We start from the raw sequence: 56693 nt of genomic DNA, 5'->3' as shown, positions 1-56693 counted from the left end.
TCACGCGATGCTCGACCGACTGCCACGACGCCAGGATGCAGATCGGCATCAGGAAGGTGGTCAGGATGACGAACAGCATGGAAATGCCGTCGACACCCATGTGGTAGCTGATGCCCCCGCCCATCCATTCCGTCTTCTCGACCATCTGGAAGCCGGGCTCCGCTTGGTTGAAGCCGATCCAGATGAACAACGACAGCACGAAGGTGAAGACCGTGGTCAGCAGCGCCACGTTCCGGATGTTGCGGCGCGCGCCGTCGCTCTCGTCCCGGATCAGCAGGATGAGGAACGCCCCGACGAGAGGTAGGAACGTGACCGTAGAAAGGATCGGCCAGTCGGTCATTACAGGCTGCTCCCGAGCATCATCCAGGTGACGAGGGCGGCAACGCCGATCAGCATCACGAAGGCGTAGTGATAAAGATAGCCGGTCTGCAGCTTGACCACGCGGTTCGTCAGATCCAGCACGCGCGCCGAGACGCCGTCAGGACCGAAGCCATCGATGAGCCAGCCGTCGCCGCGCTTCCAGAGGAAGTACCCCAGCCGCTTGGCCGGCCTGACGAACAGGTAGTCGTAGAGTTCGTCGAAGTACCACTTGTTCAAGAGGAACCGGTACAGCCCGCGGTGGTGCTCGGCGAGCCGTACCGGTGCCGCCGGATCGCGGATGTAGAACTGCCAGGCGACGAAGAAGCCGAGCAACATGGCCACGAACGGCGCCAACTTCACCCAGAACGGCACGTCATGAAAATCGTGCAGTACGTGGTTGTCTGGCAGAATGAACAGGGCGCCCTTCCAGAACTCGGAATAGGCCTCGCCGATGAAGTAGTCGTGGAAGACAAAGCCCGCGAACAGCGCGCCAACGGCCAGCAGGTAGAGCGGGACCAGCATCACTGGCGGCGATTCGTGCACGTGGTGCATGACATCGGCGGTCGCCCGCGGCGTGCCGTGGAAGGTCATGAAGATCAGCCGCCAGGAATAGAAGCTCGTGAAGGCCGCAGCGATTACCAGCAGGGTGAAGGCGATCGGAGCGACTGCACTGTGGGCGGCGAACGCACCCTCGATGATGGCGTCCTTCGAGAAGAAGCCTGCGGTGCCGATCACGGTGGCAGGAATGCCCACGCCGGTCAGCGCCAGCGTGCCAATGATCATCATCCAGTAGGTCTTCGGGATCAACCTGCGCAGCCCGCCCATGCGGCGCATGTCCTGCTCGTCCGAGACGGCGTGGATGACCGAGCCGGAGCCGAGGAAGAGCAGCGCCTTGAAGAAGGCGTGCGTGAAGAGGTGGAAAATGGCGGCCGAGTAGAAGCCGAGCCCGATCGCCACGAACATGTAACCCAGTTGCGAGCAGGTCGAATAGGCGATGACGCGCTTGATGTCGTTCTGCACCAGGCCGACCGTCGCCGCGAAGAAGGCGGTGATCGCGCCGATGATCGTCACCACGAGCAGCGCCGTGTCCGACAGTTCGAAGAGCGGCGAAAGCCGCGCCACCATGAACACGCCGGCGGTCACCATGGTCGCGGCATGGATCAGGGCCGAAACCGGAGTCGGGCCTTCCATGGCGTCCGGCAGCCACGTGTGCAGTGGCACCTGGGCGGACTTGCCCATGGCGCCCATGAACAGCAGCAGGCAGGTGACCGTGAGTGCCGATGCCCGGTCGAGTTGGTAGCCCAGGAAGCTGAAGACAACCTCGCTGCCCGCGGCAACACCAGCCGCCGCCTCGCCTTCAGCGCCGTGTCCGGCAGCCGGAGCGAGCGAGGCCGCATTGGCGAAGATCGTGTCGAACGAAACCGAGCCGAACAGAACGAATACGCCGAAAAGACCGAGCAGGAAGCCGAAGTCGCCGACGCGGTTGACCACGAAGGCCTTGATCGCGGCCGCGTTGGCGGATGGCTTCTTGTACCAAAATCCGATCAGCAGGTAGGAGGCGAGCCCGACGCCCTCCCAGCCGAAGAACATCTGGACCAGGTTGTCAGACGTCACCAGCATCAGCATCGCGAAGGTGAACAGCGACAGGTAGGCGAAGAAGCGCGGCCGATGCGGGTCGTGGTGCATGTAGCCGATCGAGTAGATGTGGACGAGCGCCGACACCGTGTTGACGACGACCAGCATCACCGCCGTCAGCGTGTCGATCCTGAGTCCCCAGTCGGCCTGCAGGCCGTTGGAATCGATGAAGCGCAGCAGGTGCACGGTAAAGGATTGCGTGTCGCCGAGAGCAACGTCGAAGAAGACAACCCAGGAGAGCGCGGCGGCGATCACCAGGAAGCCGGACGTGATCAGTTCGGACGCCCTGGCACCTAGCCGGGTGCCGAACAGCCCGGCGATCAGGAAGCCGAGAAGGGGAAGAAAAACGATGGCCTGGTACATTCTGGAACCTTCGCTCAGCCCTTCATCAGGTTGATGTCTTCGACGTCGATCGAGCCGCGGTTGCGGAAGAAGACGACCAGAATGGCGAGACCGATCGCGGCTTCAGCCGCCGCGACGGTGAGGACGAACAGCGCGAACACCTGTCCGACCAGATCGCCGAGAACCGCCGAGAACGCGACGAAGTTGATATTGACGGCGAGCAGGATCAGTTCGATCGACATCAGGATGACGATGACGTTCTTCCTGTTCAGGAAGATGCCGAACACGCCCAGCGTGAACAGGACTGCCGAGACAGTGAGAAAATGCGCGATGCCGACTTGCATGGTCAGATCCCCTTGCCCGTCTCGACCTTCTTGATTTCGATCGCGGTCGCCGGCGTGCGAGCGACCTGGCGAGCGATGTTCTGGCGCTTGATGCCCTGCTTGTGGCGCAGCGTCAGCACGATCGCGCCGATCATGGCGACCAGCAGGATCAGGCCGGCAATCTGGAAGTAGAAGACGTAGTCCGTGTAGAGGATGTCGCCGAGCGCGGCCGTGTTGGTGCGCGTGGCGAGATCCGGCGTTGGCTTGGCCACCGTCGAGGCGAGCTCCGGAGCGAAAGCATAGCCGCCGGCGACGACGATGAGTTCGGCCGCCAGGATGATGCCGACCAGAGCGCCAATCGGCGCATAGGCGAGAGCCCCCGTCTTCAGTTCGGCGAAGTCCACGTCGAGCATCATCACCACGAACAGGAACAGCACCGCCACGGCTCCGACATAAACGACGAGCAGAATCATCGCCAGGAACTCGGCGCCGGTGAGCAAGAACAGCGCGGCGGCGTTGAAGAAGGTGAGGATTAGATAGAGCACGGAGTGCACAGGATTACGCGCCGAGATGACCATGAAGGCCGCCGCGACCGCAATAAAGGCGAAGAGATAGAAGAAGATCGCCTCTAATCCGTTTAGCATGGTTTCCTAGGGCCTCATCCTTGAGCGGCGGCATCGCGCCGCCGTCTGCGTCCTGTTCCGCTTGCGGGCCGGGACGCGGTGTTCCTTAGACGCGCCGTTGCGGCTCGTCTACCGCCGAACCTCACCGGTACGGCGCATCCAGAGCTAAGTTGCGGGCAATCTCCCGCTCCCAGCGGTCGCCGTTGGCCAGGAGCTTCTCCTTGTCATAGTAGAGTTCCTCGCGCGTTTCGGTGGCGAACTCGAAGTTCGGCCCCTCGACGATCGCGTCCACCGGGCAGGCTTCCTGGCAGAAGCCGCAGTAGATGCACTTTACCATGTCGATGTCGTAGCGCACCGTGCGGCGGGTGCCGTCATTTCGCCGCGGGCCAGCCTCGATGGTGATCGCCTGGGCCGGGCAGATGGCCTCGCACAGCTTGCAGGCGATACAGCGTTCCTCGCCGTTGGGATAGCGGCGCAGAGCGTGTTCGCCACGGAAGCGCGGGCTGACCGGCCCTTTCTCGAAGGGATAGTTGATCGTCGGCTTCGGCGCGAAGAACTGGCGCATCGAGAGCACGATTGCGGCCACGAACTCCTTCAACAGCAGCGATTTGGCAGCTTGGGCTAGCGCTGACATTTCATTCTCCAAAGATCAGCGAACCGGCGAACCAGCCCGCGACCGGCATCAGCACGAACTGGCTGATTGCGGTTATGTTCAGGACCTGCCTGGTCTCCGGCAGATCGACGCGGCTGGCGAGCAGGCGCAGCAGGAAGAAATCCACCACCGCCACGCCAAGCCCGATGAGCGCGCCGATCACGCTGGCCGTCATCAGGCAAGCCCCGTGAGTTTCAGGAAGGCGGCCGTGATGACCACCATGGCGATCGACAGCGGCAGGAACACCTTCCAGCCGAGCCGCATGAGCTGGTCGTAGCGGTAGCGCGGCACGAACGACTTCACCAGCGCGAACATGAAGAACACAAAGGTGACCTTCAGCACGAACCAGACCACGCCCGGGATCCAGGTGAACGGCGCAAAGTCGAAGGGCGGCAGCCATCCGCCGAGGAACAGGATCGTCGTCAGCGCGCACATCAGCACGATCGCTACATACTCGCCGAGGAAGAACAGCAAGAAGGGCGTCGAGGAGTACTCGATCATGTGGCCGGCGACGAGTTCCGACTCGGCCTCCACCAGGTCGAAGGGCGGCCGGTTCGTCTCGGCAAGCGCCGAGATGAAGAAGACGATGAACATCGGGAAGAGCGGCAGCCAGTACCAGTCGAGGAAGCTGTTCGGCAGGCCGAGCATCGTGCCCAGTCCGTCCGACTGCGACATCACGATGTCGGTGAGGTTGAGCGAGCCGACGCACAGCAGCACGGTGACGATGACGAAGCCGATCGAGACCTCGTAGGAGACCATCTGCGCGGCCGAGCGAAGCGCGCCAAGGAAGGGGTACTTCGAGTTCGAAGCCCAGCCGCCCATGATCACGCCGTACACCTCGAGCGAGGAGATGGCGAAGATGTAGAGGATGCCGACATTGATATTGGCGACCGCCCAGCCATGATCGACCGGAACCACGGCCCAGGCGGCGAGCGCCAAAGTTGCCGAAACCACGGGCGCCAGCAGGAAGACCACCTTGTTGGCGCCGGACGGGATCACCGGCTCCTTGAAGACGAACTTCAACAGGTCGGCGAACGACTGCAGCAGCCCCCAGGGGCCGACGACATTTGGCCCGCGCCGGAGTTGCACCGCCGCCCACACCTTTCGGTCGGCGTAAAGCAGATAGGCGACGAAGACCAGCAGAATGACGAGCAGGGCGACCGACTTGATCAGAATGATCAGTGCCGGAAGCACATAGAATGTGAAGAAGGATTCCATTGCCGTCCCTACTCGGCTGCCTGTTTGAAGCCGCTGCGGGCCAGCGCCGAACATTCGGCCATGACTGCGGAAGCCCTCGCGATCGGGTTCGTCAGATAGAAGTCTTCGATCGGAGATGCAAATGCGGCTCTACCGATTTCCCCGCCGAGCTGAGCCGCCCGCGCGACATCCTCGCCGGTTCCCGGCTTGATGTCGTCGATGTCCTGCAGATGCGGGTACTCTTCATGTAGCGCCGCCCTGAGCTGCGCCAGTGAGTCGAACGGCAGCCGCTTGCCCAGAACATCGGAGAGCGCCCTGAGGATCGCCCAGTCTTCCCGCGCCTCGCCTGGCGCAAAGCCGGCGCGAGCCGTCCGCTGCACCCGGCCCTCGGTGTTGACGTAGGTACCCGATTTTTCGGTGTAGGCGGCGGCCGGCAGGATGACGTCGGCGCGGTGTGCGCCCCGGTCGCCATGCGTGCCGATGTAGACCACGAAGGCATTGCCCGTACGGCTCATGTCGAACTCGTCGGCGCCGAGCAGGAAGAGCAGATCTGCGCCGCCGTCCAGCATGCCGGCGACATCGCGTCCGCCCTCACCCGGGACGAAGCCGATGTCGAGCCCGCCCACGCGAGCAGCGGCCGTGTGGAGCACTGCAAAACCGTTCCAGCCCTCTGTGAGCGCGCCGACATCCATGGCGAGCTTGGCGGCTTTGGCGAGCACGGCAAACCCGTCAGGACGTGTCAGAGCGCCCTGCCCCACGACGATCAGGGGATTCGAGGCATTCTTCAGCTTCTCGTAGAAGCTGCCCTCGCCAGCGGCCAGCCGGCTCAACGTCTCGGGGCCGGCGCCCAGCAACTCGTAGTCGTAGCGCAGGTCGCCGCCCTCGCCGATCACGCCGATCGGCAGGTCGCCCATGCGCCAGCGCTTGCGGATGCGTGCGTTGAGCACCGAGGCCTCGAAACGAGGATTGGAGCCGATGATGAGCACGGCATCGGCGTGTTCGATGCCTTCGATCGTGGGGTTGAAGATGTAGCTTCCGCGGCCGAGCGACGGATCGAGCTTCGCCCCATCCTGGCGGCAGTCCAGATTGCGGGAGCCGAGCGACTGCATGAGCAGCTTCAGCGCATACATCTCCTCGACCGCGGCCAGATCGCCGGCCATGGCGCCGATCCGGTCCGGAGCGGTGCGCGACACGGCATCCCGAACGGCGGCAAACGCTTCCGACCAACTCGCTGGGGTCAGCTTGTCGTTGCGACGGACGTAAGGCCGGTCGAGGCGTTGGGTGCGCAGTCCGTCCCAGATGAAGCGGGTTTTGTCGGAGATCCACTCCTCGTTCACCTGGTCGTTGACACGCGGCATGATGCGCATGACCTCGCGGCCGCGGGCGTCGACGCGGATGGCAGAACCGACCGCGTCCATCACGTCGATGGATTCGGTCTTGGTCAGTTCCCAGGGCCGCGCCTGGAAGGCGTAGGGTCGCGAGGTCAGCGCGCCCACCGGACAGAGATCAATGACGTTGCCCTGCAACTCCGAGGTCATCGCCTGTTCGAGATAGGTCGTGATCTCGGCGTCCTCGCCGCGGCCGATCAGCCCGAGTTCGGAGATGCCGGCTACCTCTGTCGTGAAGCGGACGCAGCGCGTGCAATGGATGCAGCGCGTCATGATCGTCTTCACGAGTGGGCCGATGTACTTGTCCTCCACGGCGCGCTTGTTCTCATGATAGCGCGAAGAGTCGACGCCGAAGGCCATCGCCTGGTCCTGCAGGTCGCACTCGCCGCCCTGATCGCAGATCGGGCAATCCAGCGGGTGGTTGATCAGCAGGAATTCCATCACGCCTTCGCGGGCCTTCTTGACCATCGGCGTGTTGGTGAACATCTCGGGCAGTTCGCCATTCGGGCCGGGGCGCAGGTCGCGCACGCCCACGGCGCACGAAGCCTGCGGCTTCGGCGGCCCTCCCTTCACCTCGACGAGGCACATCCGGCAGTTGCCGGCGATCGACAGCCGCTCATGGAAGCAGAAGCGCGGGATTTCGGCGCCTGCCTCCTCCGCCGCCTGCAGCAGCGTGTAGTGGTCGGGTACCTCGATCTCTTTCCCGTCGACCTTGAGTCTTGCCATTCTCTTCTTTCCCGGTCAGGCGCAGCGCGCCTGTTGCCATATCTTCACGTGCATGCAGGGCCGCTACTTGGCCTTCGCCAGCTTCGCGGCCTGCGGGATCCAGTTGTCGCGGATGATGCGCCCCTTCATCCCGATCATGTCCTCGATCCGGTCGACTTCCTTCCCGCTCCAGCCCGCTATCTGCTCAAAGGTCCAGACGCCCTGAGTGTTGAGGACCTGCTCCAGCTTCGGGCCAATTCCGGAAATCGCCTTCAGGTCGTCCGGCGTTCTGGGCTTGCGGACCGAACCCTGTTTCCGGGATTCCTTGGGAGCGAGTTCCTCGTGCATTTTTTCGGCCGGGATCGCTTTGGCCGCGGGACGGGACGTCCGCTTCTTCGCCTCGGCAGCGAGCCGAGTCGATGCCCTCCTGGCTTCGCCCGCTCGCCTGGATCCTGCTTGCGCCCGATGGGAGCTTGCGCGAACCGGCTTTGCAACCGGCTTCTGCCGCTTGCTGGCCGCCTTCGTCTCCGGCGCCTTCGGCGCTGCCTCACGCTTCGCCTTCGGCTCCTTCGGCGCTGCCTCGCGCTTCTCCTTCAGCCCCTTAGGCGCAGCCTCGCGCTTCGCCTCGGCTTCCGCCCGCGGCTCGGCAGGCTTTGCGCGAACAGCCGGCATCTGTTCGACTTCTGCCTTGGCGTCAGCAATCAGAGCAGATGCCGTTTCGCCGGCGCGCATCTCGGCGGTCCGTGCGGCGTCCCTGAACTCCTCGGGCGCCTTTTTGGCATGCTCCAGCATCGGCATGAACAGGCGTTGCGAAGCTGCTGCTGCACCAGACATGGCGCCAAGCCACATCCCCATGGCCTGACTGGCGAAGCCTACGCCGAGCGCGGTCATGGCGCTGGCTCCGGCGAGCGGATGCGCCATCAGATTGACGGCACTCGCCAGGTTCGCGGGCATCATGGCCGTGGTCTGTTTAACAGCGTCGTCGATCATCGCCTTGGGGATCAGTTCGCCGGGTACCGAAAACTTCGACATAGGCTCACTCCTTTGCCGCTCGTCCTTCTGCCCGCCTCTCTTGTACTTCCACCCTCGTATGCTTGTTCTGCACCACTTAGCCGGAACTATCCGTCCCGGCCGATCTCTCGTCACTCGGCCGCGACCAGCACCGGCTCTGCCCTGTGGGCATTGCGCGTGAACTCGTCGATACGCCGCTCGATCTCCGGCCTGAAGTGGCGGATCAGGCCCTGGATCGGCCACGCTGCCGCGTCGCCCAGCGCACAGATCGTATGACCTTCGACCTGCTTGGTCACGTCCAGCAGCATGTCGATCTCGCGCTTCTGCGCCTCGCCGCGCACCAGCCGCTCCATCACGCGCCACATCCAGCCCGTGCCCTCACGGCAGGGCGTGCACTGACCGCAGCTCTCGTGCTTGTAGAAATAGGCCAGCCGCGCGATCGCCTTCACAATATCGGTCGACTTGTCCATCACGATCACGGCAGCGGTGCCGAGACCCGACTTCAGGTCGCGCAACGCGTCGAAATCCATCGGCGTATCGATGATCTGCTCGGCCGGCACCAGCGGCACTGACGAGCCACCCGGAATGACTGCAAGAAGATTGTCCCAGCCACCGCGAATGCCGCCGCAGTGCTTCTCGATCAGTTCACGGAACGGAATCGACATTGCCTCTTCCACCGTGCATGGCGTGTTCACGTGGCCGGAGACGCAGAACAGCTTGGTGCCCGTATTGTTGGGACGCCCGAAGGACGAGAACCACGCCGCTCCGCGCCGCAGAATGGTCGGCGCAACGGCGATCGATTCGACGTTGTTGACCGTCGTCGGGCAGCCATAGAGACCCATGTTCGCGGGGAATGGCGGCTTTAGCCGCGGCTGACCCTTCTTGCCCTCGAGGCTCTCGAGCAACGCCGTCTCCTCGCCGCAGATATAGGCGCCGGCGCCATGATGGACGTAGACGTCGAAGTCGTAGCCGTTCTTGTTGTTCTTGCCGATCAGCCCGGCATCGTAAGCCTCATCGATCGCTCGCTGCAGAGCCTCGCGCTCACGGATGAACTCGCCGCGGACGTAGATGTACGCTGCGACGGCGCCCATCGCGAAACCCGCGACCAGGCAGCCCTCGACCAGGGTGTGAGGATCGTGCCGCAGGATATCGCGGTCCTTGCAGGTTCCCGGCTCGGACTCGTCAGCATTGACGACCAGATAGCTCGGGCGCCCATCGCTCTGCTTGGGCATGAACGACCACTTGAGGCCGGTCGGGAATCCCGCACCGCCGCGGCCGCGCAGCCCCGAAGCCTTCATCTCGTTGATGATCCAGTCGCGACCCTTCGCCAGGATGCCGGCAGTGTCGTCCCAATGGCCGCGCGCCATCGCGCCCTTCAGCGAACGGTCGAACTGGCCGTAGATGTTGGTGAAGATGCGGTCCTTGTCGGCGAGCATTCTCTCTTACCTCAGCGCTTCCGGCCAGTCGGCTTACGAGCATCGGGCGATGGCTCGCCCTTCGGCGCCCGCTTTTCGCCGGCAAGACGCTTGCTATCCGGGCCAATCGGCTCGCCACGCAGCAGTTCCGGCGACTTGGCCTCCACAACGCCGGTATCGGCGCTCTTGCGGCGGCGCTGCTTGACTTCCGCCTCGACCGACGGCTCGGCCAGGTTGGCAGCCTTCTCATTGAAACCGGGCTCGCCTACGCTCGCCGCGGTCTCACCCGCCGGGCTGGCTTTAACCGGCGAAGGAGTCTTCAGTTGCGGGCTTGTTTCGGAAGCATCGGTCTTTGGCCGTCCCGCCTTGGAAGGAGGCAGTGCGGGTTCGCCCGCCTGCGCCCGAGTGTCGCGTTCCGAGACCGGCCCGAGGATGACAGCTTCGTTGGTCAGGGTCGTGAAGCCGGTAGCGGGGGCGGAGTTGAAACGGCCGTTCTGCGGCCCGGGCGTGACATCGGCTCCCTTGCCCGCCTCGAAGGCATCGATGATGGTCTCCAAGATCTCGGGGGTCAGGTCCTCATAGGTGTCCTTGAAGATCATGACCATGGGCGCGTTCACGCAGGTGCCCTGGCATTCCACCTCTTCCCAGGACAGCGTGCCGGCCTCGTTGGTGTGGAAGGGCTCGGGATGGATCCTGCTGCGGCACACATCCATCAGTTCCCCGGCGCCCCTGAGCATGCAGGGGGTGGTCCCGCAAACCTGCACATGGGCGCGCGTACCAACCGGATTCAGCTGGTACTGAGTGTAGAAGGTCGCGACCTCAAGCACACGGATGTAGGGCATGTCGAGCATGTCGGCGACATGCTCGATGGCAGCCCTGCTCACCCAGCCTTCCTGCTCCTGGGCGCGCATGAGCAACGGGATGACGGCCGATTGCTGGCGTCCCGGCGGATACTTACCGATGGTTTGCTCGGCCCAGGCGGCATTCGCCTCGGTAAAGGCGAAGTCGGCTGGCTGAAGGGCTGGCTCGGCGAGGCGGCGAACGGACATGAGGCTCCGTGCACTTCTGTTTGTTTTTTCGCGCGCGTTCTAACACACGCGACGCAAAAGGCCAGTGGCCGAATTGGTCTTGCAGCGGCGATTTTCTCGCAGATGCGAAGGGGTGCGCCCGAATATGAGAACAAGCAGGTTACCCTGCAAGTTCAGCGCCGGGTGGAGGCCGAGTTGCAGGACTTTAGGTCGCGGGCTCCAGCATGTTCTCGACCCAAATCGACAGACCGGGCGGATCGAGTTCGATCGCTTACGTAGAGGCGACCCTGACTTGTAGCCGACGTGAAATGAGCCGGCTGAAGGCCGGCCCATCCATTTACCGGTCGACCTCGCCGAACACGATGTCGAGTGAGCCAAGGATTGCCGAGACGTCGGCCAGCATGTGGCCGCGGGTCATGAAGTCCATCGCCTGCAGATGCGCGAAGCCCGGCGCGCGCAGTTTGCAGCGGTACGGCTTGTTGGTGCCGTCCGAGACCAGATAGACGCCGAACTCGCCCTTGGGCGCCTCGACCGCGGCATACACCTCGCCGGCCGGCACGTGATAACCCTCGGTATAGAGCTTGAAGTGGTGGATCAGCGCTTCCATCGAGCGCTTCATCGCAGCGCGCTTCGGCGGGACAATCTTGCCGTCCTGATCCGAAACGGGTCCGATTCGCTCCTTGCCGAGCAGCCGCTCGATGCACTGGCGCATGATCTTCGCGGACTGCCGCATCTCTTCCATGCGGATGAGATAGCGGTCGTAGCAGTCGCCGTTCTTTCCGATCGGGATGTCGAAATCCATATCGGAGTAGCAATCGTAGGGCTGGCTTTTGCGCAGGTCCCAGGGCGCGCCGGAGCCACGCACCATCACGCCTGAAAAACCCCACGACCAGGCGTCTTCGAGCGAAACGACTCCGATGTCGGCGTTGCGCTGCTTGAAGATGCGGTTGTCCGTGAGCAGTTCGTCAAGGTTGGCGACGGTCTGCAGGAACGGGTCGATCCAATTGGCGATGTCTTCGACAAGCTGATCAGGCACGTCTTGGTGCACCCCGCCGGGCCGGAAATAGGCCGCATGCATGCGAGCGCCTGAGGCGCGCTCGTAGAACACCATCAGCTTCTCGCGCTCCTCGAAGCCCCACAGCGGCGGCGTAAGCGCACCGACGTCCATGGCCTGCGTGGTGACGTTCATCAGATGGTTGAGGATGCGCCCCATCTCGGCGAACAGCACCCGGATGAGTTGACCGCGGATCGGCACCTCTACGCCGAGCAGCCGCTCGATCGCCAGGCACCAGGCATGCTCCTGGTTCATCGGCGCGACATAGTCGAGCCGGTCGAAATAGGGCAGCGCCTGCAGGTACGTCTTGTACTCGATCAGTTTTTCGGTGCCGCGATGCAGCAGTCCGATATGGGGATCGACGCGATCTACCACCTCGCCGTCGAGCTCGAGCACCAGGCGCAGAACGCCGTGCGCCGCCGGATGCTGCGGCCCGAAATTGATGTTGAAGGAGCGGACGTTGTGCTCGGTCATTGATCTGCCGCCTTACTGCTTCGCCTTCTCATCCCCCGGCAGCACGTAGTCCGTGCCTTCCCAGGGCGAGAGGAAATCGAAGTTGCGGAACTCCTGCTTCAGTTCGACGCGCTCGTAGACCACGCGCTTGGCCTGGTCGTCGTAGCGGACCTCGACATAGCCGGTGAGCGGGAAATCCTTGCGCATTGGATACCCTTCGAAGCCGTAATCCGTGAGGATGCGGCGCAGTTCCGGATGGCCGGAAAACAGGATGCCGTAAAGATCGTAGGCCTCGCGCTCGAACCAGTCGGCGCCGGGATAGATGCTGGTGGCAGAAGGGACCAGCGTGTCCTCGTCGGCCTGAACTTTCACACGGATGCGCAGGTTCTGGCGTGGCGAGAGCAGGTGATAGACCACGTCGAACCGCTTCTCGCGCGAGGGATAGTCAACCCCGCAGATGTCGATGATCGACACGAATTGGCACTGGACGTCGGACTTGAGGAAGTTGAGCACCTCGAGGATGTCGCCCGCGGCCACGTCGAGCGTCAGGTCGCCATAGGCGATCGAAGCCTTGCCGATCAGGCTCCCAAGCTTCTCCTGGAGGTAGGAGGAGAGGTCGTTCAGCGCCTCGTTCACTTCTGCGACTCCAACTGTTCGACCTTCACTTCCCGCCTCTTGACCCGATACTTCGCCACAGCCTTAGCGCTCAATGGTACCCGTGCGGCGGATCTTCTTCTGGAGCAACAGAATGCCGTAGAGCAGCGCCTCGGCGGTGGGCGGGCAACCGGGGACGTAGATGTCGACGGGCACGATGCGGTCGCAGCCGCGCACCACCGAATAGGAGTAGTGATAGTAGCCGCCGCCATTGGCGCAGGAACCCATCGAAATCACGTAGCGCGGCTCCGGCATCTGGTCGTAGACCTTGCGCAGCGCCGGCGCCATCTTGTTGGTGAGCGTTCCCGCCACGATCATCACGTCCGACTGTCGCGGACTGGCGCGCGGCGCGATGCCGAAGCGCTCCGCGTCGTAGCGCGGCATCGACATGTGCATCATCTCGACCGCGCAGCAGGCGAGGCCGAACGTCATCCACATCAGCGAGCCGGTACGCGCCCAGGTGACCAGCGCCTCGGAGGAGGTGACCAAAAAACCCTTGTCAGCGAGTTCGCTGTTGATCTCGCCATAGAACGCGTCGTCGGCGCCGATCGGCTTGCCGGTGTTCGGATCAATGATGCCCTTGGGCCTAGGGGCGACCAGGGTTGCGGAGGGTGCGTTCAATCCCATTCCAGCGCTCCTTTCTTCCACTCATATATGAAGCCGATGGTCAGAACGCCCAGGAAGACCATCATGGACCAGAAGCCGAACATGCCGACTTCGCCGAAGGAGACCGCCCAGGGGAACAGGAACGCGACTTCGAGATCGAAAATGATGAACAGGATCGAGACCAGATAGAAGCGGACGTCGAACTTCATGCGGGCGTCATCGAAGGAGTTGAAGCCGCACTCATAGGCCGACAGCTTCTCCGGGTCCGGATTGCGGTAGGCCACCAGATAGGGCGCGGCAATAAGCGCCAGCGGAATGATCAGCGCCACGGCCAGGAAGATGACGATGGGGAGATAAGACTCCAGCAGCCCGCCCATGTTCATCCCTTTCGTCGGATAGTGTCGTTTCGATGCGCGCAGGCGACGGCCGCTTCCGGCCGCCTGCCGCAGCGGGGCGAGCGTTAGCGCAGGCGCAATGCCGACGCAAGCGATCCTTGCCGGTTAGCCGCCGATCCTAACCATGTCAGCATGCTCTTTCGGACCGGGTGGACGCCCGGTCCTGGCTTCGGTCATATGGGCGTCCCGCAACCTGCAGACCAGACGCCACATGAAGGAAAAGATCTCGCTCGCGCTCGCCCGCCGCATCGCCGTCGCGGCGCAAGGGTTGGCCGAGCCTCGCCCGGCGGGACCGATTACACGTCGCCACCTCACAAAAGTGCTCGACCGCCTGGGCCTTCTGCAGATCGATTCCGTCAGCGCGGTGGTGCGGGCCCATTACATGCCGCTTTTCTCGCGGCTAGGCCCCTACCCCATGTCGCTGTTGGACGACGCCGCCTCGCCGGGGCGCAAGCGCGCGCTGTTCGAGTACTGGGCGCACGAGGCATCCCTGCTTCCGCTCGAAGCCTGGCCGCTGATGCGCTGGCGCATGGAGCGCGCATCGCGGAACGAGGAGATCTACGGCGGCCTGGCGCGTTGGGCTGAGGCGAACGGCCGCATGATCAATGAGATCTACAGGCGCGTCGCCGACAATGGCCCAACTGCTGCCTCCGACATCGACGGCGCCAAGGGCAAGGGCGGCTGGTGGGGCTGGAGCGACGAGAAACACGCCTTCGAATGGCTGTTCTGGGCCGGCCGGCTGACGACGGCGGCCCGCCGCGGCTTCGAGCGGCTCTATGACGTCCCGGAAAGGGTCATTCCCGGAAAGGTCCTGAACCTTCCGGAACCCGCCCCGGCAGATGCGCATCGCGAACTGCTCCGCCTCGCGGCCCGCGCGCTCGGTATCGCCACCGCCTCTGACCTGCGGGACTACTACCGACTGAGCCCATCGGACATGAAGGGCCGGATCGAGGAGTTGGTCGAGTCGGGCGACATTTTGCCCGTCTCAGTCGAAGGCTGGCGGCAGCAGGCCTATCTTTACGCCGGCGCGCGCCTGAAGCGGAAGGTCGAGGCCCGCGCGCTTCTGGCCCCCTTCGATCCGCTGGTCTGGGAGCGGGCCCGTGCCGAGCGGCTCTTCGATTTCCGCTACCGCATCGAGATCTATACGCCGGCCGAGAAGCGGCAATATGGCTACTATGTCATGCCGTTCCTGCTCGGGGACACCGTCGTGGCGCGAATCGACCTGCGCGCCGACCGCCCCACCGGGGTACTGAGAGCGATGGCCGCCTATGCAGAACCCGGCGCGCCGCGTCATACCGCCGAGACGCTTGCGGGCGAACTCGACACGATGCGAGCCTGGCTCGGCCTCGAGCGGCTGGAGATTCTCCCGGCGGGCGACCTCGGTCCGGCGCTCCTTGATGCGGCTGATGGCTCGCCCGCGTTGACACGCTCCGCCGCTGAGGCGTAAATCGCCCCTGACGGTCCCTTCCCGGCAACGCGGAAGGGCTAAGAGGGAATGCGGTCAGATCGAGGGTCGAATCCGCAGCTGTCCCCGCAACTGTAGGCGGCTAGCCCGCGCCGAACGCCACTGGAGAGATCCGGGAAGGCGGCGCAGGGCGAAGAACCGCGAGCCAGGAGACCTGCCGTCGCGTGATCAATTCGACTGCCCGGCGGGCGATCCGGGCAAGGAGCCGAATGACGTGACAGCCAATTCCGAGCCGAAACATGCCGCTCCAGGCGGTTGCGAAGGCGTGACGCTCGTCGTCTGCTCGTCCTGCCGCGACGAGACCGGTTCGGACGCCCGCCCCCGTGCGGGCGAGCGGCTCGGAGACCGCGTCCGCGAGCTCGCTATGGGAACCGGCGTCTCCGTCCGCCAGCTGGAATGCCTCGGCAACTGCAAGCGGCGCCTAAGCGCGGCGATGATCCGCGAGGGTTGCTGGAGCTACGTGTTTGGCGACCTTGGCCTCGCCAATGCCGACGACCTCGTCGCTGGCGCCCTACTCTTCTCGACTTCTACTGACGGCCTGCTGCCCTGGCGCGGCCGGCCCGACTGCCTCAAGCGCGGCCTCGTCGCCCGCATCCCACCCTCCTCGCTTCTGAAGGACGCTTCATGACTGCTTCGCTCGCCCGGGTTCCCTGCACCGTCGTCACTGGTTTCCTCGGTGCCGGCAAGACGACGATGATCCGCCACATCCTCGAAAACGCCGGCGGACGCCGCCTCGCGCTGATCGTCAACGAGTTCGGCGACGTCGGCATCGACGGCGAGATCCTGAAGGGCTGCGGCGTCGATGCCTGCCCGGAGGAGAACATCGTCGAACTGGCTAACGGCTGCCTCTGCTGCACCGTCGCCGACGACTTCGTGCCGGCGCTCGACCAGATCCTCGCCAAGGAGCCGAAGGTCGACCACATCATCATCGAGACTTCAGGACTCGCCCTGCCCAAGCCACTTGTCCAGGCGTTCCAGTGGCCGTCCGTGAAGAGCCGCGTCACGGTAGACGGCGTAGTCGCTGTGGTGGACGGCCCTGCGCTCGCAGCCGGCCAGGTCGCCTCCGACATGGACGCGCTCGCTGCCCAGCGCGCCGCCGACGAGACGCTCGACCATGACGATCCCGTCGAGGAGGTGTTCGAGGACCAGGTCGCCTGCGCCGACCTCGTGATTCTCTCGAAGAGCGACCTGCTCGACGCTGAAGCGAGCCGCCTCGCCGCTGAGCGCATCGAGGGCCATCTCTCCCGGGCCGTAAAAGTGGTGCCGGCCTCACAGGGCCGGGTCGACCCTTCCGTGCTGCTCGGGCTCGGGCTCGCGGTCGAGGACGACATCGAGAACCGCAAGACCCATCACGACGACGAACTCGACCACGAGCACGACGATTTCGATTCCTTCATCGTCGAGCTTCCCGCGGTGTCCAATCCGGACGAGCTTGCCAGCCGCGTCGCCGCAGCGGCCGAGAGCCAGAACGTGCTGCGCATGAAGGGTTTTGTGCATGTCGACGGCAAGCCGATGCGGCTGCTGGTCCAGGCGGTCGGGCCGAGAGTGAACCACTATTTTGACCGGCCGTGGGCCGCCGGCGAGGACCGCCGCTCGCGTCTCGTGGTGATCGGCCTCAAGGGTCTGGACCGCGCTGCGGTCGAAAAGGCCCTGGCGGGTTAGCCTCCTTCCATGCACATACTGCCCACGACATCCGCCTCTCTGGACGACCTGATCGAGCCCGTCGATCTTGGCCAGACGCCGGCCGACGTCGTGGCGCTGTCGTTCACCGACAGCGATCTGGCCAGCATCGGATTCGCCTGGAATCGCGGGGGTGCGGCGCTGCCCTCGCTGCGGCTTGCCGCTTTGCGCGACCTGCGTCACCCGATGTCGGTGGACCTGTGGCTGGAGAAGGTCGCGGCGCATGCGAAGATCATCCTCGTGCGCATCCTCGGCGGATATGACTGGTGGCGCTATGGCTGCGATGAGCTTGCCGCAGTGGCGCGCCGCAACGGCATTCGCCTCGCTCTACTACCTGGCGAATGCCGCGAGCAGGACGAGCGCCTGATCGAGTGCTCGACGCTTTCCCGTGCGGAACTCGACGCGCTGCTCTCATTCTTCCGGGAGGGCGGACCGGCCAACATGGACGCGCTGGCCGGGCGCCTGGCCGAACTCGCGGGCGGCGGAGAAGGCCTTGCCGCGGAGGCGAAGCCGATTCCGAAGGCTGGTTTGTACGACTGGAATGGCAAGCGCGATCTCCTCTCCCCTCTTGAGGGAGAGATGGCTGCAAAGCAGCCAGAGGGGGTAAGTGCGGCCGCGCGCCGACCTTCTGCCCCGACCGTCGAGGAAGAAGGGTCGAGCGTTGCCTGTGACGACCCCTTCCGGCCGCTTCGCGGCCACCCTCCCCTCAAGGGGGAGGGAAACGCCCCGCCTGTCGTCCCCGTCCTTTTCTATCGCTCGATGCTTCTGGCCGACGACGTCGCGCCTATCGGTGCGCTCTGCGAGGCGCTCGCAGCCCGAGGCGTCCGGCCGGTACCGATCTTCGTCGCCAGCCTGAAGGACGCCAAATCCCTCGCCTTCGTGGAAGCGGCGATCGCGGATCTGCGCCCGGCGGCGATCGTCACCGCCACCGCCTTTGCAGCCGGTGCGGAGCCTGGGGCCGACACGCTCTTCGACCGGGCCGGCGTGCCGGTGTTCCAGGTGATCGTCGCGACGACCCGCCGTGAAGCCTGGGATAACAACCCCCGCGGCCTCGCCCCCGCCGACCTTGCGATGCATGTCGTCCTGCCGGAACTGGACGGCCGCATCCTGGCCGGCGCCGTTTCGTTCAAGGCCGAGCGCCCGATCGATGCCGAGTTGGGCTTCACCGCCTTCGGCAATGCGACCGAGCCTGACCGGGTCGATCAGATCGCAGCCCGCATCGCCGCGCATCTGACGCTCGCCGCCACGCCCCGCGCCGAGCGGAAGCTTGCGATCCTTATCCCGGACTACCCTTCGGCGCCCGGGCGCACCGGCTATGCGGTCGGCCTCGATGTGCCTTCCAGCGTGCTCGCCATGCTGCACGACCTGAAGCAGGCGGGATACCGGGTTGATTCGATTCCCGAATCCCCGCGCGCGCTGTTGGACCTTTTGGAAGGGAACGCGACGGGCCTGCCACTGGCCGAGTATCGCCGGTTGGCAGCGGTGCTTCCGGCCGAGGCGATGGAAGCCGTCGAGGCGGCATGGGGCGATGCGGGGTTAGATGCCGCCTCGCCAGATCAGGGTTCGCGCTCTATGTTGCCCCCCTCTGTCGTGAATCAGCGGCATGGCTCGCATCTTGCCACTCCGCACTTCCCCTTCCGCGCCGCCACCTTCGGCAATATCACCGTAGCCCTCGCACCGGAGCGCGGGCGCAGCGAGACCCGCCGTGCCGATTATCACGACGCCGCGCTGCCGCCGCGCCATGCGCTCGTCGCCTTCGGCCTCTGGATGAAACACGCCCTCGGCTGCCACGCCATCGTCCATGTCGGCGCGCACGGCACGCTCGAATGGCTGCCCGGCAAGGCCGTCGCGCTGAGCAACACCTGCTTCCCCGAGATCGTGACCGGCGCCCTGCCCGTCATTTATCCCTTCATCGTCAGCAATCCCGGCGAGGCCGCCCAGGCGAAGCGCCGCATCGCGGCGGTGACGATCGGGCACCTTCCGCCGCCGCTGGCCGCCGCTGGCCTCGAGGAGCATCAGCAGAAGCTCGAACGGCTGGTAGACGAATATGCCCAGGCCGACGGGCTCGACCGTCGCCGCCGCGACCGGCTGGCCCGGCTGATCGTCGAAGAGGCCAAGGCAAACGGCCTCGCGGCCGAGGCGGGCGTGGCGACAACCGATGAACCCGACGAGGCTTTGCGCCGCATCGACGCCTGGCTCTGCGACCTCAAGGATCTCGCCATCAAGGATGGCCTGCATGTGTATGGCCGCCCCGCCTCCGGCGACACCGATCCGCTGCGTCTCGACAGCGCCGAAGCGGAGCGGACAGCGCTCCTCGTCGCCCTTGACGCGCGCCACATCAAGGCGGGGCCGGCGGGCGCGCCCGCGCGTGGCCGAACGGATGTTCTCCCGACCGGCAGGAACCTCTTCACCGCCGACCCGCGCACCATGCCGACGCCAACCGCCTTCGACCTCGGCCGTGCGGCCGCCGAAGAGGTGCTGCGGCGCTATCTGCAGGACCATGGAGACTGGCCGCGCTCGCTCGTCATCGATCTCTGGGGCAGCGCCTCGCTGCGCACCGGTGGCGAGGAGATCGCCCACGGGCTGTTCCTGATGGGCTGCCGGCCGCAGTGGGATCCAGCCACGGGCCGCGTAACCGGCATCGAGGTCCTGCCGCCGGCCACGCTCGGCCGGCCGCGCATCGACGTCACCTGGCGAATTTCGGGCCTGTTCCGGGACATGTTCCCCAGCCAGATCGCGCTGATGGATGCCGCCGCCCGGGCCGTCGCCGCACTGGACGAGGACGCATCCGAGAATCCGCTTGCCGAAGCGGCCCGGCGAGAGGGCAAGCCTGCTGCTCGCATCTTTGGGTCATCGCCCGGAACCTATGGCTCGGGCATCGAGGACATGCTTGCCCGCGGCGAATGGCAGTCGCGCGAGGAGATCGGCGCGGCCTATCTCGCCTCGGCGTCGCATGCCTTTGGCGGCGCGGAGGGCAGCGGCGAGGCCGCGCCCGACGGTTTTGCGGCGCGGCTAGAAGAGGCCGACCTCCTCGTCCACACCGGCGACGATCCCGGCCGCGACATTTTGGAGGGCTCGGCCGACGTCGCCTTCATCGGCGGCTTCTCGGCCGCACTCGCGGCGCTCGGCAAGAATGCCGACGTGATCGTGCTGGACACCACCGACCCCGCCCGCCCGCGCCCGCGCTCGGTCACCGAGGCCGTCACTCGGGTCGTGAGAGGCCGTGCAACGAATCCCCGCTTCATCGAGGGCCAGATGCGGCATGGGCCGCGCGGCGCCTCCGAGTTCGCAGAGACCGTCGACCGGCTGGTCGCCTTCGCCGAGACGACCAATGCCATCCCCAGCGCCCTCATAGAGGCCGTGCACGACGCCTATGTCGGCGACGAGCGCGTGCGCGACTTCATCCTGCGCGAAAATCCCGCAGCTGCCCGGGCGATCGCCGAGCGGCTGTCGGCGGCGCGCCGCCGCGGCCTGTGGCACCCGCTGCGCAACTCCGTCGACCATGATCTGGCAGAGCTGATTGCTGAAGCCCGAGCGCCGGAGGCCGCGGAATGAACACGCCCACGCGCCGCGGCGCCTGCCCAGCATTATCGGCCCCGATGCTGACCGGCGACGGCCTGCTGATCCGACTTTCACCCGCTTCGGGAGGCGTCTCGCCGAAGCAGTTGATCGGACTCTGCGAATCGGCCTCAGCCCACGGCAACGGCATCGTCGAGGTGACCGCGCGCGGCAGTTTTCAGTTCCGGGGCTTCTCGGATGATTCCGCTCGCCGGTTCGCGGAGGATGTTGAGACGCTCGGGGTCGAAGTGCGGACCGGCGTGCCGATCGACGCCAGCCCGCTGTCCGGGCTCGATCCCGTCGAAATCGCCCATCCGCGGTCGCTCGTGCGCCGCATCGCGGCGGGGATCGCAGCGGCGGGGCTTACTGAGCGGCTCGGACCCAAGGTGTCGGTAGTTGTCGACGGGGGCGGCAGCATTTCGCTCGATGAGATTTTGGCCGATGTGCGGCTGACCGCGGCTCCGCAGGCCGGCTGCTGGGATGTCGCAATCGCCGGGGATGCGCGCAGGGCCACTCCGCTCGGCAGGTTCGGTGAGGACGAGGCCGTTTCGGCGGCGCTGGAGGTTCTGGCGGCTATCGCTTCGCGTGGCCTCGAGGGACGCGCAAGGGATCTGTTGGCGGAAGATTTGCCTCGGATCCACTCCTTCGCACCCCGGCGTGACATACGGGGCGCTCAGGAGTTCACCCCCCTTCCCCTCACCGACGGCCGCATCGCCCTGCCGCTGGCGCTCGCCTTCGGCCACGCCGAATCCGCCAAGCTCGCCTCGCTCGCCACCGCCGCGCAGGCGCACGGCGTAGCCGACATCCGCCCGGCTCCTGACCGTACACTGCTCGTCCTCTGTCCTTCGCAGGACGCGGCCAATGGCATGCGAGAGACGGCAGCGGGGCTCGGCTTCGTGACCGACGCGAACGACATCCGCCGCACCATAGCCGCCTGCCCCGGCGCGCCCGCCTGCGCCTCCGGAAAGATCGCCGCGCGCGAAATCGCCCACGAACTGGCAGCGGTAGCCGCCGAGACGGGTCCGGCTGGAACCTCGATCCATATCTCCGGCTGCGCAAAGGGCTGCGCCCGCACCCCGGCTGCTGACATCACCGTGGTCGGCGGCGAAAACGGCGTGGGACTCGTCGTCAACGGAACACCGAGGGCCGAGCCCCTCGCCTACAGGACAGCCGATCGCTTGGCCCCGGCAATTGCCGAGGTCGCGGCCAACTTGCACGCCCGCAGTCCAGGATTTGAATCGCCCGAACTCCGCCATGCGCTCGCCGCATTGTGGCGGTCGGAGCGCCCACAGACTGAAAGCCGACAAGGAACGGAATGACCGACTACGATTACATCCGCGACGGCAACGCCATCTACGAGCGCTCCTTTGCAATCATCCGCGAAGAGGCCGACCTGTCGCCCTTCAGCCCGGCCGAGGCAGACGTTGCGATCCGCATGATCCACGCCTGCGGCCAGGTCGAAGCGGCAAGCAGCTTTGTCTTCTCGCCCGACTTCGTCTCGTCGGCACGTTCGGCACTCGAGGCCGGCGCGCCGATTTTCTGCGACGCCCAGATGGTGGCGCATGGCGTCACACACGCGCGGCTGCCAGCCGGCAACGAGGTGATCTGCACGCTGCGCGACCCGCGCACGGCCGAGATCGCCGGGAAAATCGGCAACACCCGCTCCGCCGCGGCGATCGACCTCTGGGGCGAGCGCATGGGCGGTTCCGTGGTGGCGATCGGCAATGCGCCCACTGCGCTGTTCTATCTGCTCGAGCTTCTGCGTGATGGTGCGCCGAAGCCGGCGGCGATCCTCGGCATGCCGGTCGGCTTCGTCGGCGCGGCCGAGTCGAAGGACGCTCTGGCGGAGAACTCCTATGGCGTGCCCTCCGCGATCGTGCGCGGTCGGCTGGGCGGCAGCGCGATGACGGCCGCTTGCCTCAACGCATTGGCGAGGGCCGGGCTGTGAACGCACAACCGAAAGGCCGGCTGATCGGCGTCGGCACCGGGCCGGGCGATCCGGAACTGATGACGCTGAAGGCGGTGCGGGCGCTCGGGGAAGCCGAGGTGCTGGCGCATTTCGCCAAGCGCGGCAACAATGGCAACGCCCGCGCCATCGTCGCGCAGTACCTGAAGCCGGACGTGGTCGAACTGCCGCTGTTCTATCCGGTGACCACCGAGATCCCGCACGATCACGCCGACTACAAGGCTCAGATCCAGGGTTTCTACGAGGAGTCGGCTGAGCAGGTCGCGTCTCATCTAGACGCCGGCCGGACCGTAGCGGTCCTCAGCGAAGGCGACCCCTTCTTCTACGGCTCCTACATGCACCTGCATGTGCGGCTCGCCTCGCGCTACCCCACCCAGGTGATCCCCGGCGTGACGGCGATGTCCGGCTGCTGGACGCAGGCCGGCCTGCCGCTGGTCCAGGGCGACGAGGTTCTGTCCGTCTTGCCCGGCACCATGAGCGAGTTCGAGCTGACTCGGCGCCTTGCCGACACCCATGCCGCCGTGATCATGAAGGTCGGCCGCAACCTGTCGAAGGTCCGTCGCGCGTTGGAGATGTCCGGCCGGCTCGCCCGCGCGGTCTATGTCGAGCGCGGCACGATGGACAACGGCTACTCCATGCCGCTCGCCGAGAAGACCGACGACCGAGCGCCCTATTTCTCCATCGTATTGGTTCCCGGCTGGGAGTCGCGGCCGTGACCGGAAAACTCTTCGTCATCGGGCTGGGACCAGGAAGCCCCGACCAGGTCACGCCGCAGGCCCATAATGCGGTAACCGAGGCGCGCTTCTTTTTCGGCTACAAGCCCTATGTCGACCGGCTGGAACTCAGGCCCGATCAGCAGCGCATCGCGTCGGACAATCGCGAGGAACTGGATCGGGCAAAAGCCGCACTTGAGATGGCGGCGGCAGGCGAGACCGTCGCCGTGGTGTCAGGCGGCGATCCCGGCGTGTTCGCGATGGCCGCGGCCGTGTGCGAGGCCGTCGAGGCTGGTCCTGAAAGCTGGCGCGCGGTCGACCTGGAGATCGTTCCGGGCATCACCGCGATGCTGGCGGTTGCGGCTCGGATCGGCGCGCCGCTCGGACATGATTTTTGCGCGATCTCGCTCTCCGACAACCTGAAGCCTTGGGAAGTCGTCGAGCGCCGGCTTAAGGCGGCAGCCGAAGCCGGCTTCGTGATGGCGTTCTACAACCCGATCAGCAAGGCGCGGCCCTGGCAACTCGGCCGGGCCTTCGAATGCCTGCGCGAGGTGCTCCCGCCCGAAACCCTCGTCGTCTTCGGCCGCGCTGCCGGACGCCCGGACGAGCGCATCGCGATCGCCAGCCTTGGCGAGGCCGATCCGGCCCAAGCCGACATGGCGACCTGCGTCATCATCGGCTCGACCGAGACACGGGCGGTGCCACGCGGCGACCTGCCGCCGCTCGTCTACACGCCGCGTTCGCTGGCACCTGCGAGCCAATGATCGATCGCCGCAACAGCCCCGTCGACATCCTCGGCCGTTTGCGCGGCCGGAGGCTCCGGGCGGCGGAACAGTATGACCTCGATGCCGAGGGTGCGCGCCGCGGCGATCTTGCCGTAGGTCGCCGATCCGCCGCTGTTCTTGGCGACGATCACGTCGATCCGGTGCTCTTCGAGCAGCGCCCGCTCCGCCGCCTCAGGGAACGGCCCACGCGCGAGGATATACTCGGCCGACGGGACGCCAAGTGGCGGCTCGACTGGGTCGACGCTGCGGATCAGGTAATCGTGCTGTGGCGCGGTCTCGAAGGCGGCAATCTCCTGACGCCCGAGGGCGAGGAACACCCGGCGAGGTGCGAGGCCCAGCGCGGCGACGGCAGAATCCGCATCCTCGACCTCGGTCCAGCGGTCACCCTCGACCGGCTGCCAGGCAGGGCGGCGAAGCGCAATGAGCGGCACGCCCGTCGACGCGGCCGCGGCCGCGGCATTTTTCGAGATTTGGGCCGCATAGGGGTGTGTGGCGTCAACGAGAAGTTCGATATCTTCCGCCTGGAGATGGCGCGCCAGTCCCTCGGCCCCGCCGAAACCGCCGCTGCGGACGGGCACGGGCTGGCGCACGGGATCGACCGTTCGCCCCGCCAGGGAAAGAACGATGTCCAGTTCCCGGCGGTCGGCCAGTCGTCCGGCGAGTTGCCGTGCCTCGGTCGTTCCGCCGAGGATGAGGATTTTTCGTGGATGTTGCATGGGCTGGGATGTTCTCATGTCGCGCTCCCTTACCCATTCCGGCGCGAAACCGGGAGAGGGAAAGAGGGCGCCGCGCCCCTCTCACCCGGCCTCCGCTTCGCTCGGCCATCCTCTCCCCGCCGGTCAAAGCGCGCACTCAGTTTCGCCCTCGCGGGAGCATTCGCCCCATGACCGCTCCTCCAACCCCCTGGCTCACCATCGTCGGCATCGGCGAGGACGGGCTGGACGGCCTCGGCACGGCAGCAAAGCGCTGCATCGAGGAAGCCGCGCTCGTGTTCGGCGGCACGAGGCATCTGGCCTTGGCGGCCGAACTGGTACGCGGGCAGGCCCGCGCCTGGCCCTCCCCCTTCGAGAGCGGCATCCGCGAGGTGCTTGGATCGCGCGGGCAAAAAGTCTGCGTACTGGCCTCGGGCGATCCGTTCTGCCACGGGGTCGGCACGACGCTGGCGCGGCACGTGCCGACTGCCGAGATGCGCACCATCCCTGCCCCGTCCGCCTTCTCGCTCGCCGCCAGCCGCCTCGGCTGGGCCCTGCCCGAGATCGAGATCGTTTCACTGCACGGCAAGCCCATTGATCTGATTCGGCCGCTCCTGCATCCAGGTTCCCGCATCCTCGCCCTCACCTCGGATGGCGATGGCCCCTCCGCCGTAGCGCGGCTGCTGACCGAGCTCGGTTTCGGCGCTTCGAAGCTCACAGTGCTCGAGGCGCTTGGCGGCCCAAATGAGCGGATCCGCAGTTCTGCTGCGGATGGCTTCGAGCTCGCCGAGATCAATCCGCTCAACGTGTTGGCCGTCGAGGTTGATTCAGACTCTGAGCCACGCGTCCTGCCTCTCACCTCCGGGATGGCCGACGATCTGTTCGAGCATGATGGCCAGATCACCAAGCGCGAGATCCGAGCCGTGACGCTCTCCTCGCTGGCGCCCCAGCGCGGCGAACTCCTCTGGGATATCGGCGCCGGCTCCGGCTCCATCGCGATCGAATGGATGCTGCGCCATCCCTCCATGCGCGCCGTCGCCGTCGAGGCATCCGCCGAACGGGCGGAAAGGATTGCACGCAACGCCGCTGGGCTCGGCGTCCCTGGCCTTCAGGTCGTCAGCGGCAGCGCTCCCAACGCGCTCGCCGGCCTGCCAACGCCGGATGCCGTCTTCGTCGGCGGCGGCGGCAGCCATCCCGGCGTCATGGACGCGGCGATCGAAGCCTTGAAGTCCGGCGGCCGCCTGGTGGCAAATGCGGTGACCCTGGAGATGGAGGCCGTGCTGCTTGCCCGTCATTCCCGTCTTGGTGGTGAGTTGCTGCGGCTCGCCGTGAGCCGTGCCGCACCCGTCGGCGGGATGCAGGGCTGGCGCTCCGCCATGCCGGTCACGCAATGGCTCTGGCGGAAGCCATGATCGTGGCTGGTATTGGTTGCAGGAAAGACGCGTCGGAGGCCGAGGTGCTGGCTGCGATACGCGGCGCTGCTGTGCAGTGCCAAATTTCGGCGGAACAGATCGATATGCTCGCAGTGCCGGAAGTGAAATCGCAGGAGCCCGGTGTCCATGCGGCGGCGCGCGCACTGGCTCTCCACGTGATGATAGTTGGCGGGGACGATTTGAAGCGGGCCGGCGTTCGCACGCTCTCCCGATCCGAAAAGTCGATCGAGGTGACGGGCGCACCCTCCGCTTCCGAGGCCGCCGCTCTCGCTGCGATCGGCGAGCGCGGCAGGCTGCTCGGGCCGCGGATCGCGGTCGGCCCGGTGACCTGCGCGCTGGCATGTGATGGAGTTCTGTCGTGACGGTGCATTTCATTGGCGCGGGGCCAGGTGCGGCCGACCTGATCACGGTTCGCGGACGCGATCTGATCGCGCGCTGCCCGGTCTGCCTCTATGCGGGCTCGATCGTCGCGCGCGAGATGCTCGACTGGTGCCCGCCGGGCGCCCGGATCGTCGACACCGCGCCGATGTCGCTCGATGAGATCGCCGAAGAGTTCGCAGCCGCCCACCGCGCCGGGCAGGACGTCGCGCGCCTGCACTCGGGCGATCTTTCCGTCTGGAGCGCGGTAGCCGAACAGATCCGGCGCCTGCAGAGGCTCGGCATCCCCTACACCCTGACCCCCGGCGTGCCCTCATTCGCGGCCGCCGCGGCAAGCCTCGGCCGCGAGCTGACGATCCCTGAAGTGGCGCAGAGCCTGGTGCTGACGCGCATTTCCGGCCGCGCCTCGCCGATGCCTCCCGGCGAGACGCTTGCCGCCTTCGGCGCGACCGGCGCGACGCTGGCGATCCATCTCGCCATCCATGCCCTCGACCAGATCGTGGAGGAACTCTCTCCGATCTACGGCCCCGATTGCCCCGTCGCCATCGTCTTCCATGCCTCGCGGCCGGACGAGCGCGTCCTACGCGGGACACTGGCGACGATCTCGGAACAGTTTGCCGCCCAGCCGATCGAGCGGACGGCGATCATCTTTGTGGGACCCGGGCTCGCCGCGCAGGATTTCAGGGAGAGCTCGCTTTACGATCCCGCCTATCAGCGCCGCTTCCGCGGCCGGGAGGGGTCATGACTTGGCGCGAATGGCGCATGTCCCATCAGCCTTCCTTCGCGGTTGAAGACGAGGATCTCCAGCGCGATCTCCGGATGGTCGAGAGCGGTGGCGGCGGTCTGCCAGGCGCCAGCAGCGACCGCGTCGCCGATCGTGATGCCCTCCGAGACGGCCAGCGAGAACGCCTCGGCGACCGTGTTGGCCTCCCTGATCCTGCGGGCCAAGTCTTCACTCGCCCCGGCCGAAACGGCCACTTCGGCAAGCGCCTCCAGATCGGCGGCGCCGCGCTTGGAATGCACGTCGAGCATGCCCTGGGCGAGCTTCGTCATCTTGGCGACGCCGCCGGCGATGCTGACGCGCGCCACCGGATGGGTGCGCAGATATTTGATCATGCCGCCGACGAAGTCGCCCATGTCGATCAGGGAGACCTCGTGCAGATTGTGGAATTTCTGCACAGCGGCTTCCGACGCGTTGCCGGTTGCGCCGGCGACATGGTCGAGGCTCATCGCGCGGGCGACGTCGATGCCGCGATAGATGGAATGGATCCAGGCCGAGCAGGAATAGGGAATGACGATCCCCGTCGTGCCGAGGATCGAGATGCCGTGCAGGATGCCGAGCCGCGGGTTCATCGTCCGCTCGGCGATCTTCGCCCCACCCGGCACGGAGACTTCCACCTCGATGTCGGCGCCCTCGCCCGCAACCTCCCGGACGGCCGCTGCGATCATCTTGCGCGGCACCGGATTGATCGCCGGCTCGCCCACCGGCACCGGCAGGCCGGGCCGCGTCACCAGGCCAACACCCTCCCCGCGCCGGAAGGTGACGCCGGAGCCGGGCGCGCCACGCCTTACCGTTGCCTTGACCAGCGCTCCGTGTGTGACATCCGGATCGTCGCCAGCATCCTTGATGATGCCAGCCGTCGCCGCGCCATCACTTGCGGAGGACATCGCCAGGGCGAAGGAGACGCGCTGTCCGCTGGGGAGACCGACCTCCATCGGATCGGGAAATTCACCTTGAAGAAGCGCGGTGCACGCGGCCTTTGCCGCGGCCGTGGCGCATGCGCCCGTGGTCCAGCCGCGCCGCAGCGGGCGGTCTTCCGTCTCGATGTCGGGATCGTTGTCCATGGTAGCGTCTATAGGCTTGCGAAGGCAGGCCGTCATGTTCCAAAGCGACGCGCATGATGCTAGCCGACGCTCTTTCCCGCCTCGATTACCGACCAGCCGAGTTCCGCCCGGGCCATGTCTGGCTGGCCGGCGCCGGTCCGGGCGATCCCGGCTGCCTGACGCTCGAGGTCCTCTCGGCGATCGCCTCTGCGGACTGCATCGTCTACGACGCGCTGGTATCCGAGGCGGTGCTTTCCATTGCCGGCAAGGCTGAACTGCATTTCGCAGGCAAGCGCGGCGGAAAGCCGTCGACCGACCAGGAGGACATCACTCGCCGCCTCATCGAGCTTGCCCGGGCAGGCAAGCGCGTACTGCGGTTGAAGGGCGGCGACCCGTTCATCTTCGGGCGCGGCGGCGAGGAGGCCCTGGCGCTCGTGCAGGCCGGCATCCCCTTCCGCATCCTGCCCGGCCTCACATCGGGCTTCGCGGGGCTCGCCCGTGCCGGGTTCCCGGCGACGATGCGTGGAATCAACAAGGCTGTGATTCTTGCGACGGGCCATGCCGCCGGCACCGAAGAGGACACCGACTGGGCGGCACTGGCCAGGACCGGCCAGCCGATCGTCATCTATATGGGCCTCAAGAACCTGCCCTTGATCGCAGAGGCGCTGATGGCGGGAGGACTCGGGCCATCGACCCCGGCGGCCGTGATCGAACAGGCCACGACGGCGAACCAGCGCGTGCTGGTAGCCAACCTCGGCACGATCGTCGACGAAGCCTCGGCTGCTGCGATCGCGGCGCCCGCCCTAATCGTCATCGGCGGCATCGTCGCGATGCGCGAACTGCTCCAGGGGTCGGCATGACTGGTCGCACGCTTATCATCGGGGCGCCGCGCTCCGGCGGCGGCAAGACGAGCGTCACCATCGGCCTCTTGCGCGCGCTGAAGCGCCGCGGGCTCGCCGTGCGGGGGGCCAAGTCCGGCCCCGACTACATCGACCCGGCCTTCCACGAAGCGGCGACCGGCCTGCCCGGTGTCAATCTCGACAGTTGGGCGATGCCGCCCGACCTGATCGATGGCCTGCTGATGGAGCAGGCCTCGGCTTCGGAACTGGTGATCGTCGAAAGCGCCATGGGCCTGTTCGACGGCATTCCCGCTGAGAAGGGCCGCTCCGGCTCGGCGGCCGACTTGGCCCGGCTCTACGGTATCCCCGTGCTGCTGGTGCTCGACGTCTCCGGCCAGTCGACCACCGCGGCCGCAGTCGCCAAGGGGTTTCAAACCTACGATCCGGACGTGAGGATCGCAGGCGTGGTGCTCAACCGGGTTGGCAGCGACCGCCACCGCCGGCTGGCCGGAGACGCGATCGAAATGCTCGGACTGCCGATCCTGGGCTCGATCGCGCGCGACCCCGCCGTCACGTTGCCCGAGCGACATCTCGGCCTGGTGCAGGCGAGCGAGCATGCCGACCTTGAGGCGTTCATCGATCGGCTCGCAGACGTGATGGAGCGCTCGCTCGACCTCGATGCGATCGTGAACATGGCAGGTCAGATCACCCGCGGTACTGCGCCCGCCTCCCCTCTCCCGGCCTCGCCGACGGCGCTCCCTCCCCCGGGCCAGCGGATTGCGCTCGCCAAAGACGAGGCCTTCACCTTCCTCTATCCGCATCACCTTGCCGCCTGGCGCGCGGCAGGCGCGGAGATCCGGCCGTTCTCTCCTCTGGCCGACCAAGCACCGGACGCTGATTGCGATGTCTGCTGGCTCCCGGGCGGCTACCCCGAACTGCACGCCGGCCGACTCGCCGCGTGCGAGCGGTTCAGAGAGGGCATGCGCCGTTTCGCCGCCGAAAAGCCGGTCCACGGCGAGTGCGGCGGCTTCATGGTGCTCGGCGAGGCTCTCGAGGATGCGGACGGCGTCACCCACGCCATGCTCGGCCTACTCGGCCATTCGACCAGCTTCGCAAAGCGGCGCATGAACCTGGGCTATCGTCAGGCAAAACTGCTCGTCGACTGCCCGATCGGGCCGGCCGGCTCGTTCGTACGCGGCCACGAATTCCACTATGCGCGCGTGACCGAGGCTGGAGACGATGCCCCGTTGGCCGAGCTCTTCGACGGCCAGGGCGCGGCGCTCGGCAATTTCGGTGGCCGCCGCGGCCATGTGACCGGTACGTTCTTCCACGCCATTGCGATGGCGGAGTGAATGGGGGCTCGGCATGGCGATACCGCCTGCGTCAGAAATCCTTAGAGACGTCAGGATCAACCTGGTCTTCTTCAGCCGCTTGCCGGTTCCACGGGGCGATCTCGACGGGGCTCGGCTTGCCGGTGCTGTTTGGGCAGCACCGGTCGCGGGATGGGCGGTCGCCCTGGCCGGGGCCGCCGCCTTTGCAATCGCTCATGCCTTGGGCCTGGACACGGCTCCGGCGGCCGCGCTTGCGATCGCCGCGACGATGCTGGTCACCGGCGGCCTGCATGAGGACGGACTGTCGGACACCGCCGATGGTTTCGGCGGCGGCAGGACGCGCGAGAGAGCGCTGGAGATCATGCGTGACAGCCGCATCGGCAGCTTCGGCGCCGCCACGTTGGTCTTGTCGATCCTGCTGCGCTGGACAGCCTTGGCCGAGTTCTCCAGTCCATCCGCCGTTCTCGCCGCTCTGATCGCCGCGCATGGCGCCTCCCGGGCGCTTCTGCCCTCCTTCATGCGCCTGCTGCCCAATGCGCGCACCGACGGGCTTTCGGCCGGAGCGGGCGGGGTCGACACCGCGACAGCCAATGTCGCGCTCGCGCTTGGGTTCCTGTCGCTGCTCACGCTAGGGCTCGGCCACGCGATTTTCGCCGTCATTCTGCTCGCCGGCCTTTTCTTCGCCTTCCGTTGGCTGTGCATGGAGAAGATTGGCGGACAGACAGGCGACACGGTCGGCGCCCTGCAGCAGCTTGCGGAAATCCTTGTCCTGCTGATCGCGTCCGCCGCTCTTTGAATTGGAGACTTCCAGGATGAACTTCGCTTCCTTCGAGGCCTTGCGCGTGGCCTGCCAGGACCTGCCTGTCGGCGACCAGGCGGCAGGACAAGCCGTGGCTCGACGTCAGGACACGCTTACAAAACCACGGGGCAGCCTCGGGAGACTGGAAGAACTGGTCGCCTGGCTCGCGCGCTGGCAGGGCCGGGAGGTCCCCTCGCTCGACCGTGTGAAAGTCATCGTTTTCGCGGGTTCCCACGGCGTCACCGCGCAGGGTGTCTCCGCTTATCCGTCCGAGGTCACTGCCCAGATGGTCGCGAATTTCGCGGCCGGGGGTGCCGCGATCAACCAGCTTGCACGTGTCGCGGGAGCCGAGCTGGAGGTGATCTCGCTCGACGTGGAGCGTCCGACCGCCGACTTCACCCTGGCGCCTGCCATGTCAGAGCCGGAGTTCCTGGCGGCGGTTGCGCGCGGCTACGAGACGGTTGAGGACGGCCTCGACCTGCTCTGCCTCGGCGAAATGGGCATTGGCAACACGACCGCCGCGGCCGCGATTGCGGCGGCGCTGTTCGGAGGCATCGACCAGTGGATCGGGCGCGGGACCGGCGTGGACGATGCCGGGCTCGGCCGCAAGGCGGCGGCGATCGAGGTAGCGGTGAAGCTCCACGGCGAGGTGCTGCACGATCCGCTCCGTGCCGCCGCGGCGGTTGGCGGACGCGAGCTCGCCGCCATGCTGGGAGCCACGCTTGCCGCGCGCCACAAGGGCGTCCCGGTGCTGATTGACGGCTTCGTCTGCACGGCGGCCGTCGCGCCGCTCGGCAAGCTCCACGCGCATGGGCTGGACCACGCGATAGCCGCTCACGTCTCGGCCGAGGCAGGCCACGGTAGACTGCTTTCGGCCATGAACCTCAAGCCGCTGCTCGATCTCGGGATGCGGCTCGGCGAAGGGACAGGCGCCTGCCTCGCCGTCAACATGCTGCGTTCGGCGCTGGCCTGCCACATCGGCATGGCGAGTTTCGCCGATGCGGGGGTTTCCGAGAAGGCTGAGTAAGCGTTCGCGGCCTCGCCGCAGCGGAACCAGTTCGAAGGTTTTGGCGTTCGTTGTTGAACATTCTCCGTTCACAAGGATTTGCCATGACCTCCCTGTTATCCAGGTTCCGCGATGACATGTCCGACGATCTCGAGACCCAGGTCGAGAGGCTGCAGAAAGAGGTTAAGTCGCTCCGCAAGGCGCTGGCCTCGCGCCGCTCGAACCTGTGGAGCAGCGACATGGCTTCGGATTTCTACGACGAGATCGCCAGCCGCCTGAAGGACGCGCTTCCGGTCATGCAGCGGCAGTCACGCGTGGTGCAACGCGCCGCGACAGACCATCCGATGACCACTGCGGTGATCGGATTGGCTCTGCTCGGACTCGTAGCCGGCCTGATGAGCGCCAACCGCTACCAGACCGGGCGGGATCAGAAGTAGCACTGCTCTTCACCCTTGCCCCGGGCGAAGGCGCTGCGATCGCCGCACTGCTTCCCGTTCAGCATCAGGTCGTATGGACACTGGCAGTCGCCGTCCTGCGGTGACCGGGCCGGGCGCAGCGCACCCCAGATCGATTTGTCGCTTGCCGGCGCGGAGACCGGCGATGGGGTAGGCCTGGCGACAGGCTTGGGATCCGGCGCCACCTCGACCTTCGGCCGAGGCACTGCAGCCGTTTCTATCGGCCGGCTTTGCGGCTCGACGAGATAGTCGCCGTGGACCCAGCCGACGCGGCCGTCCACGGAAACCTTCCGCCACTTGCCTTCCCTCTCCGCTGCCGCCACCTGCTGGCCGCCCTTCAGCATCGTCACGACGGCGCTCGAAGTGCTCGGCTCCTTGCGAAGCCGCACCTTGTCCCTCGTCCGCAGCAGTGTCGGCGCTACCGGCTTTTCGGGACGCGGTATGGAGGCGGTGAGAACCTGTGTCGGCCGCGCCTCCGCCTTCGGCGCGGTCACCTTTGCGGGCACAGGCTTCGACACCTGGGCGGGCTTCTTCTCCGCCGATGCGACGTCCGACTGCCGCTGGCGCTGCCAATGCTCGCGCTTCGGCGGCTCCTGGGTCATCGCCCAGGCGCCCGCCGCGACGGCGCCGATCACCAGCCATCTCAATCGAGGAAGAGCGAATCCAGCCATGCGCCAAGCATGATCGGAATCGCTTAACGCTCGGTTTACCACGATGGGCGCCCGGGCACCCGTCGCGGGGCGGCTCTCGTCGATAAACTTGCGAACTGCCGCCCTTGAAGCGGCCACGGGAGGTGTTGTCCGTGACGACTGCTCAGCCGTTATTGCGCTCGTCGGAGGCTGGTCGCACCAGCCGACGCGTCAGTGCCATGGACAGAGGCCACGCCACCAATGTCAGAACGAAAGCCACCGGCCAGGCTATGAGAAATTGCTTGGGCCAGATATCCAGCCAGGCTGCAGTTGGCCCGAGAGAGAGCAACGACATGATGCCTGACATCGACACGGCCATCATGAAGGTCATGAGGAGTTGTGAGATCAATACTGTTCGCTTGTCCATGATCCGATCCTTGTTCGGAATGGATGCGCCTTCAATGATTTCGGCATGACAGGGCACCATCCATCCATGAGGTTGGTGCCGCGGGTTCGCGCCATCAGGCGCGACTTCATCTCAGAAAATGAGGGCTGGAATAACCACACCAGCCTGAATCTTTTCGGCGAGCCGGGAAATATCCGCAGAGTTCGGGAATTTCAAGACGGGCGTTCGTGCATCCGCGCTCTGGCGCCAGATCGGGGCTGAAGTCGAAATCCAGCAAGCAAACGAAGAACTGGGTTGTCAGCGAGGAGATTCGCAGGTCGACCCGGTCATCGCGCAATTCGCGGGCGGTTGCTGCGTGTGACGCTGGATGCCGTACGTCTGCGGATGCCGCACGGCATATGTCTGACAGCCCACCAGCACGCTCGCAGTCCCCGCAACTATGAGCATCATCGCCCTGTGGGTTCGCCGTACGGCCGACCTGCTGCATGCCGAAGCGGCGGCATGCCCAACGGTCGAGATATCGCTTCCTCCTCGAGGCACCACGCTAGCCGGGCGAGTTGGCTTTCGCACTGGTTCAGCCTTGCTTGGCTGGACCCATTCCAGATCAAAGAGGATCGCGGGAAAGCCCATCGCCAGCGCATTGGAGGCGACGATATCAACAAGCTGCCGATCAGTGAGGGTGCAATGCGGATCCATGCTCCGGATCCGATCTACCGCCCGAGCGAGTGAGAGGGCGTGGCCCGGGGAGGAGGATTGCAGAAAGCTTACAATGGCTTCGGCCGTAGTTACAGGATTGATCATCTTCCTAAGCTCTGCTCTTGAGAGACGGGGACCCTACGGATCGCTGACGCTGCGGCATTGACATCGATCAGTTTTCCCAGCGGAAAGTCTGCATCCTCCCCTGCATTGTCCTCGCCGTCAGACGGCTCCGAAGAGAGCGGCCATGGATTCTGCTGGCCTGCCACGATGGTCCCGGGCATCTGGACCATTTCCGCCGCTCCTTAGCCGTTGCGCAGCGCGCCCTCGGCTGCGAAATGCGCGGTCATGGCCAAGCAATCGAACCTCAAGGCGGCATTCTGGATGGGATGCTCGCTTCTTTGTATGATGCTGGTGACCTGGGCTGGGCGGGAGACGACGAAACAACTCGACGTGTTCCAGGTCATGGAGTTGCGGTCGGTGATCGGGCTCGTCTTGCTTTACCCGCTCATCCGCGCCGCGGGCGGCTTGCGGGCCATGGCCACGCGCAGCCCGTTCCAGCAGGTCGGGCGCAACATCGCCCACTACACGGGCCAATACCTGTGGCTCGCCGCTCTCACCATGATCCCGCTGGCGCAGGTGATCGCCATCGAGTTCACAACCCCGATCTGGACGGCCCTGCTCGCGATGGCGTTCCTCGGAGAGCGGATGACGGCGGGCAAGACTGCGGCCATCGCCTTCGGTCTCGTCGGCATCCTGGTGATCGTGCGCCCAGGCCTCGACAGCGTCAGCTTCGGCCAACTGGTGGTGCTCGGGGCAGCTCTAGCCTTTGCGGCATCGTTCACCTTGACCAAGTCTCTGACCCGCAGCGACACGGTGGTGGCCATCATCTTCTGGATGCTGGTGATCCAGTCGCTGATCGGACTCGTTCCGGCCATTCTAGTCTGGCGCACGCCGTCCCTCGATCTGATCCCCTTCATCGTGATGATCGCCTTCGGTGGGTCCTACGCCCATTACTCCATGGCCCGTGCGATGCTTCATGCCGACATCACGGTCGTTACGCCGATGGATTTCGCGCGCGTGCCTGCCACGGCGCTCCTCGGCTGGATCGTGTATTCGGAGGGTGTCGACCTCTTTACCGTGGTCGGCACGGTTCTGATCCTCGCCGGCAACCTTCTCAATCTCTTCAATCGCAAGCTCCTCGGGCCGCCCGGGCCGGCAGCCTAGAGCCGGCGCCGCTGCGGGGAGCTGGAAGATTCTGGAGTGGCATCGTTGAATCCGTCGCCGCCGTTACCATCTTCGAAGCTGGCCGGCGATCTGGAGCCGACCCCCGACGAGGAAGGTCGATGAACGAGAGAGTTCTAAACGGCGATGTGTCGAACTCCAGGCTAGATGATGTGCGCGCCTATCAGGGCGTGCGGACGCGGCGCGTGTTCGCGTTCATCATGGACTACATGATCGTCCTGCTGCTGATGGTGCCTGTAGCCATACTCGTCTTCCTGCTCGGACTGTTGACCTTCGGCATCGGCTGGCAGCTCTTCGGCATCCTCGGTCCGGCGGTTGCCGTGATCTACGTCTGGAACACGCTCGGCGGCCGAAATCAGGCGACGCTCGGCATGCGCGCCATGGGCGTCCGCCTGGAGCGCCTCGACGGCCGGCCGGTGGACGGCATTCTGGCCGTCGTCCATTCCGTGCTGTTCTGGGCCGGCAACGTCCTGCTGACGCCCCTGATCCTCCTGGTCACGCTGTTCGCCGACCGCAAGCGGGCACTCCACGACCTACTGCTCGGCACGGTGGTCGTCCGGTCCGATCGGTAAAGGGCAGTTCCCCTGGATTTCAGCTTGCAAGGGCCGCCGCGAAGCGCGTTGGCCCACAATCCTGTTGAAATTTCCACGGCGCCAGACAAGGTATATGGGGTGATTGACTCTCGCGGATCCTGATGACCCACCATTCGGCCCAGTCGCCGCAGTTTTTCCTCACGGCGCCCTCGCCCTGCCCCTATGTCGAAGGGCAGTTCGAGCGGAAGGTCTTCACTCACCTCGTCGGCGACAAGGCGCCGGAGATGAACGACCTCTTGACGCAGGGCGGATTCCGGCGCTCCCAGAACATCGCCTATCGGCCGGCTTGCGAGTCGTGCCGCTCCTGCATCTCGGTGCGCATCCTCGCCAGTGAGTTCAAGCCGACGAAGAACATGCGACGCGTGCTCGCGCGCAATGCCGACCTGGTCGGTGCGATGCACGATGCCGAGCCCTCGACCGAACAATACTCCCTCTTCCGTGCCTATCTCGATGCGCGCCACCGCCGGGGCGGCATGTCCGAGATGACGGTCCTCGACTATGCCATGATGGTCGAGGACACGCATGTGGACACGAAGATCATCGAGTACCGGCGGCGTGGGCCCGACAGCTTCATCACCGGTCGGGGAGAAGGCGAACTGATCGCGGTTGCCTTGTCGGACAAGATGAGCGACGGCCTGTCGATGGTCTATTCCTACTACAATCCGGAGATGGACGACCGCTCGCTCGGCACCTTCATGATCCTCGACCACATCGCGCGCGCCAAGGCCGAGGGCCTGCCCCATGTCTATCTCGGCTATTGGGTCAACGGCTCGCGCAAGATGAACTATAAGGTGCGCTTTACCCCCCAGGAGCACCTCGGCCCGCGCGGCTGGGAACGCTATCCCAAGGAAGACTGACCGACGTTTCCGGGCCGTAAGGCTCCGTCGGATTTTGACGGAGCCCGCGGCGAGAATTGTCCAGTACCGATACGAATTACCGCAAGGGCCTGTTCCTGACCGGGCTCGGCGGCTTGGCGCTGACGGTCGACATACCGCTCATCCGGCTCGCCGACGGGGATGCCTGGTCGATCCTGATGATGCGCAGCGGAACGACCTTCGCTGCCGCCCTGGTGATCTGGGCGGTCTGGCGCGCCCTGACCCCCAACGCCCCCAAATTGATCCCGGGATGGAAGGGATTGATCGTGGCCATGTGCTACGGGCTGGGCTCAATCAGCTTCACTCAGGCCGTCTTCGCCACCTCGACGGCCAATGTGGTGTTCATGATTGCATTGAGCAGCATGTTCGCCGCGCTGCTTTCCTGGATCTGCCTGGGCGAGCGGCCAGCTCCAGCGACCTTAATTGCTATGGCGGCAATGGTGGCCGGCGTCCTTGTGATTGTGCAGGACTCCCTTGGAGGCGGCACGCTTTACGGCGACCTGATGGCTCTCTGCTCCGCCGTCCTCATCGCCTCGGCGATCACGATCAGCCGCTCAAGTGGCAAGGACATGGGCTTCGCCGCCCTGGTCGGTGTCTTCTTTCCGTTCCTGCTCACGCTGCCAATGGTGGGCAGCATCGGCTATTCCGTCGCCGAGCCTTGGTGGATCATCCTTGACGGCGCGGTGATGATGCCGATCGCCTTCTTCTGCCTGGCGAACGGCCCGAAATACATCTCCGGCCCGGAGGTCGCCATGTTCTACCTCCTCGAAACGGTGCTCGCGCCGATCTGGGTGTGGCTGATCTTTACCGAGGCGCCCAGCCGCAACAGCCTGATCGGCGGGTCGATCCTGATCACGGCGCTCGTCTGCCATTCGCTTTGGCAGCTCACGAATGGTCGCAGTCGCAGGATCGTACAGGCGGCGTGAGGAACGCTGGGTGCCCTCCTCCTTGAGGAGAGGGTGCCGAGCGAAGGGAGGCGGGAGGGGTACTCGGCGGCAAGCGCCGGCGCTCTGTTGGCGGTGCCTCATGACAGGACCCCCTCTGGCCCTTCGCGGCCATCTCCCCCTCAAGGGAGGAGAGGACGCCTCGCACGGTCTCCAGTGCCCCCTCCCGGCCGCTTCGCGGATACCCTCCCCTCAGCGGAGGGAAAGGCGCGCTCACACCAATCCAGTCACCGGCACCAGGGCGCCGTGCATGGCTCCAGCCCCGTCGGAACAGAGGAAGGCGATCACCGCCGCAAGATCCTCCGGCTTCACCCATTTTTCCGTGTCCGCCTTCGGCATGGCAGCGCGGTTTTCCGGCGTGTCGATGGTGCTGGGCAGCACGCAGTTCACGTTGACGCCTTTTCCCCGCAGCTCGGCCGACATGGACTCGGTGAGCCGCATCACCGTGCTCTTCGATGAGACGTAGGCGCCCATCCGCGCGCCGCCCTTGAGAGCGGCGCTGGAGCCGACCGTGACGATCTTTCCGGCCTTGCGCTCGATCATGCCGGGGACCACGGCGTGAACCGTGTTGAGCATGGTCCAGACATTCATCTTCATCATCTTGTCCCATGCCGCGGGGGTGATCTCATATACCGCCTCGCCCATATCGAAGCCGCCGGCGACAGCACAGACGGCATCGATGCGGCCGCACTGGCGCTCGGCCTCCGTGATCGCGCGGCCCGTGGCTTCGGCATCGGTGAGGTCCACCGCCAGAGGAAGGTGGCGCTGGTCGAGGTTGGGAAAGGCCCGCGCGAGGCTTTCGGGTTTCGAGCCTACCAGGATGAGACGCGCGCCTTCCGCCTCGAAAGCGCGCGCCGTCGCGCGACCGAGATTGCCGGTCGCGCCGGTGATCAGAATGACACGTTCAGGCATTGGCGGCCTCCTTGGGCTTCTTGTTGCGGAAATAGGCCATCGTGCCCCTATGCAGCACCCCGTCGCCTTCGATCAGTTCGTGCGGCTCGATCGTGGAGGCCGTCGCCAGACGTTCGTATAGCGGCCCGAAGTCCACGTAGCATTCCCGCTGCAGCTGTTCGAAGCTGTCGAGGACGAAGTAGATCTTCTGGAAATCGTCGATAATGTAGCTGGTGCGCATGACCCGCTCGAGGTCGAACACCACCCGGTGCGGAGACGGATCGTCCAGGGCGAATACGCTTTCGGCGGTGGACGACATGATACCGGCGCCGAAGATGCGCAGATCGCCGTCTTCCTTCACCAGTCCGAATTCCACCGTGTACCAGTAGAGGCGCGCCAGGTTGGGAAGGCGCCCGAGCGCCAGCGCGCGCTGCCCGCCCTTGCCATAGGCCTGGATGAAGTCGGCATAGAGCGGGTTCGCGAGCATCGGCACGTGGCCGAATATGTCATGGAAGATGTCCGGCTCCTCCAGATATTCCATCTCCTGCTCGGAGCGGATGAAGGCGCCAGCCGGGAAGCGCCGGTTCGCCAGATGGTCGAAGAAGATGTCGTCCGGCACGAGGTCGGTGACCGGCACTATCCGCCAGCCGGTGATATTCTCCAGCCGATCGCTGAGCCGCTCCATGTTCGGAATGCCCCGCTCGGAGAACTGGAGCGCCTTGACCGCCTGGAGGTATTCCGAGCAGGCGCGGCCCTGCAGGACCTTGAGCGTCTTGGAAAAGAGGCGGTCCCAGCGCTCATGCTCGTCGGCGGAGTAGGATTGCCAGTCCTGGTCGATCGTCCAGTCGGGATTGCGCTTCGCGTCCTTGTAGCGGTTCCGCGGTTTAGGCTGCTCGGCTGTGAGTTGCGCGGCCATCAGTACCTCCCTACTGCCGGCCCGCCTCGATCTGCGCCGCGGCTGCCGCCAGCGTTGCGATGAATACGGATCAGCGCTCCTCCCGACGCGCTGCTGCAATCATGTTCAACGTTCGTCCCCGGGCAGAGGTTGCGTCGAGACGCGAGGTCGAGAGATGCGGTTTGGATGGTCCCGGCGCTAGATCGGTTCCGGCGGGTTGGCAGAAATCAGCCAGCCTGTTTCTCGGGCGCTGGCACGCCTTCATGGCCGTTGATCACCGGCGGGATTCCTGGCGCTCCTATCTCGACCTTCACCGCCCCGTCCGTCAACTCGATTTCGCGCAGCCACTCCCGCCAGATCGCGACGAGCAGCGCCATCAGCACCGGCCCGATGAAGAGACCGAGGAAGCCCATCGTCTTCACGCCGCCGATCAGCCCGAAGAAGGTCGGCAGGAAGGGCAGCTTGATCGGCCCGCCGACCAGCTTCGGCCGCAGCGTCTTGTCTACGATGAACAGTTCGATCGAGCCCCAGGCGAATAGCGCAACCCCGGCGACCGGCGAGCCGCTGGAAATGAGATAGATCGAGACCAGCGTGAAGGAGAGCGGCGCACCGCCGGGGATGAGCGCCATGACGCCGGTGAGCACGCCAAGGGTGACGGGAGAAGGCACCCCGGCGATCCAGTAGGCGATGCCGAGCACCACGCCCTCGCCGATCGCGATCAGGGTCATGCCGGTAACCGTCGAGCTTATGGTGGCCGGCACCACGCGCGAAATGCGCTCCCAACGCATGGGCAGGATTCGCTCGCCGACGCGGTCCACCTGCGCGGCGAAGCGCTCGCCGTCCCGATAGGTGAAGAAGAGCGCGATGACCATGAACAATAGCGCCAGCAGAAGGCTGAAGGCGCTGCCTCCGATCTGCAGGACGGCGCGATAGATGTTGCCGATATTGGCGCCGCTGACGATGCGGATGAGTTCGCCGAGCGCCCCCGGGCTGCCAACATACTGTTCCCAACGCTGGTCCAGCCAGCTGCCGATAAACGGCAGGGTCGCGATCCAGTGGGGTGTCGGCGCGCCGGTCCTGTTGGCTTCGAATGCCCACATCGACCAAGTGTGGATCTCGTCCACGGCATAAGTGGCGGCGATCACGATCGGGATGATCAGGAAGGCAAGGATTGCAAGGATCGCGATGCCGGCCGCCACAGTGCGGTTGCCGTCCACCGCCGCGACGACCCTTCTGTAGAGTGGCCAACTGGCGAAGGCGATGACCAGGGCGGCGAGCACGGGGACGAGGAAGCCATGGAAGAAGTAGATGCCCGCGGCGATGATCAGGAGAAGCAGCCATCGCGCCGCGGAGAGCGGCGGTACGACCGAGACCCGGCTGGGCATCGCCGGTCCCATCAGCCGCGGTTCCGTGGGAACTTTGCGTGGTTCGTGCCTGGTCAAGCGCACGGGTCTCCTGGGTCGAGGCGCCGAAAGAAGGCGCCCTAGTCTCCTATAGCGCAGAAATAATGCGCCTCCATGAATTTATTGCACGTATCGCAAGGGGCGAGCCCCGGGCCAGGATCATGCCCGGTCAAGGCGGATCGGAGCCTACGCACCCGCCTCACTCGATAGAACAGCCAGAAGAGCTACGAGAACTTTCCAGAGCGCGGGAAACCCTTTGGAACCATTCGTCCCGCAGCAGCGCGATCACCCATCCACTCGACAAGCTCTTCCTTGCTGCGGGTGAAGGTGCGGCCCGAGGAATCCTGCCAGGTCAGGCCCTGCCCGATCGCAAACAACTTCACGTCGAGCGTGCCGCCGTCCTTGTAGCGCTGCAAGCGGACGCCCTTACCGCGCGTCAGTTCCGGGACCTGGGCGAGCGGGAAGACCAGCATCTTGCGGTTCTCGCCGACGATGGCGACGTGGTCACCTGAGACCGGCACGCAGCGCCTCGACTCGTCCGGCGTCTTCACGTTCATCACCTGCTTGCCCTTGCGGGTGTTGGCGACCACCTCCGCCTCCGGCACAACAAAGCCGTTGCCGTCGCGGGAGACGAGCAGCAGCTTGCGCGAGCCATCGTGCACGAAGGCGGTCACGATGTCCTGGTCGTTCTCCATGTCGACTATGATGCGTATGGGCTCGCCATGACCGCGCCCGCCCGGCAGCCGGTCGGCGGCGACCGTGTAGAACTTTCCGCCGGTGGTGAAGAACAGGATCTTGTCGGTCGTCTGCGCCGGGAAAGCGATCTTCAGGCCGTCGCCTTCCTTGAAGGTCAGCATGGACAGGTCGCTGAGATGCCCCTTCAGGGCGCGCAGCCAGCCCTTGTTCGAGACGACGACGGTGATCGGCTCCTTCTCGATCATCGCGTGATAGATGTCGGTGTCGTCGTGCTCGGGCGCCTCGGCGAAGCTCGTGCGGCGCTTGCCGAGTTCGGGGTTCTGCTCCGGCCCGAAGTCCCGCCTCGCCTTCTGGATCTGCCAACCGACGGTCTGCCACTGCTTGGCTTCCGAGGCGAGCAGGGCCTCGATGCCGGCCTTCTCGGCGCTGAGTGCGTCGAATTCCTTCTTGATCTCGAACTCTTCGAGCTTGCGCAGGGCGCGCAGCCGCATGTTGAGGATCGCCTCGGCCTGCGTGTCGGTGAGCGACCAGCGGGCCATCATCACCTGCTTCGGCTCATCCTCCTCGCGGATGATGCGGATCACCTCGTCGATGTTGAGATAGGCGATCAGATAGCCGGACAGGACTTCCAGGCGCTTCTCGATCTCGCCGAGCCGGTGCCGGGAACGGCGGATCAGCACTTCCTTGCGGTGTTCCAGCCATTCCTGCAGCACCTGCTTGAGCGACAGGACGTTGGGCACCTTGCCGCGCGACAGCACGTTCATGTTGAGCGGGAAGCGCACTTCGAGGTCAGTCAGCTTGAAGACCGACTCCATCAGCAGCCCGGGGTCGACGGTGCGGCTCTTCGGCACCAGCACCAGCCGGATGTCCTCGGCGCTCTCGTCGCGGACATCTTCGAGCAGGGGCAGCTTGCGCGCGATCAGCAGCTCCGCGATCTTCTCGACCAGCTTCGACTTCTGAACCTGGTACGGGATTTCGGTGACGACGATCTGCCACGTACCGCGGCCCTGGTCCTCGACGAAATAGCGCGCGCGCAGCCGGAACCCGCCGCGGCCGGTCTCGTAGGCCTCGAGGATGGCGTCGCGGCTGTCGACGATGATGCCGCCGGTTGGAAAGTCGGGGCCCTGCACGAAGTGGAGCAGGTCGGAAACGCTTGCCTGCGGCTTTTCGATCAGGTGCAGGGCGGCGTCGCAGAGCTCGGCGGCATTGTGCGGCGGGATCGAGGTCGCCATGCCGACGGCAATGCCCGATGAGCCGTTGGCGAGCAGGTTCGGAAAGGCGCCCGGCAGGACGATCGGCTCTTCGTCCTCCTCATTGTAGGTCGGGCGGAAATCGACGGCGTCCTCGGTGATGCCCTCCAGCAGCGCAGTCGCCACCTCGGTCATGCGCGCTTCGGTGTAGCGCATGGCCGCGGGGTTATCGCCGTCGATATTGCCGAAGTTGCCCTGCCCGTCGACGAGCGGATAGCGGACGGCGAAATCCTGGGCGAGGCGGACCAGCGCATCGTAGATCGACTGGTCGCCATGCGGGTGGAACTTGCCCATCACCTCGCCGACGATGCGAGCGCATTTGGCGAAGCCCTGGTCGGGGTTGAGCCGCAAGAGCCGCATGGCATGCATGATGCGCCGGTGGACAGGCTTCAGCCCGTCGCGCACGTCGGGCAGGGCGCGATGCATGATCGTCGACAGCGCATAGGCGAGATAGCGCTCCTCGAGCGCCTTCTTCAGGTCGACCGGTTCAATCGAATCGCCGCCCGCTCCGGGTGGCGTCAGTTCCTTGCCCATGAGCTTGCGTTAACCCAGCCAAGCCGCTCGCGGCAAGACCGGCAAGCCGGGATTCACCGGGCTTTGCGCCTGATCTTGCGTTTTCCGCCGAAATCTAGGCAATGTGCCGCAGGGGCTTCATCCGGACCAGTTCTTCAACGCCAAAGTCTAGCTTAAGCGAAGCAGGGTCCGACGGGACAAATTCTCAGGGAACACCAATGACTGTATATCGTCGCCTTATTACTAGGCTCGCCCTTTCTGCATCCATTCTGGCCGGCACCCTTGTCGCTGCTCAGGCGCAGGACGCGGCCGCCGTCGCCGAGCGGATGAAGCAGTTCCTGTCGAAGCAGGCAATGGAGATCAGTTGGTCAGGAATCGAGGGCGGTGGCGAAGCCTTCACCCTCGAGGGCGTCAAGTTCAAGGCGACCGGAGAAACCACTCCGGTGGAACTCGGGAAGGTCTCGTTCGAAGGCGTGAGCGAGCAGGACGGCACCTATAGGGTCGAGACGATCACCACAGAGGCCTATTCCACCACCGAGGACGGCGCAAAGATCGAGGTCAGCCCACTCGTCTTGTCCGGCGTCAACCTGCCGGCGGAAGGCCAGTCCGACCCGGTCGCCGACCTGATGTTCTACGAAGGCCTCGAACTCGCGTCGCTCAAGGTCAGCATGGCCGACAGACAAGTCTTTTCGCTCGAAAACCTCACGGTCGAAATTCCCACGCCGGAGGACGGACAGCCGATGGAATTCAGCGGCTCGGCCGAGAAGTTCACGGCCGACCTGTCGTTGGCCGAGGATCCGCAGGCCAAGGCGGCGATCGAGGCGCTCGGCCTGCAGACGCTCACCGGCTCCGTCGAGATGACCGGCTCCTGGAACCCGGCCGACGGACGCATGGGATTGAGCCAGTACGATCTCAGCGTCGACAACGCCGGCACCTTCGGCATGACCTTCGATCTGGGCGGCTATACCCGGGACTTTATCAAGGCCATGCAGGACATGCAGAAGCAAATGGCCGAGCAGCCGGCGGGCGCCGACGATTCCGCCCAAGGCCTCGCCATGCTAGGGCTGATGCAACAGCTCACCTTCCATTCCGCGAGCCTGCGCTGGGACGACGATACGCTGACCGACAAGATCATCGAATACGTCGCCAAGAGCCAGAACATGAAGCCTGAGGACATCAAGAACCAGGCGAAGGCGATCATGCCGTTCCTGACCGCTCAGTTGAATAATCCGGAGCTGTCGGGGCAGATCACCAGCGCGGTGAACGCCTACCTCGACAATCCCCAGAGCCTGGAGATCTCGGCGAGTCCGTCCACTCCCGTGCCGTTCGCGCAAATCATGGCAGCCGGCATGTCCGACCCGATGGATCTGACCAAGTCCCTTGGCGTGACCGTCAAGGCCAACCAGGCCGGGGCCGAGTAGGCCGAAACGACGCCGACTTTCCTTATCCTTCGACAGCCCGGCCCTCGCGCCGGGCTGTTTCATTATCAGTCGGGCGCAGCCATCGTCTGTGTCGAAGAACCAGCCAGCTTCGACCATTCGAGCGCGGCAATACTCAGGATGATCCTTACGCCTCTATCCAGATCGGCCTCGCTCATCTCCCGGTCTGGACCAATCAGCGGGACATGGACGAACCCGCTCATCTGGGGAGCAAAACCCTTGCAAGAACAGGAAAGCGAGAGCGTGAGCACCAGATCGCACAGATAGCCGCCGGCGTCGGACGACCAACCGACCGGCAGCCCCTCCGCCGACAGTGCGTCGTGGATCGCCCTGAGCGGCAAGGTCGACAGAAGACTGGCAGGGCCGGCGCAGATCGGTCCGTCACAGGGTGAGAAGCCGCGGTTGTCGGGTCGGGCGTCGAGGAAGGCGTTTCGACCCACGCGCTCCAGCCTAAAGCCGCGGCAATCCGCCGCCAGGCCGAAATGGATGGCGATGTCGGGTCGAAAGCTCCTGCCGATTTCCGAAAGGCGCGGCCCCACGGCCTGATAGTCGACCGGGAGTAGCTCGGCACGGAAAGCTCCAGCCAGAAGCAGGGTTGGAGGCCTGTCGCGCAACCGCTTCACAAGCGCCTGTGTCGGATTGACCGGCGCTCCCGGGAAAGGCTCGAAGCCGGTGACGAGGATGCGCGGACCTTCGGCCGTTCGCTCAAGGGAGTTCGGCGTCATACGAAAACTCCATCCCGCGCGGTGCGTTGGTCCTCCGCCCCTGGTGAGGCCGCCGTCCGGCTATTTGGCCGGCTGCACCACCCTGAGATTAAGCTCGCGCAACTGCGTCGGCGTGGCCGGCGCCGGGGCGTTCATGAGAAGATCGACCGCCTGCTGGTTCATCGGGAACATGGTAACCTCGCGCAGGTTCCTGGCGCCGACGAGCAGCATCACGATACGATCGATGCCCGCCGCCATGCCGCCATGCGGCGGTGCGCCGTACTGGAACGCACGATAAAGGCCGCCGAAGCGCTCCTCGACGGTCTCGCGGTTCAGCCCGACCATCTCGAATGCCTTCACCATGGTCTCCGGCAGATGGTTGCGGATGCCGCCCGACGCGATCTCGAAGCCGTTGCAGACCATGTCGTACTGGAATGCCTTGATCGACAGCGGCTCCTTCCCCTCGAGCGCATCGATGCCGCCCTGCGGCATGGAGAACGGATTGTGGGCGAAGTCGATCTTCTTCTCGTCCTCGTTCCATTCGAAGAACGGGAAATCGACGATCCAGCACAGCGCGAAACGGTCGCGGTCGACGAGGTTGAGCTCCTCGCCTGCGCGGGTGCGCGCATCACCGGCGAACTTGTAGAACTTCAGCGGATCGCCCGCCACGAAGAACGCGGCGTCGCCTTCCTCGAGACCGAGTTGCTGGCGAATCGCCTCGGTGCGCTCCTCGCCGATGTTCTTGGCGATCGGGCCGGCGCCCTCGAGCTTGTCGCCTTCCTTGCGCCAGAAGATGTAGCCGAGGCCAGGCTGGCCCTCGCCCTGCGCCCAGGAATTCATCCGGTCGCAGAAGGCACGGCTTCCACCGGTCTTCGCGGGGATCGCCCACACCTCGGCCTTCGGATCGTTGGCGAGGATGCCGGCGAACACCTTGAAGCCCGAGCCGCGGAAATGCTCTGACACCTCCTGCATCTCGATCGGGTTGCGAAGGTCCGGCTTGTCTGTGCCGTACTTCCGCAGCGCCACATCATAGGGAATACGCGGAAACTCCTGCGTGACCGGCTTGCCCTCGGCGAAGGTTTCGAACACCCCGCGCAGCACCGGCTCCATCGTGGAAAGCACGTCCTCCTGCTCGACGAAGCTCATCTCCAAGTCGAGCTGATAGAACTCGCCCGGCAGCCTGTCGGCGCGTGGATCCTCGTCGCGGAAACAGGGCGCGATCTGGAAATAGCGATCGAAGCCCGAGACCATGATCAACTGCTTGTATTGCTGCGGCGCCTGCGGCAGCGCGTAGAAGGTGCCGGGATGGATGCGGCTCGGCACCAGGAAATCGCGCGCGCCTTCCGGCGAAGAGGCGGTGAGGATCGGCGTCGAGAACTCGGTGAAGCCCACTTCGTCCATCCGTCTGCGCATCTCGGCGATGATCTTGGTGCGCTGAACGATGTTCCTGTGCAGCGTTTCGCGGCGCAGGTCGAGGAAGCGGTATTTGAGGCGAATGTCCTCGGGATAGTCCGGCTCGCCGAAGACCGGCAGCGGCAGCTCCTTTGCCGCCGACAGCACCTCGATCTCGCGCGCGAACACCTCGATCTCGCCGGTCGGCAGATGCGGGTTGATGGTCTCGGCCGTCCGCGCCTTCACCTCGCCGTCGACACGGATCACCCATTCGCCGCGCACCGTTTCGGCCGCCTGGAAGGCCGGCGAGTCGGGATCCGCTACGATCTGAGTAATGCCGTAATGATCGCGCAGGTCGATGAACAGCAGGCCGCCGTGATCTCGCACACGATTCACCCAGCCGGACAGGCGCACCACCTTTCCGACTTCCGATCTTCTCAATTGTGCGCAGGTATGGCTGCGATAGCGATGCATGGCTTGTTCCGACGAAAAATCCATCCGCTCGGGCGAGGCGAGCACCGGCCCGAAATTCGCGCGGAAAAGCGCATGAGAGGTGCGCAATGTCAAGGCAATGCCCATTGTGGCCCAATGCGTGTCGGATTTGTCGCTGGCTTTGCCGTCTGGGCATGGTCAAAAGAAGCAAAGAGTGCCTGCCCGATTTGACATGTCCGCAATCCGTCCGCTCATTCCCCTTCTCATCGCTGCGGGCATCCTGCTCGGCGGCAACGGCCTGCAAGGCACACTGATCGCGCTTCGCGGTGCTCAGGAAGGTTTCTCTCCAGCCGTAATCGGTTTCATTGGCACGTCCTATTTCGGCGGCTTCCTGCTCAGTTGCCTCGTGATCAGCCGCATCATCAAGTCGGTCGGCTATGTCCGGTCCTTCGCCGCCCTCGCTGCAATGGCCTCGGCGGGAACGCTGATCCTGGTCCTCATGATCGATCCGGTCGTCTGGTCTGTTATCCGCTTCCTGACCGGCTTTTGCTTCGCCGGCCTGTTCACGATCATGGAGGCTTGGCTGAACTCGGGCGCTCCAAACGAGCACCGCGCACGCGTCCTGGCGATCTACCGTGTCGTCGACATCGCCTCGGTCACCGGCGCCCAGTTCCTGATCCCCGTCTTCGGAGCGGGCGGCTTCACGATCTTCGCGATCATGTCGATCATGATCACGTTGTCGCTCGTGCCGGTCTCGCTCGGTGATCGCTCGAACCCGAAGGCACCTGAGGACGTGAAGCTCGACCTCGCGCGGGTGTTCCGCATTTCCCCGCTGGGCTGCATCGGCTGCATCGCGGTCGGGCTCACCAACAGCTCGTTCCGCACGCTTTCTCCGGTCTATGCCGAGGAGATCGGAATGTCGGTTGCGGACGTGGTCACCTTCGTCAGCGTCGGCATCGTCGGCGGCGCGATCATCCAGTACCCGCTTGGCTATCTTTCCGATCGCTGGGACCGCCGCATGGTGCTCCTGATCACCACGATCGGCGCCATGGCGACCGCGCTTGCCCTCGCCTTCCTGGCCGGCAGCGATGCTCTCGTCAATTTCGCGCTGGTGTTCGTCTTCGGCTCCTTCGCGATGCCGCTCTACTCGCTTTCGGCGGCCCATGCGAACGATCGCGCCGGTCCCGACGAATTCGTCCTCGTCAATGTCGCGCTGATGCTCTTCTACTCGTTCGGCGCGATCGGCGGACCATTCCTCGCCGCCTTCGCCATCGAACGGTACGGCCCAGGCGCGCTCTTCGCCTTCATCGCGGCGATCTATGCGGCCTTTGTGGCGATCATTCTCTACCGCGTTCAGGCCCGCTCGCCCGTGCCGACGGAAAGCCGAAGCCGCTTCATCGCGCTCCTGCGAACCTCGACCATGTTCGCGCGGTTGGCGCGTCAGACCGCTAACGGCGATCGCAGGAAGGGCGGCAAATAGGCCGATGCGAGGCCTCAACGCTTGACGAACCGTGCGTCGGCTGGAATCAAGCCGGCGAATGCTGACCCAAAGACATTTTAATGCGCGTCATTACGACAACAACTGAGCTTGCATCCGCAGTATCCGTCCTGGAACAGTCGGACTTCGTAACGGTGGACACCGAGTTCATCCGCGAGACGACGTTCTGGCCCGAGCTCTGCCTGATCCAGATGGCCGCGCCTGGCGTGACCGCGCTGGTCGACCCACTGGCGGCCGGACTCGACCTCGCGCCGTTCTTCGGCCTGATGGCGAATGAGAACGTCACCAAGGTTTTTCACGCGGCGCGCCAGGACATCGAGATCATCCACCACCTGGGTGGCCTTATCCCGCATCCGGTGTTCGACACGCAGGTCGCCGCCATGGTCTGCGGCTTCGGCGACAGCGTCTCCTATGACCAGTTGGTCCAGAAGATCACCGGAGCCCATATCGACAAGTCGTCCCGCTTCACCGACTGGCGCCACCGGCCCCTGTCGGAGAAACAACTGACCTACGCGCTCGCCGACGTCACGCACCTCATCGACGTCTACAAGCGGCTCGCCGACGAACTCGAACGCGAGAAGCGCAGGCACTGGCTCAAGGAGGAGATGGACATCCTAACCTCGCCTGAGACCTACGACCCTGCTCCCGAGGACGCATGGAAGCGCCTGAAGATGCGGGTGCGGAAGCCGCAGGAACTGGCGGTGTTGCAGGCCGTAGCCACTTGGCGAGAGCTCGAGGCGCGCGAGAAGAACGTGCCGCGCGGGCGCATCATCAAGGACGATGCGATCTACGAGATCGCCCAGCAGCAGCCGCGCGACTCCGCTACCCTCGCGCGCCTGCGCACCATCCCGAAGGGTTGGGAACGGTCGGCCACGGCGACCGCCCTGCTCGAGGTCGTGAATGAGGCGCTGGATATCCCGAAGGAGGAGCTACCGCGCCTGCCGAAGGCCGTGCAGGCTCCCGAAGGATCGAGCGCGGCGGCCGAACTGCTCAAGGTCCTGCTGCGGCAGGTGGCCGAGAAGGAAGGCGTTGCCGCCAAGGTGCTGGCCTCCAGCGAGGACCTCGACCGCATCGCCGCCGAGGGCGAGGAAGCCGACGTGCCGGCCATGCACGGCTGGCGCCGTGCGGTGTTCGGCGAACTGGCCGCGAAGCTGGTCCGCGGCGAGATCGCGCTCAAGTTCGATCGGCGGAAGATCGCCGTTTTCGAACTGGGCTAGCGTCGCGTTCTTCGCGACGCTAGCCACCGATCAAGTAGCAGCGCCTATACGCCTCCCGGATAGTTCGGGCTTTCCCGCGTAATGGTCACGTTGTGCGCGTGGCTCTCACGCAGACCGGCGTTGGAGATGCGCACGAAGGTGGCGCGCTCGCGGAAATCGGCGAGCGTGCCCGAGCCGACATAGCCCATCGCTGCACGCAGGCCGCCGGCCAGTTGGTGGAGAACGCCCGAGACCGGGCCCTTGTAGGGCACCTGCCCCTCGATACCTTCCGGCACGAGCTTCAGGCTGTCGCGCACCTCCGCCTGGAAATAACGGTCAGCCGAGCCGCGCGCCATCGCGCCCACCGAACCCATGCCGCGATAGGCTTTGTAGGAGCGGCCCTGGTGCAGATAGACCTCGCCGGGGCTTTCGTCGGTGCCTGCCAGCAGCGAGCCGATCATCGCCGCACTCGCCCCGGCGGCGAGCGCCTTCGCCAGATCGCCCGAAAATTTGATGCCGCCGTCGGCGATGACAGATACGTTCGATTTCTGCGCCGTCTCGACCGCTGACATGATGGCGGAAAGCTGCGGCACGCCGACACCGGCGACGATGCGGGTCGTGCAGATCGAGCCAGGGCCGATGCCGACCTTCACCGCATCCGCGCCGGCATCGATCAGCGCCTGGGTGCCATCCGCGGTGGCGACATTGCCGGCCATGATCCGGACCGAGTTGGAAAGCTTCTTGGCGCGGGTCACGGCATCCAGCACGCGCTGGGAATGGCCATGCGCGGTGTCTATGACCAGCAGGTCGACGCCGGCATCAATCAGCCGCTCGGCGCGCTCGAACCCGTCACTGCCGACGCTAGTCGCTGCGGCGGCGCGCAGGCGTCCCTGCGCGTCCTTCGTCGCATTGGGATTCAGCTGCGATTTCTCGATGTCCTTGACCGTGATCAGGCCGACGCAATTGCCCGCCGGATCGACCACGAGGAGCTTCTCGATCCGGTGCTGGTGAAGAAGGCGCTTTGCCTCCTGCTGGTCTACATTCTCCCGCACGGTGACCAGATTCTCCCTGGTCATCAGTTCGTAGACCTTCTGGTTGGGATCGGTGGCGAAGCGCACGTCGCGGTTGGTGAGAATACCGACCAGCCGGCCGATCTGGTGGCCGCCCGTGCCACCGTTCTCGACCACCGGAATGCCGGAAATGCCGTGCGCGCGCATCAGCGCCTGCGCCTCGGCAAGCGTCGCGTCGGGGCCGATGGTGACGGGGTTCACCACCATGCCGGACTCGAACTTCTTCACCTGCCGCACCTGCTCGGCCTGCTCGGCGGGAGAAAAATTGCGGTGGATGACGCCGATTCCGCCGGCCTGCGCCATGGCAATCGCCAGTCGTGCCTCGGTCACCGTATCCATGGCGGCCGAAAGGATCGGGATGTTGAGGTCGATGTCGCCGGCGATGCGGGTGCGAACGTCCACCTCGCCCGGCAGCACTTCCGAGTGCCCCGGCTGCAGCAGGACATCGTCGAAGGTGAGCGCTAGCGCGCCAGTTGCGGTTTCGATGATCTGGGCCATTGCCTCACCTTGGGAAAGCGGAACAGGCGCTGGCACACTGGCCGGCGTCGACGCGCGTTGGTCGTTAAGGATTGGCGCTGGCTCGTACCACGTCTCCTCCGGCTTTGCAAAGCCGCTCTTGCGCAACTATCCGTTGTGGGCAACTGTACGCACGGCCCATACGGGAATTGCAAAGCCATGGTGTCGACGATCGTCGAACTGCGAAACGTGGAAGGCACGCAGGCAGCGATGGGCTGGGCCGGCGCACACACGATCATCGTGGACCGGCCTGAAGGAAGGGCCGGCGGCATGGGACTGGGCTTTAACGGCGCACAACTGCTGGCATTCGCTATCGGCGGCTGCTTCTGCAACGACCTCCGCTATGCCGCGGCCGAGTTGGGCATCGGCCTTGGGAAAATTGCCGTCAGCGTCTCCGTCGCACTCGAGGGCAGCCCGCTGATCGCTACCTCGGCAGCGATGACCGTTTCATGCGAGGCTCTGGACGGCGCCGATCATCAGAAGGTGATCGACCGTGCAAAGGAAATCTGCACGGTCGCCAATTCTCTGCGCCAAGGCATCCCGGTCGCGATCTGGTCGGCCGGATGACCCCGCGCAATTCCTGGGTCGTGTGTCCAGGACACATCCCGGCCCGACTGCCTATAGATCGAGCTGATATGTCTCCGGCACGTAGCGGTAGCCGGTCTCCAGCTTCTCTACATAGCCGACCGCCGGGAACGGCATGTGATAGCCGATGAAGGGGAGCCGGTCGGTCGCGATCATGTCAAACACCTTCCGGCGGGTCGCGGCGGCCATGTCCTTGTCGGCGTCGAACTGCACATGCCAGTCCGGACGCTGCAGCGAGGCGACGTAGTGGTTGGCGGTGTCGGCAGTGAGAACCAGGGTCTTGCCGCCCGACTCGACCGTGAAGATCAGATGGCCCGGAGTGTGGCCTGCAGCCAGCATCGCTCCTAGGCCGGACACGACCTCGCCGCCGTCGCCGACGAATGTCGTCTTCTCTGCCAGGGGCTTGACGTTGGCGGCCACTGCCTTGGCGCCGCCCACGGTGGGTCCGGACATGCGCTCGGGCGCCGTCCAGAAGTCATATTCGGCCTGGCCCATGACGTAGCGGGCATTGGCGAAGGCCGGCGCGCCGTTTTCCATCAGCCCGCCAATGTGGTCGCCATGCATGTGCGAGATGACGACGACCGTCACATCTTCCGGCTTGTAGCCCGAAGCCGCCATTCGGCTGGCGAGTTGGCCCATGCCGTTCTCGCGCGCGCCAGCGCCGAGCCCCGTATCGAAAAGAATCAGTTCTGAACCGGTGTTGACGAGGATGGGCGTGAAGCTGTTCACGAACTTGTTCGTGGGCAGCAGGTTCGCCTCCATGAGTTCCGCAACCGCTTCGGCGGACTGGTTCTGGCCGAAGATCGGGTGCGGACCGTCCCCTGGTCGCAAACCGTCGAGAATCGTCGTGACCTGAAATTCGCCAAACTTGAAGCGGTTGAATCCGGAATTCTGGGCATCGGCAATCGGCACGGCCGCACTCGCGGCTCGAACCATGATCTGGGGAAGCGCCAACGAGGCACTAGCCAGCGCAGCGGCTCCGAGGACTGCTCGTCGGTTCACATCAACTGTCATAGGGTGTTTGCTCCTCTCTCTGTCGCCAAAACAACGACATATGTATGCAGGTACTTGCGTGGCTCCTCTTCACATCAACGTGAGGTAGAGCCATTGCGGCGAGCAGGGCACAGCGAGTTGTGCTTGAAGCATGGCGCGAAAGCGGCGGCGCACCTTACACGAGCCAACCAATTGCAACGCACTGTCCCGCTCATTCTCGCGGTCGCACTGTTCATGGAGAACATGGATTCGACCGTGATCTCGACCTCGCTGCCCGCGATTGCAGCGGACATCGGCACTAGCGCGATCGCGCTGAAGCTGGCGCTTACTTCCTATCTGGTTGCGCTCGCTGTGTTCATTCCGATCAGCGGATGGATGGCCGACCGTTTCGGGGCCAAGCATGTGTTCCGGGCGGCCATCGCCGTGTTCGTCCTGGGCTCCATAGCCTGTGCCATATCCGGATCGCTGCTTGCCTTCGTCGCCTCACGCACACTGCAAGGCATAGGCGGAGCGATGATGACGCCACTGGCGCGGCTGGTGCTCGTCAGGGCAACACCGCGCGACGACCTGGTCGGCGCGATGGCGTGGCTGACCGTTCCGGGGCTCATCGGCCCCCTTGTCGGGCCGCCCATCGGCGGTTTCATCACCACCTACTTCACCTGGCACTGGATCTTCCTGATCAACGTGCCGATCGGCCTGGCCGGCATCTGGCTCGCCGGCCACTTCCTGCCGAACGTGGAGGTGTCCGGTGCGCCGCCGCTCGACGTCCGGGGGTTCCTGCTCTCCGGAATCGCGGCATCCGGCGTGGTGTTCGGGCTCTCGGTCATCAGCCTGCCGGCACTGCCTCCCTCGATCGGCGCGGTCACGCTGGCAGCGGGTTTGGTGGCAGCACTTCTTTATGCGCGGCACGCCGCACGAGCACGCTTCCCTATCCTGGACCTGCGATTGTTCAAGAGCGCCGGCTTTCGATCAGCGGTCCTCGGCGGCTCGCTCTTTCGCGTCGGCAATGGCGCGGTGCCCTTCCTTCTGCCGCTGATGCTGCAACTCGGTTTCGGCATGACGCCGTTCCAGTCCGGCATGCTGACCTTCGCCACGGCGTTCGGCGCGATCGGCATGAAATTCATAGCCAAGACGGTTCTTCGGCTGGGCGGCTTCCGCAACGTGCTTATCTGCTCGGGTCTCATGGCATCGCTAATTGTCGCGGCCAATGGGTCGTTCACCGCGCAGGCTCCCGTGCCTGTGATCCTCGCGGTGCTGGTCGCCGCGGGCTTCCTGCGGTCTTTGTTCTTTACGGCCACCAACGCGCTCGTCTTTGCCGACATCGATGACCGCCAGGCCAGTCAGGCGGCCGCGATTGCAGCCGTGTTCCAGCAGATCAGCGTCGCAGTGGGTGTCGCGATCGGCGGTGGCATCCTGGAGATAGAGGCGCACTTGCAGACGGGCGGGCTGAGCGTCGACGACTTCTCCTCTGCGTTTTTCATCGTTGCCGCGATCGCGGCAAGTTCAGCCGTGCCGTTCTTGCTGATGTCTGGAGAGGTCGGCAGGACCGTATCCGGGCATCGCCGTGCGGGATTGCAGGAAGAGAGCGGCGCCGAAGTGAAGATCAGCCGGGCGCACGACCCTTGAAGTCGCGCGCCAGCAGGTAGAGCTCCACCGATTCGTCTCGGGAGGCCGGCGGCTTCACGTGATGCACGGAGCGGAAATGCTGCTTCAGGCGCGCCAGTAGGTCCGTCTCGGTTCCGCCCTGAAAGGTCTTTGCAAGGAAATGGCCTCCGGGCCTCAGCACGGAGATCGCGAAGTCGGCCGCCACCTCGCAGAGATGCATGGTCCGCAGGTGATCGGTGCGCCTGTGCCCCGTCGTCGGTGCGGCCATGTCCGACAGCACGAGATCGGGTTCGCCCCCGAGAGATTCCATGAGCCGTTCCGGTGCCGCATCGTCCAGAAAATCCATCTGGAGCAGAACGACGCCCGGAATCGGGTCGATCTCCAGATAGTCGATGCCGACGACGAGCGGATGCTGGTCAGTCGAGTGCGTCTTTGCGGCGGCGATCTGGCACCATCCGCCGGGAGCGGCGCCGAGGTCGATCACACGCTTGCCCGGCCCGAGCAACTTGTACTTCTCGTCGATCTCCAACAGCTTGTAGGCCGCCCGAGAGCGGTAGCCTTCCGCCCTAGAACGCTGCACATAGGGGTCGTTCATGTGGCGCTCGAGCCAGCGCCGCGAAGACTCCTTCAAGCCGCTCTTCTTCTTGATGCGCATCTTGAGGACCCGGCCGGCGGCCGGGCCGGACTTGCCGGACTTGTTGCTCACGGCCTGGCTCCTATGGCTACACTGCGCCGCCAAACACCCTGATCGGCCATGAGTTCGCTCAAAATCCCTTCGCGCAGGCCCCGGTCGGCCACCCGCAGCCGCGGCGCCGGCCACTGGGCGCGGATCGCCTCCAGTATCGCGCAGCCGGCCAGCACCAGATCGGCACGATCGGCGCCGATGCAGGGACTGGCGACGCGCTGACTAAAGTCCCAGTTCAAGAGGGTGGAGATCATATGGTCGACGTGATCGCTCTCCAGCCAGAGGCCGTCGACCCTGCGCCGATCATAGCGCTCCAGTCCGAGATGCACACCCGCCAGGGTGGTGACCGTCCCAGAGGTCCCGAGAAGATGGAAGCGCCCACCGGCAACGAGATGCCTGAGCCGATGGCGGCCCTCGAAGGCCTGAATCATCTCCCTTACTTCCGAGACCATCGCAGAGAAGATCGCCGGCGTCACTTCGCGGCCGCCATAGCGTTCGGCAAGCGAGACCACGCCGACCGGCAGCGACGTCCACGAAACGATGTGGTTTGCGAGCCTGGGTGAACGATGGCGGGACACATCGATAAGCGCGATCTCCGACGACCCGCCGCCGATGTCGAACAGCACCACCGCATCGGTGCCGCGCTCCACAAGGGGGCCACATCCCGACACCGCCAGCCGTGCTTCGGTGCGTCGGTCGATGATCTCCAACTCGATGCCTGCTTCCCGCCGCACGCGCTGCAGGAATTCGCGTCCGTTTGCGGCCGAGCGACAGGCT

Annotated in this window: 54 protein-coding genes and 1 riboswitch (2 of these 55 running past the window's edge); of the genes, 25 read left to right on the top strand and 29 right to left on the bottom strand. The window is 65.3% G+C overall.

Translation table 11 applies throughout. The annotated features are described in order from the left end of the window. The 15 genes from HUI96_RS11770 to HUI96_RS11700 form a co-directional block, all read right to left on the bottom strand. A protein-coding gene (locus HUI96_RS11770; protein WP_188254844.1) for an NADH-quinone oxidoreductase subunit M crosses the window boundary here: on the bottom strand, nucleotides 1-340 show its 5' portion. 1166 nt of this gene lie to the left of the window's left edge; the window shows 340 of its 1506 coding nt (coding positions 1-340); it begins with the start codon at nucleotides 338-340; the stop codon falls past the left edge of the window. Beyond that, the gene (gene nuoL / locus HUI96_RS11765) at nucleotides 340-2358 is read right to left on the bottom strand and encodes an NADH-quinone oxidoreductase subunit L (RefSeq protein WP_188254843.1); all 2019 of its coding nucleotides are present in this window, start codon (nucleotides 2356-2358) and stop codon (nucleotides 340-342) included. Before nuoL ends, HUI96_RS11770 begins: the two co-directional genes overlap by 1 nt. A gap of 14 nt (nucleotides 2359-2372) precedes the next feature. Further along, the gene (nuoK, locus tag HUI96_RS11760) at nucleotides 2373-2681 is read right to left on the bottom strand and encodes an NADH-quinone oxidoreductase subunit NuoK (protein ID WP_188254842.1); all 309 of its coding nucleotides are present in this window, start codon (nucleotides 2679-2681) and stop codon (nucleotides 2373-2375) included. Between the two features lie 2 nt (nucleotides 2682-2683). Continuing rightward, a complete protein-coding gene (locus HUI96_RS11755) occupies nucleotides 2684-3304 on the bottom strand; it encodes an NADH-quinone oxidoreductase subunit J (protein WP_188254841.1) in 621 nt (206 codons plus the stop codon). A gap of 121 nt (nucleotides 3305-3425) precedes the next feature. Beyond that, nucleotides 3426-3917 carry an NADH-quinone oxidoreductase subunit NuoI gene (gene nuoI / locus HUI96_RS11750; RefSeq protein WP_188254840.1) on the bottom strand — a complete coding sequence of 164 codons (492 nt, stop codon included), beginning with the start codon at nucleotides 3915-3917 and terminating at the stop codon, nucleotides 3426-3428. A gap of 1 nt (nucleotide 3918) precedes the next feature. Then, nucleotides 3919-4110 (bottom strand): hypothetical protein, encoded by a 192-nt coding sequence (locus HUI96_RS11745; RefSeq protein ID WP_188254839.1) that lies wholly within the window; start codon nucleotides 4108-4110, stop codon nucleotides 3919-3921. After that, complete coding sequence (gene nuoH / locus HUI96_RS11740; RefSeq protein WP_188254838.1) at nucleotides 4110-5153, bottom strand: NADH-quinone oxidoreductase subunit NuoH; 1044 nt, start codon at nucleotides 5151-5153, stop codon at nucleotides 4110-4112. The genes HUI96_RS11745 and nuoH overlap by 1 nt, the downstream gene beginning before the upstream one ends. Nucleotides 5154-5161: 8 nt before the next feature. Beyond that, nucleotides 5162-7246 carry an NADH-quinone oxidoreductase subunit NuoG gene (nuoG, locus tag HUI96_RS11735; RefSeq protein WP_188254837.1) on the bottom strand — a complete coding sequence of 695 codons (2085 nt, stop codon included), beginning with the start codon at nucleotides 7244-7246 and terminating at the stop codon, nucleotides 5162-5164. A gap of 63 nt (nucleotides 7247-7309) precedes the next feature. Further along, complete coding sequence (locus tag HUI96_RS11730; protein WP_188254836.1) at nucleotides 7310-8257, bottom strand: hypothetical protein; 948 nt, start codon at nucleotides 8255-8257, stop codon at nucleotides 7310-7312. Nucleotides 8258-8367: 110 nt separating this feature from the next. Beyond that, entirely contained in the window at nucleotides 8368-9672 is a 1305-nt protein-coding gene (gene nuoF, locus HUI96_RS11725; protein WP_188254835.1) for an NADH-quinone oxidoreductase subunit NuoF, read from the bottom strand. An 11-nt stretch (nucleotides 9673-9683) separates the two neighbouring features. Next, nucleotides 9684-10700, bottom strand: a complete 1017-nt coding sequence (gene nuoE, locus HUI96_RS11720) for an NADH-quinone oxidoreductase subunit NuoE (RefSeq protein WP_188254834.1) — start codon at nucleotides 10698-10700, stop codon at nucleotides 9684-9686. A gap of 316 nt (nucleotides 10701-11016) precedes the next feature. Next, complete coding sequence (locus tag HUI96_RS11715) at nucleotides 11017-12207, bottom strand: NADH-quinone oxidoreductase subunit D (RefSeq protein ID WP_188254833.1); 1191 nt, start codon at nucleotides 12205-12207, stop codon at nucleotides 11017-11019. Between the two features lie 12 nt (nucleotides 12208-12219). Further along, entirely contained in the window at nucleotides 12220-12822 is a 603-nt protein-coding gene (locus tag HUI96_RS11710) for an NADH-quinone oxidoreductase subunit C (protein ID WP_188254832.1), read from the bottom strand. Nucleotides 12823-12885: 63 nt separating this feature from the next. Then, a complete protein-coding gene (locus tag HUI96_RS11705; protein WP_188254831.1) occupies nucleotides 12886-13467 on the bottom strand; it encodes a NuoB/complex I 20 kDa subunit family protein in 582 nt (193 codons plus the stop codon). Continuing rightward, a complete protein-coding gene (locus tag HUI96_RS11700; RefSeq protein ID WP_188254830.1) occupies nucleotides 13458-13823 on the bottom strand; it encodes an NADH-quinone oxidoreductase subunit A in 366 nt (121 codons plus the stop codon). The genes HUI96_RS11705 and HUI96_RS11700 overlap by 10 nt, the downstream gene beginning before the upstream one ends. Nucleotides 13824-14052: 229 nt before the next feature. Between HUI96_RS11700 and HUI96_RS11695 the strand changes: the two genes are divergently transcribed. From HUI96_RS11695 to HUI96_RS11660, 8 genes are all read left to right on the top strand, one after another. Then, complete coding sequence (locus HUI96_RS11695) at nucleotides 14053-15288, top strand: winged helix-turn-helix domain-containing protein (protein ID WP_188254829.1); 1236 nt, start codon at nucleotides 14053-14055, stop codon at nucleotides 15286-15288. Continuing rightward, a riboswitch (cobalamin riboswitch) is annotated at nucleotides 15283-15482 on the top strand. (Overlaps the previous gene by 6 nt.) Nucleotides 15483-15520: 38 nt before the next feature. Next, nucleotides 15521-15934, top strand: a complete 414-nt coding sequence (locus HUI96_RS11690) for a DUF1636 family protein (RefSeq protein ID WP_188254828.1) — start codon at nucleotides 15521-15523, stop codon at nucleotides 15932-15934. Continuing rightward, nucleotides 15931-16968, top strand: a complete 1038-nt coding sequence (gene cobW, locus HUI96_RS11685) for a cobalamin biosynthesis protein CobW (protein WP_188254827.1) — start codon at nucleotides 15931-15933, stop codon at nucleotides 16966-16968. The genes HUI96_RS11690 and cobW overlap by 4 nt, the downstream gene beginning before the upstream one ends. Nucleotides 16969-16977: 9 nt before the next feature. After that, a complete protein-coding gene (cobN, locus tag HUI96_RS11680) occupies nucleotides 16978-20541 on the top strand; it encodes a cobaltochelatase subunit CobN (protein ID WP_188254826.1) in 3564 nt (1187 codons plus the stop codon). Continuing rightward, entirely contained in the window at nucleotides 20538-21863 is a 1326-nt protein-coding gene (gene cobG, locus HUI96_RS11675) for a precorrin-3B synthase (RefSeq protein ID WP_188254825.1), read from the top strand. Before cobN ends, cobG begins: the two co-directional genes overlap by 4 nt. Continuing rightward, nucleotides 21860-22492: a precorrin-8X methylmutase gene (locus tag HUI96_RS11670; RefSeq protein ID WP_188254824.1), complete on the top strand. Its 633-nt coding sequence runs from the start codon at nucleotides 21860-21862 to the stop codon at nucleotides 22490-22492. Before cobG ends, HUI96_RS11670 begins: the two co-directional genes overlap by 4 nt. Then, complete coding sequence (locus HUI96_RS11665) at nucleotides 22489-23226, top strand: precorrin-2 C(20)-methyltransferase (RefSeq protein WP_188254823.1); 738 nt, start codon at nucleotides 22489-22491, stop codon at nucleotides 23224-23226. The genes HUI96_RS11670 and HUI96_RS11665 overlap by 4 nt, the downstream gene beginning before the upstream one ends. Continuing rightward, a complete protein-coding gene (locus HUI96_RS11660; protein ID WP_188254822.1) occupies nucleotides 23223-23987 on the top strand; it encodes a precorrin-3B C(17)-methyltransferase in 765 nt (254 codons plus the stop codon). The genes HUI96_RS11665 and HUI96_RS11660 overlap by 4 nt, the downstream gene beginning before the upstream one ends. Here the strand turns inward: HUI96_RS11660 and HUI96_RS11655 are convergent. Then, nucleotides 23951-24742, bottom strand: a complete 792-nt coding sequence (locus tag HUI96_RS11655) for a cobalt-precorrin-6A reductase (protein ID WP_425299213.1) — start codon at nucleotides 24740-24742, stop codon at nucleotides 23951-23953. The genes HUI96_RS11660 and HUI96_RS11655 overlap by 37 nt on opposite strands. A gap of 149 nt (nucleotides 24743-24891) precedes the next feature. On the opposite strand from HUI96_RS11655, the gene cbiE reads away from it, so the two are divergent. From cbiE to cobM, 3 genes are read left to right on the top strand one after another with little or no spacing between them, the layout of a single operon-like run. Next, nucleotides 24892-26112: a precorrin-6y C5,15-methyltransferase (decarboxylating) subunit CbiE gene (gene cbiE, locus HUI96_RS11650; protein ID WP_188254821.1), complete on the top strand. Its 1221-nt coding sequence runs from the start codon at nucleotides 24892-24894 to the stop codon at nucleotides 26110-26112. Then, nucleotides 26109-26495, top strand: coding sequence for a cobalamin biosynthesis protein (locus HUI96_RS11645; RefSeq protein ID WP_188254820.1), 387 nt, complete (start codon nucleotides 26109-26111; stop codon nucleotides 26493-26495). Before cbiE ends, HUI96_RS11645 begins: the two co-directional genes overlap by 4 nt. After that, complete coding sequence (cobM, locus tag HUI96_RS11640) at nucleotides 26492-27256, top strand: precorrin-4 C(11)-methyltransferase (RefSeq protein WP_188254819.1); 765 nt, start codon at nucleotides 26492-26494, stop codon at nucleotides 27254-27256. Before HUI96_RS11645 ends, cobM begins: the two co-directional genes overlap by 4 nt. Here the strand turns inward: cobM and HUI96_RS11635 are convergent. Next, nucleotides 27223-28356, bottom strand: coding sequence for a cobalt-precorrin-5B (C(1))-methyltransferase (locus HUI96_RS11635; RefSeq protein ID WP_237684083.1), 1134 nt, complete (start codon nucleotides 28354-28356; stop codon nucleotides 27223-27225). The genes cobM and HUI96_RS11635 overlap by 34 nt on opposite strands. 53 nt (nucleotides 28357-28409) lie before the next feature. On the opposite strand from HUI96_RS11635, the gene cobA reads away from it, so the two are divergent. From cobA to HUI96_RS11610, 5 genes are all read left to right on the top strand, one after another. After that, a complete protein-coding gene (cobA, locus tag HUI96_RS11630) occupies nucleotides 28410-29195 on the top strand; it encodes a uroporphyrinogen-III C-methyltransferase (protein ID WP_188254817.1) in 786 nt (261 codons plus the stop codon). Beyond that, entirely contained in the window at nucleotides 29192-30526 is a 1335-nt protein-coding gene (locus tag HUI96_RS11625) for a cobyrinate a,c-diamide synthase (RefSeq protein WP_188254816.1), read from the top strand. Before cobA ends, HUI96_RS11625 begins: the two co-directional genes overlap by 4 nt. A 13-nt stretch (nucleotides 30527-30539) precedes the next feature. After that, nucleotides 30540-31301 (top strand): adenosylcobinamide-GDP ribazoletransferase, encoded by a 762-nt coding sequence (locus tag HUI96_RS11620; protein ID WP_188254815.1) that lies wholly within the window; start codon nucleotides 30540-30542, stop codon nucleotides 31299-31301. A 16-nt stretch (nucleotides 31302-31317) separates the two neighbouring features. Beyond that, nucleotides 31318-32331: a nicotinate-nucleotide--dimethylbenzimidazole phosphoribosyltransferase gene (gene cobT / locus HUI96_RS11615; RefSeq protein WP_188254814.1), complete on the top strand. Its 1014-nt coding sequence runs from the start codon at nucleotides 31318-31320 to the stop codon at nucleotides 32329-32331. A gap of 83 nt (nucleotides 32332-32414) precedes the next feature. Next, the gene (locus HUI96_RS11610) at nucleotides 32415-32747 is read left to right on the top strand and encodes a hypothetical protein (protein WP_188254813.1); all 333 of its coding nucleotides are present in this window, start codon (nucleotides 32415-32417) and stop codon (nucleotides 32745-32747) included. Here HUI96_RS11610 and HUI96_RS29870 read toward each other — a convergent pair. Further along, nucleotides 32738-33400, bottom strand: coding sequence for an SH3 domain-containing protein (locus HUI96_RS29870; RefSeq protein ID WP_188254812.1), 663 nt, complete (start codon nucleotides 33398-33400; stop codon nucleotides 32738-32740). The genes HUI96_RS11610 and HUI96_RS29870 overlap by 10 nt on opposite strands. A 178-nt stretch (nucleotides 33401-33578) precedes the next feature. After that, nucleotides 33579-33821, bottom strand: coding sequence for a DUF2798 domain-containing protein (locus tag HUI96_RS11600; protein ID WP_188254811.1), 243 nt, complete (start codon nucleotides 33819-33821; stop codon nucleotides 33579-33581). Between the two features lie 1023 nt (nucleotides 33822-34844). Here HUI96_RS11600 and HUI96_RS11595 point away from each other — a divergent pair. From HUI96_RS11595 to HUI96_RS11580, 4 genes are all read left to right on the top strand, one after another. Then, complete coding sequence (locus tag HUI96_RS11595) at nucleotides 34845-35723, top strand: DMT family transporter (protein ID WP_188254810.1); 879 nt, start codon at nucleotides 34845-34847, stop codon at nucleotides 35721-35723. 119 nt (nucleotides 35724-35842) lie between these two features. After that, nucleotides 35843-36313 (top strand): RDD family protein, encoded by a 471-nt coding sequence (locus tag HUI96_RS11590; protein WP_188254809.1) that lies wholly within the window; start codon nucleotides 35843-35845, stop codon nucleotides 36311-36313. Between the two features lie 122 nt (nucleotides 36314-36435). Further along, nucleotides 36436-37191 (top strand): arginyltransferase, encoded by a 756-nt coding sequence (locus HUI96_RS11585; protein WP_188254808.1) that lies wholly within the window; start codon nucleotides 36436-36438, stop codon nucleotides 37189-37191. 56 nt (nucleotides 37192-37247) lie between these two features. Further along, a complete protein-coding gene (locus HUI96_RS11580; RefSeq protein WP_188254807.1) occupies nucleotides 37248-38135 on the top strand; it encodes a DMT family transporter in 888 nt (295 codons plus the stop codon). A 231-nt stretch (nucleotides 38136-38366) separates the two neighbouring features. On the opposite strand, the gene HUI96_RS11575 is transcribed toward HUI96_RS11580, so the two are convergent. From HUI96_RS11575 to parC, 4 genes are all read right to left on the bottom strand, one after another. Beyond that, the gene (locus HUI96_RS11575) at nucleotides 38367-39065 is read right to left on the bottom strand and encodes an SDR family NAD(P)-dependent oxidoreductase (RefSeq protein WP_188254806.1); all 699 of its coding nucleotides are present in this window, start codon (nucleotides 39063-39065) and stop codon (nucleotides 38367-38369) included. Next, nucleotides 39058-39960: a phenylalanine 4-monooxygenase gene (gene phhA / locus HUI96_RS11570; RefSeq protein ID WP_188254805.1), complete on the bottom strand. Its 903-nt coding sequence runs from the start codon at nucleotides 39958-39960 to the stop codon at nucleotides 39058-39060. Before phhA ends, HUI96_RS11575 begins: the two co-directional genes overlap by 8 nt. Before the next feature lie 206 nt (nucleotides 39961-40166). Then, the gene (locus HUI96_RS11565) at nucleotides 40167-41336 is read right to left on the bottom strand and encodes an AI-2E family transporter (protein ID WP_188254934.1); all 1170 of its coding nucleotides are present in this window, start codon (nucleotides 41334-41336) and stop codon (nucleotides 40167-40169) included. 230 nt (nucleotides 41337-41566) lie between these two features. Beyond that, nucleotides 41567-43822 carry a DNA topoisomerase IV subunit A gene (gene parC, locus HUI96_RS11560; protein ID WP_188254804.1) on the bottom strand — a complete coding sequence of 752 codons (2256 nt, stop codon included), beginning with the start codon at nucleotides 43820-43822 and terminating at the stop codon, nucleotides 41567-41569. 197 nt (nucleotides 43823-44019) lie between these two features. Here parC and HUI96_RS11555 point away from each other — a divergent pair, with 197 nt between their 5' ends. Next, entirely contained in the window at nucleotides 44020-45222 is a 1203-nt protein-coding gene (locus HUI96_RS11555; protein ID WP_188254803.1) for a hypothetical protein, read from the top strand. A gap of 65 nt (nucleotides 45223-45287) precedes the next feature. Here HUI96_RS11555 and HUI96_RS11550 read toward each other — a convergent pair whose 3' ends face one another. Together HUI96_RS11550 and aspS are read right to left on the bottom strand one after the other, a co-directional pair. After that, a complete protein-coding gene (locus HUI96_RS11550; protein ID WP_188254802.1) occupies nucleotides 45288-45965 on the bottom strand; it encodes a pyroglutamyl-peptidase I in 678 nt (225 codons plus the stop codon). A 60-nt stretch (nucleotides 45966-46025) separates the two neighbouring features. After that, nucleotides 46026-47810 (bottom strand): aspartate--tRNA ligase, encoded by a 1785-nt coding sequence (aspS, locus tag HUI96_RS11545; RefSeq protein ID WP_188254933.1) that lies wholly within the window; start codon nucleotides 47808-47810, stop codon nucleotides 46026-46028. Between the two features lie 190 nt (nucleotides 47811-48000). Between aspS and HUI96_RS11540 the strand changes: the two genes are divergently transcribed. Together HUI96_RS11540 and rnd are read left to right on the top strand one after the other, a co-directional pair. After that, nucleotides 48001-49248: an MFS transporter gene (locus HUI96_RS11540; RefSeq protein ID WP_188254801.1), complete on the top strand. Its 1248-nt coding sequence runs from the start codon at nucleotides 48001-48003 to the stop codon at nucleotides 49246-49248. 80 nt (nucleotides 49249-49328) lie between these two features. After that, complete coding sequence (rnd, locus tag HUI96_RS11535; RefSeq protein WP_188254800.1) at nucleotides 49329-50483, top strand: ribonuclease D; 1155 nt, start codon at nucleotides 49329-49331, stop codon at nucleotides 50481-50483. Between the two features lie 44 nt (nucleotides 50484-50527). Here rnd and guaB read toward each other — a convergent pair whose 3' ends face one another. Continuing rightward, complete coding sequence (gene guaB / locus HUI96_RS11530) at nucleotides 50528-52030, bottom strand: IMP dehydrogenase (RefSeq protein ID WP_188254799.1); 1503 nt, start codon at nucleotides 52028-52030, stop codon at nucleotides 50528-50530. Between the two features lie 177 nt (nucleotides 52031-52207). Between guaB and HUI96_RS11525 the strand changes: the two genes are divergently transcribed. Further along, the gene (locus HUI96_RS11525) at nucleotides 52208-52615 is read left to right on the top strand and encodes an OsmC family protein (RefSeq protein WP_188254798.1); all 408 of its coding nucleotides are present in this window, start codon (nucleotides 52208-52210) and stop codon (nucleotides 52613-52615) included. Nucleotides 52616-52666: 51 nt separating this feature from the next. Here HUI96_RS11525 and HUI96_RS11520 read toward each other — a convergent pair whose 3' ends face one another. Next, a complete protein-coding gene (locus tag HUI96_RS11520; protein WP_188254797.1) occupies nucleotides 52667-53647 on the bottom strand; it encodes an MBL fold metallo-hydrolase in 981 nt (326 codons plus the stop codon). Nucleotides 53648-53818: 171 nt separating this feature from the next. Between HUI96_RS11520 and HUI96_RS11515 the strand changes: the two genes are divergently transcribed. Then, nucleotides 53819-55252, top strand: coding sequence for an MFS transporter (locus tag HUI96_RS11515; RefSeq protein ID WP_188254796.1), 1434 nt, complete (start codon nucleotides 53819-53821; stop codon nucleotides 55250-55252). On the opposite strand, the gene HUI96_RS11510 is transcribed toward HUI96_RS11515, so the two are convergent. Together HUI96_RS11510 and HUI96_RS11505 are read right to left on the bottom strand one after the other, a co-directional pair. Then, a complete protein-coding gene (locus HUI96_RS11510; protein WP_210320139.1) occupies nucleotides 55230-55886 on the bottom strand; it encodes an RlmE family RNA methyltransferase in 657 nt (218 codons plus the stop codon). The two genes, HUI96_RS11515 and HUI96_RS11510, sit on opposite strands and share 23 nt — an antisense overlap. Nucleotides 55887-55933: 47 nt before the next feature. Continuing rightward, nucleotides 55934-56693: the 3' portion of a Ppx/GppA phosphatase family protein gene (locus HUI96_RS11505; protein ID WP_188254794.1), read on the bottom strand. 701 nt of this gene lie beyond the right edge of the window; 760 of the gene's 1461 nt are visible here — the last part of the coding sequence; the start codon falls outside the window, past its right edge; its stop codon occupies nucleotides 55934-55936.

The sequence above is a fragment of the Pseudaminobacter soli (ex Zhang et al. 2022) genome, assembly GCF_014595955.1.
Classification (GTDB): domain Bacteria; phylum Pseudomonadota; class Alphaproteobacteria; order Rhizobiales; family Rhizobiaceae; genus Kumtagia; species Kumtagia pseudosoli.
The sequence above is the reverse complement of the archived record's forward strand: the minus strand, read 5'-3'. Positions and strand labels throughout refer to the sequence as shown.

Coding starts and splice junctions, on each gene's coding strand:
- nuoL (WP_188254843.1), bottom strand. CDS start 2,358: ATGTACCAGGCCATCGTTTTTCTTCCCCTTCTCGGCTTCCTGATCGCC.
- nuoK (WP_188254842.1), bottom strand. CDS start 2,681: ATGCAAGTCGGCATCGCGCATTTTCTCACTGTCTCGGCAGTCCTGTTC.
- HUI96_RS11755 (WP_188254841.1), bottom strand. CDS start 3,304: ATGCTAAACGGATTAGAGGCGATCTTCTTCTATCTCTTCGCCTTTATT.
- nuoI (WP_188254840.1), bottom strand. CDS start 3,917: ATGTCAGCGCTAGCCCAAGCTGCCAAATCGCTGCTGTTGAAGGAGTTC.
- HUI96_RS11745 (WP_188254839.1), bottom strand. CDS start 4,110: ATGACGGCCAGCGTGATCGGCGCGCTCATCGGGCTTGGCGTGGCGGTG.
- nuoH (WP_188254838.1), bottom strand. CDS start 5,153: ATGGAATCCTTCTTCACATTCTATGTGCTTCCGGCACTGATCATTCTG.
- nuoG (WP_188254837.1), bottom strand. CDS start 7,246: ATGGCAAGACTCAAGGTCGACGGGAAAGAGATCGAGGTACCCGACCAC.
- HUI96_RS11730 (WP_188254836.1), bottom strand. CDS start 8,257: ATGTCGAAGTTTTCGGTACCCGGCGAACTGATCCCCAAGGCGATGATC.
- nuoF (WP_188254835.1), bottom strand. CDS start 9,672: ATGCTCGCCGACAAGGACCGCATCTTCACCAACATCTACGGCCAGTTC.
- nuoE (WP_188254834.1), bottom strand. CDS start 10,700: ATGTCCGTTCGCCGCCTCGCCGAGCCAGCCCTTCAGCCAGCCGACTTC.
- HUI96_RS11715 (WP_188254833.1), bottom strand. CDS start 12,207: ATGACCGAGCACAACGTCCGCTCCTTCAACATCAATTTCGGGCCGCAG.
- HUI96_RS11705 (WP_188254831.1), bottom strand. CDS start 13,467: ATGGGATTGAACGCACCCTCCGCAACCCTGGTCGCCCCTAGGCCCAAG.
- HUI96_RS11700 (WP_188254830.1), bottom strand. CDS start 13,823: ATGGGCGGGCTGCTGGAGTCTTATCTCCCCATCGTCATCTTCCTGGCC.
- HUI96_RS11695 (WP_188254829.1), top strand. CDS start 14,053: ATGAAGGAAAAGATCTCGCTCGCGCTCGCCCGCCGCATCGCCGTCGCG.
- cobW (WP_188254827.1), top strand. CDS start 15,931: ATGACTGCTTCGCTCGCCCGGGTTCCCTGCACCGTCGTCACTGGTTTC.
- cobN (WP_188254826.1), top strand. CDS start 16,978: ATGCACATACTGCCCACGACATCCGCCTCTCTGGACGACCTGATCGAG.
- cobG (WP_188254825.1), top strand. CDS start 20,538: ATGAACACGCCCACGCGCCGCGGCGCCTGCCCAGCATTATCGGCCCCG.
- HUI96_RS11670 (WP_188254824.1), top strand. CDS start 21,860: ATGACCGACTACGATTACATCCGCGACGGCAACGCCATCTACGAGCGC.
- HUI96_RS11655 (WP_425299213.1), bottom strand. CDS start 24,742: ATGAGAACATCCCAGCCCATGCAACATCCACGAAAAATCCTCATCCTC.
- cbiE (WP_188254821.1), top strand. CDS start 24,892: ATGACCGCTCCTCCAACCCCCTGGCTCACCATCGTCGGCATCGGCGAG.
- HUI96_RS11645 (WP_188254820.1), top strand. CDS start 26,109: ATGATCGTGGCTGGTATTGGTTGCAGGAAAGACGCGTCGGAGGCCGAG.
- HUI96_RS11635 (WP_237684083.1), bottom strand. CDS start 28,356: ATGGACAACGATCCCGACATCGAGACGGAAGACCGCCCGCTGCGGCGC.
- cobA (WP_188254817.1), top strand. CDS start 28,410: ATGATGCTAGCCGACGCTCTTTCCCGCCTCGATTACCGACCAGCCGAG.
- HUI96_RS11625 (WP_188254816.1), top strand. CDS start 29,192: ATGACTGGTCGCACGCTTATCATCGGGGCGCCGCGCTCCGGCGGCGGC.
- HUI96_RS11620 (WP_188254815.1), top strand. CDS start 30,540: ATGGCGATACCGCCTGCGTCAGAAATCCTTAGAGACGTCAGGATCAAC.
- cobT (WP_188254814.1), top strand. CDS start 31,318: ATGAACTTCGCTTCCTTCGAGGCCTTGCGCGTGGCCTGCCAGGACCTG.
- HUI96_RS11610 (WP_188254813.1), top strand. CDS start 32,415: ATGACCTCCCTGTTATCCAGGTTCCGCGATGACATGTCCGACGATCTC.
- HUI96_RS11600 (WP_188254811.1), bottom strand. CDS start 33,821: ATGGACAAGCGAACAGTATTGATCTCACAACTCCTCATGACCTTCATG.
- HUI96_RS11595 (WP_188254810.1), top strand. CDS start 34,845: ATGGCCAAGCAATCGAACCTCAAGGCGGCATTCTGGATGGGATGCTCG.
- HUI96_RS11590 (WP_188254809.1), top strand. CDS start 35,843: ATGAACGAGAGAGTTCTAAACGGCGATGTGTCGAACTCCAGGCTAGAT.
- HUI96_RS11585 (WP_188254808.1), top strand. CDS start 36,436: ATGACCCACCATTCGGCCCAGTCGCCGCAGTTTTTCCTCACGGCGCCC.
- HUI96_RS11575 (WP_188254806.1), bottom strand. CDS start 39,065: ATGCCTGAACGTGTCATTCTGATCACCGGCGCGACCGGCAATCTCGGT.
- phhA (WP_188254805.1), bottom strand. CDS start 39,960: ATGGCCGCGCAACTCACAGCCGAGCAGCCTAAACCGCGGAACCGCTAC.
- HUI96_RS11565 (WP_188254934.1), bottom strand. CDS start 41,336: ATGGGACCGGCGATGCCCAGCCGGGTCTCGGTCGTACCGCCGCTCTCC.
- parC (WP_188254804.1), bottom strand. CDS start 43,822: ATGGGCAAGGAACTGACGCCACCCGGAGCGGGCGGCGATTCGATTGAA.
- HUI96_RS11555 (WP_188254803.1), top strand. CDS start 44,020: ATGACTGTATATCGTCGCCTTATTACTAGGCTCGCCCTTTCTGCATCC.
- HUI96_RS11550 (WP_188254802.1), bottom strand. CDS start 45,965: ATGACGCCGAACTCCCTTGAGCGAACGGCCGAAGGTCCGCGCATCCTC.
- aspS (WP_188254933.1), bottom strand. CDS start 47,810: ATGCATCGCTATCGCAGCCATACCTGCGCACAATTGAGAAGATCGGAA.
- HUI96_RS11540 (WP_188254801.1), top strand. CDS start 48,001: ATGTCCGCAATCCGTCCGCTCATTCCCCTTCTCATCGCTGCGGGCATC.
- rnd (WP_188254800.1), top strand. CDS start 49,329: ATGCGCGTCATTACGACAACAACTGAGCTTGCATCCGCAGTATCCGTC.
- guaB (WP_188254799.1), bottom strand. CDS start 52,030: ATGGCCCAGATCATCGAAACCGCAACTGGCGCGCTAGCGCTCACCTTC.
- HUI96_RS11525 (WP_188254798.1), top strand. CDS start 52,208: ATGGTGTCGACGATCGTCGAACTGCGAAACGTGGAAGGCACGCAGGCA.
- HUI96_RS11520 (WP_188254797.1), bottom strand. CDS start 53,647: ATGACAGTTGATGTGAACCGACGAGCAGTCCTCGGAGCCGCTGCGCTG.
- HUI96_RS11510 (WP_210320139.1), bottom strand. CDS start 55,886: ATGCGCATCAAGAAGAAGAGCGGCTTGAAGGAGTCTTCGCGGCGCTGG.